Origin of the sequence: Paenibacillus camelliae (assembly GCF_023715345.1) — a bacterium.
Classification (GTDB): Bacteria; Bacillota; Bacilli; order Paenibacillales; family Paenibacillaceae; genus Pristimantibacillus; species Pristimantibacillus camelliae.
In genome coordinates this window covers 1-56,590 of record NZ_JAMBNY010000019.1, presented here as the reverse complement: position 1 = coordinate 56,590, position 56,590 = coordinate 1, and the positions used below count along the sequence as shown (strand labels likewise).

70 protein-coding genes, 1 rRNA gene and 1 other annotated feature (1 of these 72 cut by a window edge) are annotated in these 56,590 nt (G+C 43.2%); of the genes, 65 read left to right on the top strand and 6 right to left on the bottom strand.

What is annotated here, in order from left to right:
* From nusG to truA, 53 genes are all read left to right on the top strand, one after another.
* On the top strand, nt 1-122 hold the final stretch of the coding sequence (gene nusG / locus M3180_RS20415) for a transcription termination/antitermination protein NusG (RefSeq protein WP_251670936.1). Its footprint begins 412 nt before the window's first position; the window shows 122 of its 534 coding nt (coding positions 413-534); its start codon lies beyond the left edge, outside the window; it ends in the stop codon at nt 120-122.
* A 72-nt stretch (nt 123-194) separates the two neighbouring features.
* Nucleotides 195-620, top strand: a complete 426-nt coding sequence (gene rplK, locus M3180_RS20410; protein WP_251670934.1) for a 50S ribosomal protein L11 — start codon at nt 195-197, stop codon at nt 618-620.
* 113 nt (nt 621-733) lie between these two features.
* On the top strand, nt 734-1,426 hold the full coding sequence (gene rplA / locus M3180_RS20405) for a 50S ribosomal protein L1 (RefSeq protein WP_251670933.1): 693 nt from the start codon (nt 734-736) through the stop codon (nt 1,424-1,426).
* Between the two features lie 20 nt (nt 1,427-1,446).
* Nucleotides 1,447-1,602 (top strand) — a sequence feature (ribosomal protein L10 leader region).
* Between the two features lie 54 nt (nt 1,603-1,656).
* Nucleotides 1,657-2,166 carry a 50S ribosomal protein L10 gene (gene rplJ / locus M3180_RS20400; RefSeq protein WP_251670932.1) on the top strand — a complete coding sequence of 170 codons (510 nt, stop codon included), beginning with the start codon at nt 1,657-1,659 and terminating at the stop codon, nt 2,164-2,166.
* Nucleotides 2,167-2,255: 89 nt separating this feature from the next.
* Nucleotides 2,256-2,621, top strand: coding sequence for a 50S ribosomal protein L7/L12 (gene rplL / locus M3180_RS20395; protein WP_251670931.1), 366 nt, complete (start codon nt 2,256-2,258; stop codon nt 2,619-2,621).
* A gap of 121 nt (nt 2,622-2,742) precedes the next feature.
* Nucleotides 2,743-3,339, top strand: a complete 597-nt coding sequence (locus tag M3180_RS20390) for a class I SAM-dependent methyltransferase (RefSeq protein ID WP_251670930.1) — start codon at nt 2,743-2,745, stop codon at nt 3,337-3,339.
* Between the two features lie 706 nt (nt 3,340-4,045).
* Nucleotides 4,046-7,663 (top strand): DNA-directed RNA polymerase subunit beta, encoded by a 3,618-nt coding sequence (gene rpoB / locus M3180_RS20385; protein WP_251670929.1) that lies wholly within the window; start codon nt 4,046-4,048, stop codon nt 7,661-7,663.
* Nucleotides 7,664-7,764: 101 nt separating this feature from the next.
* Nucleotides 7,765-11,391 carry a DNA-directed RNA polymerase subunit beta' gene (gene rpoC, locus M3180_RS20380; RefSeq protein ID WP_251670928.1) on the top strand — a complete coding sequence of 1,209 codons (3,627 nt, stop codon included), beginning with the start codon at nt 7,765-7,767 and terminating at the stop codon, nt 11,389-11,391.
* A 465-nt stretch (nt 11,392-11,856) separates the two neighbouring features.
* On the top strand, nt 11,857-12,276 hold the full coding sequence (gene rpsL / locus M3180_RS20375; protein ID WP_251670926.1) for a 30S ribosomal protein S12: 420 nt from the start codon (nt 11,857-11,859) through the stop codon (nt 12,274-12,276).
* A 76-nt stretch (nt 12,277-12,352) separates the two neighbouring features.
* Nucleotides 12,353-12,823: a 30S ribosomal protein S7 gene (rpsG, locus tag M3180_RS20370; RefSeq protein ID WP_251670924.1), complete on the top strand. Its 471-nt coding sequence runs from the start codon at nt 12,353-12,355 to the stop codon at nt 12,821-12,823.
* A gap of 30 nt (nt 12,824-12,853) precedes the next feature.
* Nucleotides 12,854-14,932 carry an elongation factor G gene (gene fusA / locus M3180_RS20365; RefSeq protein ID WP_349774500.1) on the top strand — a complete coding sequence of 693 codons (2,079 nt, stop codon included), beginning with the start codon at nt 12,854-12,856 and terminating at the stop codon, nt 14,930-14,932.
* 98 nt (nt 14,933-15,030) lie between these two features.
* A complete protein-coding gene (gene tuf / locus M3180_RS20360; protein WP_251670922.1) occupies nt 15,031-16,221 on the top strand; it encodes an elongation factor Tu in 1,191 nt (396 codons plus the stop codon).
* Between the two features lie 166 nt (nt 16,222-16,387).
* Nucleotides 16,388-17,428 (top strand): ABC transporter substrate-binding protein, encoded by a 1,041-nt coding sequence (locus M3180_RS20355; RefSeq protein WP_251670920.1) that lies wholly within the window; start codon nt 16,388-16,390, stop codon nt 17,426-17,428.
* Between the two features lie 101 nt (nt 17,429-17,529).
* Nucleotides 17,530-18,438: an ABC transporter permease gene (locus tag M3180_RS20350; RefSeq protein ID WP_251670918.1), complete on the top strand. Its 909-nt coding sequence runs from the start codon at nt 17,530-17,532 to the stop codon at nt 18,436-18,438.
* Nucleotides 18,439-19,233: an ABC transporter ATP-binding protein gene (locus tag M3180_RS20345; RefSeq protein WP_251670916.1), complete on the top strand. Its 795-nt coding sequence runs from the start codon at nt 18,439-18,441 to the stop codon at nt 19,231-19,233.
* Between the two features lie 219 nt (nt 19,234-19,452).
* Nucleotides 19,453-20,040, top strand: a complete 588-nt coding sequence (locus M3180_RS20340; RefSeq protein WP_251670914.1) for a 50S ribosomal protein L25 — start codon at nt 19,453-19,455, stop codon at nt 20,038-20,040.
* An 802-nt stretch (nt 20,041-20,842) separates the two neighbouring features.
* A complete protein-coding gene (locus tag M3180_RS20335) occupies nt 20,843-21,790 on the top strand; it encodes an ABC transporter ATP-binding protein (protein ID WP_251670912.1) in 948 nt (315 codons plus the stop codon).
* Nucleotides 21,783-22,541: an ABC transporter permease gene (locus M3180_RS20330; protein WP_251670910.1), complete on the top strand. Its 759-nt coding sequence runs from the start codon at nt 21,783-21,785 to the stop codon at nt 22,539-22,541. Before M3180_RS20335 ends, M3180_RS20330 begins: the two co-directional genes overlap by 8 nt.
* 41 nt (nt 22,542-22,582) lie before the next feature.
* A complete protein-coding gene (locus M3180_RS20325) occupies nt 22,583-22,969 on the top strand; it encodes a GntR family transcriptional regulator (RefSeq protein WP_251670909.1) in 387 nt (128 codons plus the stop codon).
* Nucleotides 22,966-23,667, top strand: a complete 702-nt coding sequence (locus M3180_RS20320) for an ABC transporter ATP-binding protein (protein WP_251670906.1) — start codon at nt 22,966-22,968, stop codon at nt 23,665-23,667. The genes M3180_RS20325 and M3180_RS20320 overlap by 4 nt, the downstream gene beginning before the upstream one ends.
* Nucleotides 23,661-24,419, top strand: a complete 759-nt coding sequence (locus M3180_RS20315; protein ID WP_251670905.1) for a hypothetical protein — start codon at nt 23,661-23,663, stop codon at nt 24,417-24,419. The genes M3180_RS20320 and M3180_RS20315 overlap by 7 nt, the downstream gene beginning before the upstream one ends.
* A gap of 320 nt (nt 24,420-24,739) precedes the next feature.
* Nucleotides 24,740-25,048, top strand: a complete 309-nt coding sequence (gene rpsJ, locus M3180_RS20310) for a 30S ribosomal protein S10 (protein WP_251670904.1) — start codon at nt 24,740-24,742, stop codon at nt 25,046-25,048.
* Between the two features lie 41 nt (nt 25,049-25,089).
* On the top strand, nt 25,090-25,713 hold the full coding sequence (rplC, locus tag M3180_RS20305) for a 50S ribosomal protein L3 (protein ID WP_251670903.1): 624 nt from the start codon (nt 25,090-25,092) through the stop codon (nt 25,711-25,713).
* A 28-nt stretch (nt 25,714-25,741) separates the two neighbouring features.
* Nucleotides 25,742-26,365, top strand: a complete 624-nt coding sequence (gene rplD, locus M3180_RS20300; RefSeq protein ID WP_251670902.1) for a 50S ribosomal protein L4 — start codon at nt 25,742-25,744, stop codon at nt 26,363-26,365.
* Nucleotides 26,365-26,658, top strand: a complete 294-nt coding sequence (gene rplW, locus M3180_RS20295) for a 50S ribosomal protein L23 (protein WP_251670901.1) — start codon at nt 26,365-26,367, stop codon at nt 26,656-26,658. The genes rplD and rplW overlap by 1 nt, the downstream gene beginning before the upstream one ends.
* A 17-nt stretch (nt 26,659-26,675) precedes the next feature.
* On the top strand, nt 26,676-27,506 hold the full coding sequence (gene rplB, locus M3180_RS20290) for a 50S ribosomal protein L2 (protein ID WP_251670900.1): 831 nt from the start codon (nt 26,676-26,678) through the stop codon (nt 27,504-27,506).
* Between the two features lie 66 nt (nt 27,507-27,572).
* Nucleotides 27,573-27,854, top strand: a complete 282-nt coding sequence (rpsS, locus tag M3180_RS20285; protein WP_251670899.1) for a 30S ribosomal protein S19 — start codon at nt 27,573-27,575, stop codon at nt 27,852-27,854.
* A 40-nt stretch (nt 27,855-27,894) separates the two neighbouring features.
* A complete protein-coding gene (rplV, locus tag M3180_RS20280; RefSeq protein WP_251670897.1) occupies nt 27,895-28,230 on the top strand; it encodes a 50S ribosomal protein L22 in 336 nt (111 codons plus the stop codon).
* 13 nt (nt 28,231-28,243) lie between these two features.
* Nucleotides 28,244-28,906: a 30S ribosomal protein S3 gene (gene rpsC / locus M3180_RS20275; RefSeq protein WP_251670895.1), complete on the top strand. Its 663-nt coding sequence runs from the start codon at nt 28,244-28,246 to the stop codon at nt 28,904-28,906.
* 2 nt (nt 28,907-28,908) lie between these two features.
* Nucleotides 28,909-29,343 (top strand): 50S ribosomal protein L16, encoded by a 435-nt coding sequence (gene rplP / locus M3180_RS20270; RefSeq protein WP_251670893.1) that lies wholly within the window; start codon nt 28,909-28,911, stop codon nt 29,341-29,343.
* Nucleotides 29,333-29,533: a 50S ribosomal protein L29 gene (gene rpmC, locus M3180_RS20265; protein ID WP_251670891.1), complete on the top strand. Its 201-nt coding sequence runs from the start codon at nt 29,333-29,335 to the stop codon at nt 29,531-29,533. The genes rplP and rpmC overlap by 11 nt, the downstream gene beginning before the upstream one ends.
* Nucleotides 29,534-29,582: 49 nt before the next feature.
* Entirely contained in the window at nt 29,583-29,846 is a 264-nt protein-coding gene (rpsQ, locus tag M3180_RS20260; RefSeq protein WP_251670889.1) for a 30S ribosomal protein S17, read from the top strand.
* 44 nt (nt 29,847-29,890) lie between these two features.
* On the top strand, nt 29,891-30,259 hold the full coding sequence (gene rplN, locus M3180_RS20255; RefSeq protein WP_251670887.1) for a 50S ribosomal protein L14: 369 nt from the start codon (nt 29,891-29,893) through the stop codon (nt 30,257-30,259).
* 50 nt (nt 30,260-30,309) lie between these two features.
* Entirely contained in the window at nt 30,310-30,663 is a 354-nt protein-coding gene (gene rplX, locus M3180_RS20250) for a 50S ribosomal protein L24 (RefSeq protein WP_213520385.1), read from the top strand.
* Nucleotides 30,664-30,694: 31 nt separating this feature from the next.
* Nucleotides 30,695-31,237, top strand: coding sequence for a 50S ribosomal protein L5 (gene rplE / locus M3180_RS20245; protein WP_251670886.1), 543 nt, complete (start codon nt 30,695-30,697; stop codon nt 31,235-31,237).
* Nucleotides 31,238-31,263: 26 nt separating this feature from the next.
* A complete protein-coding gene (locus M3180_RS20240) occupies nt 31,264-31,449 on the top strand; it encodes a type Z 30S ribosomal protein S14 (RefSeq protein WP_010348808.1) in 186 nt (61 codons plus the stop codon).
* A gap of 31 nt (nt 31,450-31,480) precedes the next feature.
* Nucleotides 31,481-31,879 carry a 30S ribosomal protein S8 gene (gene rpsH, locus M3180_RS20235; RefSeq protein WP_251670883.1) on the top strand — a complete coding sequence of 133 codons (399 nt, stop codon included), beginning with the start codon at nt 31,481-31,483 and terminating at the stop codon, nt 31,877-31,879.
* A gap of 31 nt (nt 31,880-31,910) precedes the next feature.
* Entirely contained in the window at nt 31,911-32,453 is a 543-nt protein-coding gene (gene rplF, locus M3180_RS20230) for a 50S ribosomal protein L6 (RefSeq protein WP_251670881.1), read from the top strand.
* Nucleotides 32,454-32,503: 50 nt separating this feature from the next.
* Nucleotides 32,504-32,872, top strand: coding sequence for a 50S ribosomal protein L18 (gene rplR, locus M3180_RS20225; RefSeq protein WP_251670879.1), 369 nt, complete (start codon nt 32,504-32,506; stop codon nt 32,870-32,872).
* A 24-nt stretch (nt 32,873-32,896) separates the two neighbouring features.
* A complete protein-coding gene (rpsE, locus tag M3180_RS20220; protein WP_251670877.1) occupies nt 32,897-33,394 on the top strand; it encodes a 30S ribosomal protein S5 in 498 nt (165 codons plus the stop codon).
* A gap of 13 nt (nt 33,395-33,407) precedes the next feature.
* Nucleotides 33,408-33,587, top strand: coding sequence for a 50S ribosomal protein L30 (rpmD, locus tag M3180_RS20215; protein ID WP_251670876.1), 180 nt, complete (start codon nt 33,408-33,410; stop codon nt 33,585-33,587).
* Nucleotides 33,588-33,640: 53 nt separating this feature from the next.
* Entirely contained in the window at nt 33,641-34,081 is a 441-nt protein-coding gene (gene rplO, locus M3180_RS20210; RefSeq protein ID WP_251670874.1) for a 50S ribosomal protein L15, read from the top strand.
* Entirely contained in the window at nt 34,082-35,380 is a 1,299-nt protein-coding gene (secY, locus tag M3180_RS20205; protein ID WP_251670872.1) for a preprotein translocase subunit SecY, read from the top strand. It begins immediately after the preceding gene.
* A gap of 81 nt (nt 35,381-35,461) precedes the next feature.
* Nucleotides 35,462-36,112, top strand: a complete 651-nt coding sequence (locus tag M3180_RS20200; RefSeq protein ID WP_251670871.1) for an adenylate kinase — start codon at nt 35,462-35,464, stop codon at nt 36,110-36,112.
* A complete protein-coding gene (gene map / locus M3180_RS20195; protein WP_251670870.1) occupies nt 36,112-36,870 on the top strand; it encodes a type I methionyl aminopeptidase in 759 nt (252 codons plus the stop codon). The genes M3180_RS20200 and map overlap by 1 nt, the downstream gene beginning before the upstream one ends.
* A gap of 10 nt (nt 36,871-36,880) precedes the next feature.
* On the top strand, nt 36,881-37,159 hold the full coding sequence (locus M3180_RS20190) for a KOW domain-containing RNA-binding protein (RefSeq protein ID WP_251670869.1): 279 nt from the start codon (nt 36,881-36,883) through the stop codon (nt 37,157-37,159).
* A 1-nt stretch (nt 37,160) separates the two neighbouring features.
* Nucleotides 37,161-37,376, top strand: a complete 216-nt coding sequence (gene infA / locus M3180_RS20185; RefSeq protein WP_015847200.1) for a translation initiation factor IF-1 — start codon at nt 37,161-37,163, stop codon at nt 37,374-37,376.
* Between the two features lie 42 nt (nt 37,377-37,418).
* Nucleotides 37,419-37,532 (top strand): 50S ribosomal protein L36, encoded by a 114-nt coding sequence (gene rpmJ, locus M3180_RS20180; protein ID WP_015253313.1) that lies wholly within the window; start codon nt 37,419-37,421, stop codon nt 37,530-37,532.
* 15 nt (nt 37,533-37,547) lie between these two features.
* Nucleotides 37,548-37,916 carry a 30S ribosomal protein S13 gene (gene rpsM / locus M3180_RS20175; RefSeq protein WP_251670868.1) on the top strand — a complete coding sequence of 123 codons (369 nt, stop codon included), beginning with the start codon at nt 37,548-37,550 and terminating at the stop codon, nt 37,914-37,916.
* 19 nt (nt 37,917-37,935) lie between these two features.
* On the top strand, nt 37,936-38,331 hold the full coding sequence (gene rpsK / locus M3180_RS20170) for a 30S ribosomal protein S11 (protein WP_251670867.1): 396 nt from the start codon (nt 37,936-37,938) through the stop codon (nt 38,329-38,331).
* Between the two features lie 126 nt (nt 38,332-38,457).
* Entirely contained in the window at nt 38,458-39,402 is a 945-nt protein-coding gene (locus M3180_RS20165) for a DNA-directed RNA polymerase subunit alpha (protein WP_251670866.1), read from the top strand.
* Between the two features lie 50 nt (nt 39,403-39,452).
* Nucleotides 39,453-39,818: a 50S ribosomal protein L17 gene (gene rplQ / locus M3180_RS20160; protein WP_251670865.1), complete on the top strand. Its 366-nt coding sequence runs from the start codon at nt 39,453-39,455 to the stop codon at nt 39,816-39,818.
* Nucleotides 39,819-40,333: 515 nt separating this feature from the next.
* On the top strand, nt 40,334-41,077 hold the full coding sequence (gene truA, locus M3180_RS20155; protein WP_349774499.1) for a tRNA pseudouridine(38-40) synthase TruA: 744 nt from the start codon (nt 40,334-40,336) through the stop codon (nt 41,075-41,077).
* Nucleotides 41,078-41,088: 11 nt separating this feature from the next.
* Here the strand turns inward: truA and M3180_RS20150 are convergent, their stop codons facing one another.
* Nucleotides 41,089-42,090, bottom strand: a complete 1,002-nt coding sequence (locus M3180_RS20150) for a DUF4097 family beta strand repeat-containing protein (RefSeq protein WP_251670864.1) — start codon at nt 42,088-42,090, stop codon at nt 41,089-41,091.
* Between the two features lie 307 nt (nt 42,091-42,397).
* Between M3180_RS20150 and rplM the strand changes: the two genes are divergently transcribed.
* The 3 genes from rplM (at nt 42,398) to M3180_RS20135 (ending at nt 44,059) form a co-directional block, all read left to right on the top strand.
* Nucleotides 42,398-42,835 (top strand): 50S ribosomal protein L13, encoded by a 438-nt coding sequence (rplM, locus tag M3180_RS20145; protein WP_251670862.1) that lies wholly within the window; start codon nt 42,398-42,400, stop codon nt 42,833-42,835.
* Between the two features lie 21 nt (nt 42,836-42,856).
* Nucleotides 42,857-43,249 (top strand): 30S ribosomal protein S9, encoded by a 393-nt coding sequence (gene rpsI, locus M3180_RS20140; RefSeq protein ID WP_251670860.1) that lies wholly within the window; start codon nt 42,857-42,859, stop codon nt 43,247-43,249.
* A 216-nt stretch (nt 43,250-43,465) separates the two neighbouring features.
* A complete protein-coding gene (locus tag M3180_RS20135) occupies nt 43,466-44,059 on the top strand; it encodes a YhcN/YlaJ family sporulation lipoprotein (protein WP_251670858.1) in 594 nt (197 codons plus the stop codon).
* A gap of 163 nt (nt 44,060-44,222) precedes the next feature.
* Here M3180_RS20135 and M3180_RS20130 read toward each other — a convergent pair whose 3' ends face one another.
* Both M3180_RS20130 and M3180_RS20125 read right to left on the bottom strand, forming a co-directional pair.
* Nucleotides 44,223-44,969, bottom strand: a complete 747-nt coding sequence (locus tag M3180_RS20130; protein WP_251670857.1) for a hypothetical protein — start codon at nt 44,967-44,969, stop codon at nt 44,223-44,225.
* Nucleotides 44,970-45,084: 115 nt separating this feature from the next.
* A complete protein-coding gene (locus M3180_RS20125) occupies nt 45,085-45,618 on the bottom strand; it encodes an NUDIX hydrolase (protein ID WP_251670856.1) in 534 nt (177 codons plus the stop codon).
* A gap of 191 nt (nt 45,619-45,809) precedes the next feature.
* On the opposite strand from M3180_RS20125, the gene M3180_RS20120 reads away from it, so the two are divergent.
* Nucleotides 45,810-46,505, top strand: a complete 696-nt coding sequence (locus M3180_RS20120) for a phosphoadenylyl-sulfate reductase (RefSeq protein WP_251670855.1) — start codon at nt 45,810-45,812, stop codon at nt 46,503-46,505.
* 285 nt (nt 46,506-46,790) lie between these two features.
* On the opposite strand, the gene M3180_RS20115 is transcribed toward M3180_RS20120, so the two are convergent.
* Nucleotides 46,791-47,813 (bottom strand): LacI family DNA-binding transcriptional regulator, encoded by a 1,023-nt coding sequence (locus M3180_RS20115; protein ID WP_251670854.1) that lies wholly within the window; start codon nt 47,811-47,813, stop codon nt 46,791-46,793.
* 278 nt (nt 47,814-48,091) lie between these two features.
* Here M3180_RS20115 and cysD point away from each other — a divergent pair, with 278 nt between their 5' ends.
* The 4 genes from cysD to M3180_RS20095 all read left to right on the top strand — a co-directional run bounded on the left by cysD (nt 48,092) and on the right by M3180_RS20095 (nt 52,724).
* Entirely contained in the window at nt 48,092-48,988 is an 897-nt protein-coding gene (cysD, locus tag M3180_RS20110) for a sulfate adenylyltransferase subunit CysD (protein WP_251670853.1), read from the top strand.
* Complete coding sequence (locus M3180_RS20105; RefSeq protein WP_251670851.1) at nt 48,988-50,586, top strand: sulfate adenylyltransferase subunit 1; 1,599 nt, start codon at nt 48,988-48,990, stop codon at nt 50,584-50,586. The genes cysD and M3180_RS20105 overlap by 1 nt, the downstream gene beginning before the upstream one ends.
* A gap of 179 nt (nt 50,587-50,765) precedes the next feature.
* Complete coding sequence (gene cwlD, locus M3180_RS20100) at nt 50,766-51,533, top strand: N-acetylmuramoyl-L-alanine amidase CwlD (protein ID WP_251670849.1); 768 nt, start codon at nt 50,766-50,768, stop codon at nt 51,531-51,533.
* Nucleotides 51,534-51,638: 105 nt separating this feature from the next.
* Entirely contained in the window at nt 51,639-52,724 is a 1,086-nt protein-coding gene (locus M3180_RS20095; RefSeq protein WP_285855813.1) for an Mrp/NBP35 family ATP-binding protein, read from the top strand.
* 49 nt (nt 52,725-52,773) lie between these two features.
* Here the strand turns inward: M3180_RS20095 and gerD are convergent, their stop codons facing one another.
* Nucleotides 52,774-53,472 carry a spore germination lipoprotein GerD gene (gene gerD, locus M3180_RS20090; RefSeq protein ID WP_251670848.1) on the bottom strand — a complete coding sequence of 233 codons (699 nt, stop codon included), beginning with the start codon at nt 53,470-53,472 and terminating at the stop codon, nt 52,774-52,776.
* Nucleotides 53,473-53,663: 191 nt separating this feature from the next.
* On the opposite strand from gerD, the gene M3180_RS20085 reads away from it, so the two are divergent.
* Complete coding sequence (locus M3180_RS20085) at nt 53,664-54,287, top strand: KinB-signaling pathway activation protein (protein ID WP_251670832.1); 624 nt, start codon at nt 53,664-53,666, stop codon at nt 54,285-54,287.
* Between the two features lie 66 nt (nt 54,288-54,353).
* Here the strand turns inward: M3180_RS20085 and pdaB are convergent, their stop codons facing one another.
* Nucleotides 54,354-55,118, bottom strand: a complete 765-nt coding sequence (pdaB, locus tag M3180_RS20080; protein ID WP_251670830.1) for a polysaccharide deacetylase family sporulation protein PdaB — start codon at nt 55,116-55,118, stop codon at nt 54,354-54,356.
* 118 nt (nt 55,119-55,236) lie between these two features.
* Between pdaB and M3180_RS20075 the strand changes: the two genes are divergently transcribed.
* From M3180_RS20075 to M3180_RS20065, 3 genes are all read left to right on the top strand, one after another.
* Nucleotides 55,237-55,869, top strand: coding sequence for a stage II sporulation protein M (locus tag M3180_RS20075; protein ID WP_251670828.1), 633 nt, complete (start codon nt 55,237-55,239; stop codon nt 55,867-55,869).
* A gap of 137 nt (nt 55,870-56,006) precedes the next feature.
* A complete protein-coding gene (locus M3180_RS20070; protein ID WP_251670826.1) occupies nt 56,007-56,228 on the top strand; it encodes a hypothetical protein in 222 nt (73 codons plus the stop codon).
* A 294-nt stretch (nt 56,229-56,522) separates the two neighbouring features.
* Nucleotides 56,523-56,590 (top strand): 16S ribosomal RNA (locus M3180_RS20065); the annotation flags it as partial.

Genomic DNA, 56,590 nt, shown 5'->3' with positions numbered 1-56,590 from the left:
CAGACTTTGTCGGAACTGTGGAAGAAATTCTGCTCGACAAGGCGAAGCTAAAGGTTCACGTCAACATGTTTGGTAGAGAAACCCCGCTTGAGCTTGACTATACTCAAGTCGAGAAGGTGTAACCTTTATCGAAGGGGACTCGGGCAAGAGCTTGTAAAAGCTATCTTGTATATCACGTCAAGGAGGTGTGAATCATGGCAAAAAAAGTTATCAAATTGGTAAAACTGCAAATTCCTGCAGGAAAAGCTAACCCAGCGCCACCGGTCGGTCCAGCACTAGGTCAAGCTGGTGTTAACATCATGGCATTCTGTAAAGAGTTTAACGCTCGTACAGCTGACCAAGCGGGATTGATTATTCCGGTTGTTATCTCAGTATTTGAGGATCGCTCCTTTACTTTTGAAACAAAAACGCCACCTGCTGCTGTACTTCTTCGTATCGCTGCTGGCGTTGAAAAAGGATCTGGAGAACCTAACAAGAAAAAAGTTGCAACGGTTAAACGTGACAAAGTTCGCGAAATCGCTGAAACAAAAATGCCAGACCTTAACGCAGCTACTGTTGAAGCAGCTATGCTTATGGTTGAAGGTACTGCTCGTTCAATGGGTATCACGATCGTTGACTAATCAACAGATGATATCTACGCGAGAACAACTCGCTTTGTGAAGCTTTTGCTTCACGGGTGGGAGGAGTGGCGTTTGAAGTCACCCCGTTATAACCACAATAGGAGGAATTTACAATGGCTAAACACGGCAAAAAGTATGTTGAAGCAGCTAAGCTGATCGATCGTGAAGCTAGCTACGAGCCACTACAAGCAATTGAGCTTGTTAAGAAGGCATCTACTGCAAAATTCGACGAGTCCGTTGAAGTTGCTGTACGTTTGGGCGTAGACCCACGTAAACAAGACCAAGCTGTTCGTGGTGTAGTTGTACTACCACACGGTACTGGTAAAACAAAAAAAGTTTTAGTTTTCGCTAAAGGCGAAAAACTAAAAGAAGCAGAAGCTGCTGGCGCTGACTATGTTGGCGACACAGACATGATTAACAAAATCCAACAAGGTTGGTTCGATTTCGATGTCTGCGTAGCAACACCAGACATGATGGCTGAAGTTGGTAAGCTAGGTCGTATCCTTGGTGGTAAAGGCCTAATGCCTAACCCTAAAGCAGGCACAGTAACATTTGATGTTGCTAAAGCCGTTCAAGAAATCAAAGCGGGTAAAATTGAATACCGTCTTGATAAAGCAGGTCAAATCCATGCTCCAATTGGTAAAGTTTCATTCGATGCTGAAAAGCTGAATGAAAACTTGAAAGCTCTAGTTGATGCACTTCTTCGTGCTAAACCAGCAGCAGCTAAAGGGGTTTACCTGAAAAACATCGCTGTTTCTTCTACAATGGGTCCTGGTGCTCGTGTTGATACTTCGAACTACCGCTAATTGATCGAAGAATAGTGAATTAAATTTGAATATGCATACCGTAGACAGTAGGTGCCTATAAGGCTTAATTTCCTACCGAGGTGTTATGATAGAGCGTTAAGCAATTCAAGATTATTGAAGTGCGAATCGAATCATGGCCCTTGCTACTAGATTGCGAGGGCCTTTCTCATGCATCGAGGGCAGGATCTCTCTTTTACACGGGATGTAAATTTTTACAGGAGGTGTACAGTTTGGCTAACGCTAAGATTATTGAGCAGAAACAACAAGCAGTTAACGTGGTAGCTGAGAAGCTTTCTTCCAGCCCAAGTACGATTATCGCTGATTATCGTGGACTTAATGTTGCTCAAGTAACTGAGCTACGTAAACAGCTTCGTGAAGCTGGTGTTGAGTTCCAAGTTCTTAAAAACTCAATCGTTCGTCGTGCGACTGAAGGTACTGATTACACAGCGCTTAACGATATTCTAACTGGTCCTACAGCTGTTGCATTCAGTAATGAAGATGCAGTTGCTCCAGCTAAAATCCTTTACAACTTCGCAAAAGAAAATGATGCGTTGCAAATTAAAGGTGGTCTAGTTGAAGGTAAAGTAGTTGACGAGGCACAAGTTAAAGCACTTGCTCAACTTCCTTCTCGCGAAGGTCTTCTTTCTATGCTACTCAGCGTACTTCAAGCGCCAGTTCGCAACTTCGCGCTTGCAGTTAAAGCTGTTGGTGATAAGCAAGAAGCAGAAGCTCAAGCTTAATATCGCTTGATGCATGTACTGTTGAATGACAATCGATGCTTGAAGCATCGCAAAAAAACTAAATTATAATATATTTCGGAGGTAATACCATGTCTAAAGAGCAAATCTTAGAAGCAATTAAAGGTATGACAGTTCTTGAACTGAACGATCTTGTTAAAGCAATTGAAGAAGAATTCGGCGTTACTGCTGCAGCTCCTGTAGCTGTTGTAGCTGGTGGCGGCGACGCTGGCGGCGCAGCTGCTCAAACTGAGTTTGATGTAATCCTTACAAGCGCTGGCGCTGGTAAAATCAACGTAATCAAAGCAGTTCGTGAAATCACTGGTCTTGGCTTGAAAGAAGCTAAAGAACTTGTTGATGGCGCACCTAAAGCAATCAAAGAAAAAGTTGGCCAAGAAGAAGCAGATTCTATCAAAGCTAAACTTGAAGAAGCTGGCGCATCTGTAGAAGTTAAGTAATTAACTTTTACTTGTGGCAGATCAAACCCCTTGAAGCCTGGCTTCAAGGGGTTTCTTTCCATGTGTTAAGGTAATAACTAGGACTTAGAATTAGAATATATGTTGTAGGCTGGTGACCTTATTGAGCAATCACTATTATAGCGAAAAGCCGAATGTAGCTAGTAATGAACAGCAGCATGAATGGCAGTTACGTGGATTTAAGCTGAAATTCACGACCGATGCTGGTGTTTTCTCTAAAGCTGGAGTTGATTATGGAAGTCAGGTATTAATAGGTGCCATGGAATTTGCAGAGCATGCTACCGTATTGGATGTAGGTTGTGGCTACGGCCCGATTGGAATTACTGCAGCCAAGTTAGCTCCTAAAGGACATGTTACGATGATCGATATCAACGAGCGGGCGGTAGAGTTAAGCAAAAGAAATGCAGCACTAAACGATGTTCACAATGTAACGGTTATGCAGAGCGATCTATATGAAGCGGTTAAAGAAATGCGCTTTGACTGTATTATAAGCAATCCACCTATCCGAGCAGGAAAAGCGGTAGTTCATCGTGTGTTTGAAGAAGGATATGAGCTTTTGAATGATGGCGGTACAATGTGGATCGTCATTCAAAAAAAACAAGGAGCTCCTTCTGCAAAAGCAAAGCTGGAATCGATGTTTGCTAGGGTGGAAGAGGTGACCAAAGATAAAGGCTATCGCATCTTCAAAGCTACTAGATGAAGTTCAAAAATTTAACTTTGATCACGATGTGCTGCGTTGTAGCTAATTCGACATCGAATCTTGAATTCAGCCGGGACTTCCGGTACTCACGTACCAACTACGTACGCTGCGTTCCTCATTCCCTAGCTTTATTCAACCTTCTCGGTGCTGAAAGCTGAATTGTTTGAACACTTATTTGAAGGGAAGTTCAAAAATCCAACTTTGATCACGATGCCTTGCGTTGTCGCTAATTCGACATCGAATCTTGAATTCAGCCGGGACTTCCGATACTCACGTACCAACTACGTACGCTGCCATGTCGCAGCTTGAATATGGCTGATTCACTTGGATTAGCAGTTTATGAAAATTATTCTGAAAACCAAGAAAAAGATTTGACTTGACATTTCGGATATGTTAGTATTATAAAATGTCAGCATAAAATTGCTTGAATTGTGCTTAGTTATCTACTGTCAAGTGTCAAATTGCGGTATAACCAAAATAATTTGTACATCTTGGAGTATAACGATATAAATTTGGGCAAAATTACTTGATATGGACCATTATGTAAGATTACAGGTGGTCATCAGCCGGAAACATGCTCTTTTTTCGAACTATTCGATAAGGGCTTTTCTTTATTTTTATGATCTCTAACTATGAAAAATGTAGAGATTGCAACAGCTGTATAAAATATTGCTGCTGTTAGACAGACATGAGGGGTGAGGTTAAGTTGGCAGGACAACTTGTTCAGTATGGTCGTCGTACGCGTAGAAGCTACAGTCAGATCAGAGAGGTGCTGGAAGTCCCGAACCTGATTGAAATCCAACAAAAATCGTATGAGAAATTTCTGGAGACAGACTTGATCGAGTTATTCCAGGATATATCACCGATTACGGACTTTACGGGCAATTTATCGCTTGAGTTTATTGATTACAGCTTAGGTGAACCTAAATATTCAGTCGATGAATCGAAAGAACGGGATGTTACGTATGCAGCTCCTTTGCGCGTGAAGGTACGCTTATTTAATAAGGAGACTGGCGAGGTTAAGGAACAAGAAGTCTTTATGGGTGATTTCCCACTAATGACAGAGACCGGCACGTTTATTATTAACGGGGCGGAACGCGTTATAGTCAGCCAATTGGTTCGATCCCCAAGTGTTTACTTCAGCACTAAGGTTGATAAAAACGGTAAAAAAGCATACACGGCTACTGTAATTCCTAACCGTGGTGCTTGGCTCGAGCTAGAAACGGATGCGAAGGACATTGTTTATGTTCGTATCGACCGTACGCGTAAAATTCCTGTAACAGTATTGCTTCGTGCTTTAGGTTTCGGAACAGACGCAGAAATTCTTGATCTGCTCGGACACGATGAATATATCTCTAATACGCTTGATAAAGACAGCACGGACTCTACAGAAAAAGCACTCATTGAAATTTATGAGCGCCTGCGTCCAGGTGAACCACCAACATTGGATAACGCAAAAAGCTTGCTAGTAGCTCGCTTCTTTGACCCAAAACGCTATGATTTAGCGAATGTTGGTCGTTATAAAATTAACAAAAAGCTTCATATCAAAAACCGTCTGTTCAATCAGCGCCTTGCAGAGGATCTGATTGATGCATCGACTGGTGAGATTGTTGCTGAAAAAGGCCAAGTTATTGATCGACGCTTGCTTGATCAAATTCTAGATCGTCTAGAATCAGATATTGGCTTCAAAACATATGGAGTAGCGAATGGTGTGCTTGATGCACATGACATTCCGCTGCAAACGATCAGCGTGTACTCGCCGCTTGATGAAAGCAAAGTAATTAAAATTATCGCAAATGGCATTATCGATAAATCTGTTAAGCATATTACGCCTGCAGATATTATCGCTTCAATCAACTACTTCTTGAACTTGCTTCATGGCGTAGGTGACGTAGATGATATTGACCACTTGGGTAATCGTCGTTTGCGTTCAGTTGGTGAGCTACTGCAAAACCAATTCCGTATTGGTCTTTCTCGTATGGAACGTGTTGTTCGTGAGAGAATGTCCATTCAGGATGCGAATGCTATTACGCCTCAGGCTCTAATTAATATTCGTCCAGTGATTGCATCCATTAAGGAGTTCTTCGGATCCTCCCAGCTATCACAGTTTATGGACCAAACGAACCCACTGGCTGAACTAACGCATAAGCGTCGTTTGTCTGCACTAGGACCTGGTGGTTTGACGCGTGAGCGCGCGGGCTTCGAGGTGCGTGACGTTCATAACTCTCACTATGGTCGTATGTGTCCGATCGAGACGCCAGAGGGACCGAACATCGGTTTGATCAACTCCTTGTCTACGTATGCACGTATTAACGAGTACGGCTTTATCGAAGCTCCGTATCGTTGGGTTGATCCTGAGACAGGTGTTGTTACAGATAAAGTAACGTATATGACTGCGGATGAAGAGTACAACTATATCGTTGCGCAAGCGAATGCTCCTCTAACGGAAGAGAACAAGTTCGCTGAGAAAGAAACGATTGTACGTTTTAATAAGCAGGCAGATAATATCTTGACTATGCCAAGTTCTCGCGTTGACTATATGGACGTATCTCCTAAGCAGGTTGTATCTGTGGCAACGGCGCTAATTCCGTTCCTTGAGAATGATGACTCCAACCGTGCGCTTATGGGATCGAACATGCAGCGTCAGGCGGTACCATTGCTTATACCGAAAGCTCCTTTTGTAGGTACAGGTATGGAGCATAAAGCTGCGAAGGATTCTGGTGTATGTATCGTTTCTAAATACGATGGTGTCGTTGAACGCGTATCGGCAAATGAAATCTTGCTGCGCCGCGTTGAGATCGTTGACGGCAAGGAAGTACAAGGTGACCTTATTAGACATAAGCTTCATAAGTTTATGCGTTCTAACCAAGGTACATGTATTAACCAACGCCCTCTTGTTCGCAAAGGTGACGTCATTAAAAAAGGCGATATCATGGCGGATGGCCCATCAACAGAGAACGGTGAATTGGCATTAGGTCGCAACGTAGTCGTTGCCTTCATGACTTGGGAAGGCTACAACTATGAGGATGCGATCTTGCTAAGCGAGAAGCTAGTTAAAGAAGATGTGTACACATCTATCCATATTGAAGAGTATGAATCCGAAGCTCGTGATACGAAGCTAGGACCAGAGGAAATTACTCGCGATATTCCGAACGTAGGTGAAGAAGCGCTTCGCAACCTTGATGAGCGTGGAATTATTCGTGTCGGAGCAGAGATTAACTCTGGAGATATTCTTGTAGGTAAAGTGACACCTAAGGGTGTAACGGAGCTTACTGCTGAAGAACGTCTACTTCATGCGATCTTTGGCGAGAAGGCACGCGAGGTTCGTGATACGTCCCTACGTGTACCGCACGGTACAACAGGTATCGTTGTCGATGTGAAAGTATTTACTCGTGAGAATGGCGATGAGCTTCCTCCTGGAGTGAATCACCTTGTACGTGTATATATTGCACAAAAACGTAAAATCTCTGAAGGGGATAAGATGGCGGGACGTCACGGTAACAAGGGTGTCATCGCACGTATTATGCCAGAAGAGGATATGCCATTCCTACCAGATGGAACACCAGTAGAGGTTGTTCTTAACCCACTAGGGGTACCGTCTCGTATGAACATCGGTCAGGCTCTTGAGGTACACTTGGGCATGGCTTGTAAATACCTTAACATTCATGCAGCTACCCCAGTATTCGATGGTGCGAATGAGGAAGATGTATTCGACACGATGGAAGAAGCAGGTATGCAGCGTAATGGTAAGACGAAGCTATTTGATGGCCGTACAGGTGAAGAGTTTGAGCGCGAAGTAACCGTTGGTGTCATGTATATGATTAAGCTAGCGCACATGGTAGAAGACAAAATCCATGCTCGTTCAACAGGACCTTACTCACTTGTTACACAGCAGCCGCTTGGTGGTAAAGCACAATTCGGTGGTCAGCGCTTCGGTGAGATGGAGGTATGGGCGCTTGAAGCATATGGTGCAGCCTATACACTACAAGAAATTCTTACCGTTAAATCCGATGACGTTGTCGGTCGTGTAAAAACGTATGAATCGATCGTTAAAGGTGAAAATGTTCCTGAACCAGGTGTTCCTGAGTCATTCAAAGTATTGATTAAGGAGCTTCAAAGCTTAGGTATGGACGTGAAGATCCTGACAGAGGACGAAGAGGAAATCGAAATGAAGGAAATCGACGACGAGGATGATGGAACAAGCGAAAAGCTAAACCTCGATGAAGTCGATAACTTCGAAAGAGCTCCTGTCAGCGTCGGTGCTTCCGAGCTCGAAGCTGCTGGATTTAGCGAACAAGAAGAAGATATGGATGATCTAGCATAAAAGGTATAACGTAAGCAGAAGAGCTTCAGTCGGTGTGCGCACTGATTGAAGTTCGATGCTTCATTAAGACATAGTCATACATGACGAAGGAGGGTTGCTCCTTGTTGGACGTGAACAACTTCGAGTATATGAAAATTGGTTTGGCATCGCCAGACAAGATTCGCTCATGGTCCCGCGGAGAGGTTAAGAAACCGGAAACCATCAATTACAGAACTTTAAAACCGGAAAAGGAAGGTCTTTTCTGTGAAAAGATTTTCGGACCAACTAAGGACTGGGAATGTCATTGTGGTAAATATAAACGTGTACGCTACAAAGGTGTAGTGTGTGATCGTTGTGGTGTTGAAGTAACACGCGCAAAAGTGCGTCGTGAGCGTATGGGTCACATTGAGCTTGCTGCTCCTGTATCTCATATTTGGTACTTCAAAGGTATTCCAAGCCGCATGGGTCTTGCACTAGACATGTCTCCTCGTTCTCTTGAAGAGATCATCTATTTTGCATCCTATGTTGTAACAGATCCAGGTGAAACTCCACTGGAGAAAAAACAGCTACTATCCGAGAAGGAATATCGTAGCTATCGTGAAAAATATGGCTACGGCTTCCAAGCAGGAATGGGTGCTGAAGCTGTTAAAAAATTGCTTCAAGATATCGATCTTGAACGCGAGCTCGAAACATTGAAGGAAGAGCTTCGCACAGCACAAGGACAACGTCGTAACCGTGCGATCAAACGTCTAGAGGTCGTTGAAGCATTCCGTAACTCTGGCAACAACCCAGAGTGGATGATTATGGATGTACTTCCTGTCATTCCACCGGAGCTTCGTCCAATGGTTCAATTGGATGGTGGACGCTTCGCTACATCGGATCTAAACGATCTTTACCGTCGTGTTATTAACCGTAATAACCGCTTGAAACGTCTATTAGATCTTGGTGCTCCAGACATTATCGTACAAAATGAAAAACGCATGCTTCAAGAAGCAGTGGATGCGTTGATTGACAATGGTCGTCGTGGTCGTCCAGTTACTGGACCTGGTAACCGTCCATTGAAATCACTTTCTCATATGCTTAAAGGTAAGCAAGGTCGTTTCCGTCAGAACCTACTAGGTAAACGTGTTGACTACTCTGGTCGTTCCGTTATCGTTGTAGGTCCTAACTTGAAAATGTACCAATGCGGTTTGCCTAAAGAAATGGCGCTTGAGCTGTTTAAGCCATTCGTCATGAAAGAGCTTGTGAATAAAGGTCTTGCGCATAACATTAAAAGCGCAAAACGCAAAGTAGAGCGCGTTAGTCCAGAGGTATGGGATGTGCTTGAGGAAGTAATCAAGGAGCATCCAGTTCTGCTTAACCGTGCCCCTACATTGCACAGACTAGGGATTCAAGCGTTCGAGCCGATTCTTGTTGAAGGCCGCGCGATTAAGCTTCATCCACTAGTATGTACAGCGTACAACGCGGACTTTGACGGTGACCAAATGGCCGTCCACGTTCCATTGTCTGCTGAAGCACAAGCAGAGGCGCGTATGCTAATGCTTGCGTCTGGTAACATCTTGAACCCTAAAGACGGTAAACCTGTTGTTACTCCGTCTCAGGATATGGTTCTTGGTTCTTACTATTTGACTATGGATAATAATGAAGCGAAGGGTAGCGGTTCGATCTTTGCTACGGTAAACGAAGCTGTATCTGCATACCAACGCGGTATCGTTTCTCTTCATGCTCGTATTGTTATTCCAGCAAAAGTATTGAACAAATCAAGCTTTACTGAAAAGCAAAACAATGCATTGCTTTGTACAACGGTCGGAAAAGTCATTTTCAATGAAATTTTCCCTTCTGAATTCCCGTATATCAATGAGGCTACTAAATCTAACTTGATTAACGGAATTCCTGATAAATACTTCGTTTTCGATAAAGGTGTAGATTTGTTATCGGTGCTTAATGAATTGCCAATCGCTCCAGCTGTTGGTAAGGATTACCTAGGCTCCATTATTGCGGAATGCTTCCGTAAATATCACACTACGAAAACTTCGGTTATCCTTGACGAGATCAAGCAGCTTGGTTTCACTTACTCTACAAAGGCTGGTATTACGATCGGTGTTGCCGACGTTATCATCCCAGAAGAGAAGAAAGAAATTATGCGTGCATCTGAGGAAAAAGTTCAAGTCGTGATGAATCAATACCGTCGTGGTTTGATTACGAACGAGGAGCGCTATGACCGTATTATTAGCATTTGGAGTAAATGTAAGGATGATGTTACAGATATCCTGATGAGATCGATGGATCGCTACAACAACATTATGCTTATGGTTGACTCTAAAGCCCGCGGTAACAAATCTCAGATTACACAGCTTGGCGGTATGCGTGGTTTGATGGCCAACCCGTCTGGTCGTATTATCGAGTTGCCGATCAAATCTAACTTCCGTGAAGGTCTTACAGTCCTAGAGTACTTTATCTCGACGCATGGTGCGCGTAAAGGTCTTGCCGATACAGCACTACGTACAGCCGATTCTGGTTACTTGACTCGTCGTCTTGTTGACGTTGCTCAGGACGTAATCGTTCGTGAAGAGGATTGCGGCACAGATAAAGGCTTTACCGTTAGCAAAATCCAAGACGGTAAAGAGGTTATCGAGGATCTATTCGACCGTATCGAAGGTCGTTATTCCTTCGAAACTGTTCGTCATCCACAAACAGGAGAGGTTCTTGTTAATCGCAATGAACTAATCGATGCAGATAAAGCGGAGGAAATTGTTGCTGCAGGTGTAGAAAAGCTGCAAATCCGCTCTGTTCTTAGCTGCCGTGCTCGTCACGGTGTATGTAAAGTGTGCTATGGCCGTAACTTGGCTACAGGTAAGCATGTTGAGATTGGTGAAGCGGTTGGTATTATCGCTGCTCAATCCATCGGTGAGCCGGGTACACAGCTGACGATGCGTACGTTCCATACAGGGGGCGTAGCCGGAGACGATATTACACAGGGTCTACCGCGTATCCAGGAGCTTTTCGAGGCGCGTAATCCGAAAGGTCAAGCGATTATCTCTGAGCTTGATGGTGTCGTGAAGAAAATTCACGAAGCGAAAGATCGCCGTGTAATCGAAATCCAAGGTGAAGCAGAATCGAAAGAATATGCGGTAACCTATGGTTCTCGTATCCGTGTCACAGAAGGCCAGCATATTGAAGCTGGGGATGAGTTAACTGACGGTTCCATCGACCCTAAAGAAATGCTTCGCATTAAAGGGGTTCGTGGTGTTCAAAACTACATCCTTCAAGAAGTACAACGCGTTTACCGTAACCAAGGGGTAGAAATTAACGATAAGCACGTTGAAGTAATGATCAAGCAAATGCTTCGTAAAATCCGTATCGTCTTGTCTGGAGATACGAGCCTATTGCCAGGTTCCTTCGTTGACATGCACGAATACGAAAGTGCGAATCTGGAAGCGATTCTTGCAGGTAAAGAGCCGGCTATCGCTAAGCCAGTGCTATTAGGTATTACGAAAGCATCACTTGAAACAGATTCCTTCCTATCTGCAGCATCGTTCCAGGAGACTACTCGTGTCCTTACAGATGCAGCGATCAAAGGTAAGGTTGACCAGCTTCTTGGTCTTAAGGAGAACGTTATTATCGGTAAGCTGATCCCTGCAGGTACAGGTATGCAGCGCTATCGCAATATTCGTTTCCAAGGGATGGAAGACGCGAACGACTCAGATCAAAATACTGACGAACAGCAAGAAGCATTAGCTGTCGAGTAACTTGGATATAAATTAAAACGACAAATTTCAAGCCTTAGTGGTGCGAGATTTGTCGTTTTTTTATTTAAGGCTTCTCATATTCGTATCCAGAGGTAATGAAGAATTTGTCTAAACAAACGTGTAGAAATAAAGAGTTTGTAAATATGAGTATAACGGAGTAAATGTTGGTACAAGCTTCAAGTATTAAGCGTTATAATATGTGTGTGAAGCTCGAGTCGAAGCGATCCTAACAAGGGATATCATATGCTTTACAGCTATTGAGTACATTCGAAAAAAATGTTTCAGAAAGCAACAAAGATAACTTGACACACTCTACCCGCAAATGATATTATATCTGAGTGCGCCTAGGAATCAGGCTTAAGAATTCTTACGCAAAATTATGATTCGCCTGGATCTGTGGGCTTGAATTTAGGGTGAAATGTCTACCAACATAAATGACATAATTATGGGAAGGGGGTGGCACAATTGCCAACAATTAACCAGCTAGTTCGTAAAGGACGTCAAGCGAAAGTAGTGAAATCTAAATCTCCAGCTTTGCATAGAGGTTATAACGCGTTGAAACGTGAGATTACTGAGCTTAACTCTCCACAAAAACGTGGTGTTTGTACTCGTGTAGGTACAATGACTCCGAAGAAGCCGAACTCCGCGCTTCGTAAATATGCCCGTGTACGTCTAACTAACCGTGTAGAGGTTACTGCGTACATTCCAGGTATCGGTCATAACCTTCAAGAGCACAGTGTAGTACTAATCCGTGGTGGCCGTGTTAAGGACTTACCGGGGGTACGTTACCACATCGTTCGTGGTGCGCTAGATACTGCAGGTGTGAACAACCGTATGCAAGCTCGTTCTAAATACGGTACGAAACGTCCTAAAGCTAAAAAATAATCGTACGCTCATAAAGAGCAACGTCAAACCAACAACCAACAACTAATAACAATATTGATGAAAGGGGGACTTCTAAATGCCACGCAAAGGTCCTGTTACTAAACGCGATGTGCTACCAGATCCGTTGTATAACTCTAAACTGGTAACACGCTTGATTAACCGTATTATGATCGACGGTAAAAGAGGCGTTGCGCAAACAATTTTGTATGATGCATTCAAATTGGTTCAAGAACGTACTGGAAATGATCCAATGGAAGTTTTTGAAGCAGCTATGAAGAACATCATGCCTGTACTTGAAGTTAAAGCTCGTCGTGTAGGTGGTGCGAACTATCAAGTACCTATCGAAGTTAAACCAGAACGCCGTACGGCACTAGCACTTCGCTGGTTGGTTAACTACTCCCGCAACCGCGGTGAGAAAACGATGGAAGAGCGTCTTGCTGCAGAAATCATCGATGCTTCCAATAACACTGGTGCATCTGTGAAAAAACGTGAAGACACTCACAAAATGGCGGAAGCTAACAAAGCATTCGCACACTACCGCTGGTAGAATTAAGAGAATTGAAAGGAGAAAATCACTGTGGGTAAAAGAGAATTCTCCTTGGAAAATACACGTAACATCGGTATCATGGCGCATATCGATGCGGGTAAAACGACTACTACCGAGCGTATCCTTTTCTTCACTGGTCGTAATCACAAGATCGGTGAAACTCATGAAGGTACTGCTACAATGGACTGGATGGAGCAAGAGCAAGAGCGTGGTATCACAATCACATCTGCTGCGACAACAGCTCAATGGAAAGGTCACCGCATCAACATCATTGATACTCCAGGTCACGTAGACTTCACAGTTGAAGTTGAACGTTCCCTACGCGTATTGGACGGGGCTGTAGGCGTATTTAGTGCAAAAGAAGGCGTTGAGCCGCAATCTGAAACTGTATGGCGTCAAGCTGATAAATACAACGTACCTCGTATTGCGTATGTTAACAAAATGGATATTATCGGTGCAGATTTCTTGAACGTAGTCAAGGATATGCGTGATCGTCTACAGGCTAATGCGGTTGCGATTCAAGTACCAATGGGTGCTGAATCTGACTTTATCGGCGTAATCGACATCATTGATCGTGTAGCTTACACGTACAACGATGATAAAGGTACTGATGCAGTTGCTGGTGAAGTACCTGCTGAGTATGCTGATCAAGTTGAAGAGCTTCGCAATGAGCTTATTGAAAAAGTTGCAGAACTTGACGAAGATCTAATGATGAAATATCTTGAAGGTGAAGAGATTTCTATTCCAGAAATCAAAGCCGCTCTTCGTAAAGGCGTAACTGAAACTAAAATATTCCCTGTTGTTGCTGGTTCTTCATACCGTAACAAAGGGGTTCAACCAATGCTAGATGCGGTTGTAGCATATCTACCTTCACCGGTTGATATCCCTGCAATCAAAGGTACACTTGAAGATGGTACTGAAACGTCTCGTCCTTCTTCTGATAGTGAGCCATTCTCAGCGCTAGCTTTCAAAATTATGACTGACCCTTATGTTGGCCGTTTGACGTTCTTCCGCGTATACTCTGGTGTTCTTACATCCGGTTCTTACGTATTGAACTCTACAAAAGGTAAACGTGAGCGTATCGGTCGTATCTTGCAAATGCATGCGAACCACCGTGAGGAAATCCAAGAGGTATTCTCTGGTGATATCGCTGCTGCTGTAGGCTTGAAAGATACAACAACAGGGGATACACTATGTGATGAGAAGAATGCAGTTATTCTTGAATCCATGAACTTCCCTGACCCAGTAATTCAGATCGCAATTGAGCCTAAAACAAAGGCTGACCAAGATAAACTTGGTGTTGCGATTTCTAAACTTGCTGAAGAGGATCCAACTTTCCGCGCTTACACTGACGAAGAAACTGGTCAAACAATTATCGCTGGTATGGGTGAGCTTCACCTAGACGTTCTTGTAGACCGTATGCGTCGTGAGTTTAAGGTAGAAACAAATGTTGGTGCTCCACAGGTTGCTTACCGTGAAACATTCCGCGCTGCTGCGAAGGTTGAAGGTAAGTTCGTTCGTCAGTCTGGTGGTAAAGGTCAATTCGGTCATTGCTGGGTTGAATTTGAACCACTTGAGGCAGGTAGTGGATTCGTATTCGAAAGCAAAATCGTCGGTGGTGCGATTCCTCGTGAATACATCGCTCCGATCCAAGCTGGTATCGAAGAATCCATGAAAAATGGTGTGGTTGCAGGCTATCCACTTGTTGATATTAAAGCAACAGTTGTAGATGGTTCATACCATGACGTTGACTCCTCTGAGATGGCGTTCAAAATTGCAGGTTCTCTAGCGCTTAAAGCTGCTAAAGATAAATGTAATCCGGTTATTCTTGAGCCTATCATGAAGGTTGAAGTTACAGTTCCTGAAGAATACTTCGGTGATGTAATGGGTATGATCAGCTCTCGTCGTGGACGTATTGAAGGTTCAGATAGTCGTGGAGGCGCTCAAATTATCCGTGCTAAAGTACCTTTGTCCGAGATGTTTGGTTACTCCACAACTCTTCGTTCCGGTACTCAAGGACGCGGTGTGTTCGCAATGGAGCTTTCTCACTACGAAGAGGTTCCAAGATCTATTGCTGAAGCAATTATTGCTAAGCATAAAGGCGAATAATTCAAATATTTGATTTTGGCCGAATTTAGATATAAAATAGTCTAAACTCGGCCTACACATAAATATAAATTAAGATACATTGAGGAGGATTAAGTTCAATGGCAAAAGCTAAATTTGAACGTACTAAACCACACGTTAATATTGGTACTATCGGTCACGTTGACCATGGTAAAACAACTCTAACTGCTGCAATCACTACTGTTCTTTCTGTAAGAAACGGTGGCGCAGCTATGGGCTATGACCAAATCGATAAAGCTCCAGAAGAGCGCGAGCGCGGTATCACAATCTCTACTTCTCACGTTGAGTATGAGACTGCTAACCGTCACTACGCACACGTTGACTGCCCAGGTCACGCCGACTACGTTAAAAACATGATCACTGGTGCTGCTCAAATGGACGGCGCGATCCTAGTAGTTTCTGCTGCTGACGGTCCAATGCCACAAACTCGTGAGCACATCCTTCTTTCTCGTCAAGTAGGTGTTCCTTACATCGTAGTATTCTTGAACAAATGTGACATGGTTGAAGACGAAGAGCTTCTTGAGCTTGTTGAAATGGAAGTTCGCGATCTTCTTTCTGAGTATGAGTTCCCTGGTGATGATACTCCAATCATCCGTGGTTCTGCTCGTGAAGCTCTTCAAGATCCTAACGGCCAATGGGCTGACAAAGTTGTTGAGCTATTCGAACAAATCGACTCTTACATCCCAACTCCAGAGCGTGCTACTGACAAGCCATTCCTAATGCCTGTCGAGGACGTATTCACAATCACTGGTCGTGGTACAGTTGCTACTGGCCGTGTTGAGCGTGGCGAAATCAAAGTTGGTGACGAAGTTGAAATTATCGGTCTACAAGAAGAAGTTCGCAAGTCTGTAGTAACAGGCGTTGAGATGTTCCGTAAATTGCTTGACTATGCTCAAGCTGGTGATAACATCGGTGCTCTTCTTCGTGGTGTTGATCGTAAAGACATCGAGCGTGGTCAAGTTCTAGCTAAACCAGGTTCTGTTAAACAACACACAAAATTTACAGCTTCTATCTACGTTCTAACTAAAGAAGAAGGTGGCCGTCATAAGCCTTTCTTCACTGGTTACCGTCCACAGTTCTACTTCCGTACAACTGACGTAACTGGTATCATCAACCTTCCAGAAGGTTCTGAAATGGTTATGCCTGGTGACAACATCACTGTAACTGTTGAATTGATCGCTCCAATCGCGGTTGAAGAAGGTACTCGCTTCTCTATCCGTGAAGGTGGTCGTACAGTAGGTGCAGGTGCGGTTGCATCCATCGAAGCTTAATAATTGCGCAGCATAAGCTGCTCAAAGCTCCCAGTTTACTGGGAGCTTTTTTTATTGATTATACATAAATATTTTCCTTATCAATTTAATGTGTTGACGCGAAACTGCGTTAATATTAAGATGATGTAAAGTAGCTTATCCTATATTGTTCGAGAGGGGTCAACTAATGAAGAAGAAAAGTTTATTTGTTACATTATTAGCAACAATGATGCTGCTAATGACAGCTTGTGGGGAAGGCAATACGAATACAAATAAGAACAGCAACAGCAATACTGGGGAAGAGGCTTCGGGTAAAAAGTATAAAGTAGCAATTTCGCAGTTTGTTGAGCATCCATCACTAGACGCTGTTAAAGATGGTATAATCGCAGCATTAGCAGATGGCGGCATTAAAGAAGGCGAAAATCTTGAAATTGACTATCAAAACGCTCAGGCTGACTTTAATAACTTACAGCCTATCTCGCAAAAGATTAAAGATGGAAAACCAGATGTAGCGGTAGGTATTGCAACACCAAGCGCATCTGCACTTGTAGATGAAATTACAGATTCACCGGTTGTATTTGCAGCGGTAACAGATCCAATTGATGCGAAACTAGTTCCTTCATTAGAGGCATCTGGTAGTAATGTAACAGGGGCTTCGGATTCTAACCCTGATGCTATTCATCAATTGATGGATTTCATTGCAGCTGAGTTTACTGAAGTGAAGAAAGTTGGTATCGTAATTAATAAAGGTGAGCCTAATGCTGTCGTTATGGCGGATACTGCGAAAGCACGCTTAGCAGAGCATAACATTGAGCTGATTGAAGCGGCGATCGCGAATAGCTCAGACATTCCGCAAGCAGCTCAATCTCTTGTTGGTCAAGTCGATGCATTGTATGTAACGCTAGATAATACGGTTGTTGAAGCGATTGATATTATTCTAGATGTTGCACATAAGCATGATCTTCCGCTGTTCACTTCTGATCGTGACACAGTAGAGGCTGGCGCATTTGCAACAGTTGGTTTTAAATATTATGATCACGGCTATGAAGTCGGTGAAATGCTGCTTGAAATCTTAAAAGACGGTAAAAATCCTGGGGATATGAATATCCGCAAACCAGAAAATCTTGATTTTATTCTTAACGTAGGTGTTGCCGAAGAAATGGGCATTACGGTTACAGATGAAATGAAAGCTTACGTAAAAGACCCAGCAACTAATATTCTTGAATAGTATAGAACTTACAAGTATTTGCAGGGATCAGGATGTGCTGATCCCTTTTTTCATGAAAAACTAACTAGTAATAACATAAGTAGAATTGGAGGTAGATACATGTGCTGACTTCTTTGCTTGGTGCAGTAGAAAGCGGTTTATTGTATGCATTAATGGCACTTGGTGTTTATATCACCTATCGTGTGCTTGATTTTCCCGATTTGACCGTTGACGGAAGCTTTACCACAGGGGCGGCGATCGCTACTGTTTTGACACTTAACGGTACACCACCGGTCCTTTCATTAATATGTTCGTTTATCGGTGGAGCATTAGCAGGGCTTATGACAGGACTTCTTCATACGAAGGGTAAAATTAATGGGCTATTATCCGGAATTATTATGATGATTGCTTTATATTCTATTAACTTGAGAATTATGGGTAAACCTAACGTTTCACTTCGTGGTGAAGCAAACTTGTTTGATGGTGCTAATGTATTGCTCGTTGGATTAATTATTGCGGTTGGTGTGAAGCTGCTGCTTGACCTATTCTTCAAAACGAATGTAGGTCTAAGCCTGCGCGCTACTGGAGACAACAAGCGAATGATTCAAAGCTTCGGTGCAAACACTGATCGCACAACCATTATTGGTGTATCATTGTCCAATGCACTAGTTGCAACATCTGGTGGTTTGATCGCGTTTTCTACAAACCAAACTAATAACAACATGGGTGTCGGTATGATTGTTATCGGACTTGCATCTGTCATTATTGGTGAGGCCATCTTCGGTAAGTCTTCAATTTTCCGCACGACACTTGCTGTCGTGCTTGGTGCCATTGCATATCGCCTGATCTATGCGCTAGCACTTCGCGTGCCAGGTATGGATGCTCAGGATATGAAGCTGATTACAGCTATTATTATTGTAGGTGCACTCGTTATTCCGACGATAAGGTCGGCGATTCAGGATAAAAGTGTTTCGCGTAAACGAGCTGCTGAGGTCATTGAGAAAGTTGCCTCGAAGGGAGGCGTAAGTTAGATGCTGCATATTAAAGAGGTATCGAAATTATTTAATCCAGGGACGATTGATGAGAAGGTTGCTTTGCTTAAAGCGGACCTTCAGCTTAAGCAGGGTGATTTTGTTACGATCATCGGAAGTAACGGTGCGGGGAAATCTACGCTGATGAATATCATTTCTGGCGTTCTGAAGCCTGATATTGGAGTTGTCGAGATCGACGGTAATGATGTTAGTTCGTTGCCTGAGCATAAACGGAGTCAATGGATCGGTAGAGTATTTCAGGACCCTATGGCAGGAACAGCGCCGCGAATGACCATTGAGGAGAATTTGGCTGTTGCTTATAAGCGCGGTCAGTCGCGTGGTTTTTCTTTCGGTGTTACGAAGAAAACCAAAATGATCTTTAGAGAAGAGCTATCGAGACTAGGGATCGGTTTAGAAAATCGTATGAATGCGAAGGTTGGTCTACTCTCTGGTGGAGAGCGTCAAGCGTTAAGCTTGCTCATGGCAACCTTTACACGTCCGCAAATTTTATTGCTAGACGAGCATACAGCCGCTCTGGATCCAGCTCGAGCAGAGCTAGTTACAGATTTAACAGAAAAAATCGTTAAAGACTTAAATCTAACGACCTTGATGGTTACACATAATATGGAGCAAGCCATCCGCCTAGGTAATCGATTAATTATGATGGACAAGGGTCAGATTATTTTGCAGGTGAATGAGGATCGTAAAAGTGAGCTGACTGTTGAAAGATTGCTAGGTGAATTTGAGCAGATCAGCGGTAAGAAAATGGCAGACGATCGGGTCGTTCTCGGATAAAGCTTGCTAGATTAGACTTTATAGTGACAATATGATAAGGTAGATTAATAGGCATTTCATTCGCGCAGAATGAGGTGCCTATTTATATAGTGGAGTAGAAAGGAGGCTTGATGCGATGAAGCTCTAGTGTCTCTCACACAATGTGAGAGCGGAATCTATAGTCGAAAAAAGGCAATCGATTTTGATAAAAAGCACAGGGTATGAAAAGGAGACGATCATATGAGTAATCAAATCTTAGTTAACGTACGCGAAAAAAGCAGTCGTGCGCAATTAAAGCAGCTACGTAAAGCAGGTAGAATTCCTGCTGTAGTATTCGGAGCAGGGAGTGAGAATGCTACCATTGACGTTCCAAAAAAAGAGTATTTACAATGGTTGAAGACTGGCGGAGGTAGTGTTGTATATCTTCAAGTAAACAATGAAGATAAGGTTCCTGTCCTTTTGGAGGATATGCAGCGTCATCCAGTGACGGGTGAAGTGATTCATATCGACTTCTTGCGTGTAAACGCGAAAGAAGAGGTTCGTACACGCCTGCCAATTGTATTTACAGGAACTCCAATTGGTACAAAGGAAGGTGGCATTATTCAAACGGATAGCACATCCGTTGAAGTTACAGCACTTCCTCATTTGATTCCGGCTTCGCTGACAGTTGATATTAGTGGGATGAAAGTTAGCGATACGATTCAGGCAAGTGATCTTAAGCTGCCTGAAGGTGTTCAACTAACATCTTCACCGAACGAATATCTAGTCTCGATTGTAGCGTCCCAGGTAGCAGCGACGGTGGTTGATGGTGAAGAAGTAACTTCATAATCAAGCCTTCACATATATTAGAGGAAGTTAAAAAGCCCGACTTTGATGACGATGTCATGTGCTGTAGCATACTCGACGTCGAATATGGAGAGCTAGCGAAAACTCCGGTGCTCACGTACACAAGACGTACGCTGCGCTCCACGTTTTCTACTAGCTCTCCATCTTCTCGGTCCTGAAAGCCGAGCTTTTTAACCTATATTGGAAGAGGAAGTTAAAAAGCCCGACTTTGATGACGATGTCATGTGCTGTAGCATACTCGACGTCGAATATGGAGAGCTAGCGAAAACTCCGGTGCTCACGTACACAAGACGTACGCTGTGCTCCTCGTTTTCTACTAGCTCTCTATCTTCTTGGTCCTGAAAGCCGAGCTTTTTAACCTATATTGGAAGAGGAAGTTAAAAAGCCCGACTTTGATGACGATGTTTTGCGTTGTAGCTTACTCGGCATCGAAGATAGCATTCATCGGGAGCCTGCGGTGCTCACGTACACAAAACGTACGCTGTGCTCCTCGTTCCCTAGCTTCATGCTATCTTCTCGGTCCTGAAAGCCGAACTTTTTAACCTATATTGGAAGAGGTAGTTAAAAAGTTCAGCTATGATGACGATGTCGGGCGCTGTAGCTTATTCGGCATCGGATCTAGCATTCATCGGTTTGAACAATATCAACAGCCAAAAGCGGCAAATGCAGTCAATGCATTTGCCGCTTTTTATTTTTTTAATCCATCTATTTACAATACCAATGTTATAGTGTACTATGTAACTAATACACAGATACACAATATTGGATAGGAGTGAAAAGCGATATGTCACATCAACAGGATGTAGTTCTTCAACTAGACAAAGTAACGAAGAAGATCGGAAAGCAAACGATCGTTGATCAACTGAGCTTTGAAGTGAAGAAAGGTGAGATCGTCGGCCTGCTGGGTCCTAATGGAGCAGGAAAAACGACAACGATTCGCATGATCGTTGGTCTAATTGGAATGACCAGCGGAGAGGTGCTAATTAACGGACAGAGTATACGCAGCAGCTTCTCAAAAGCTATTGCTCGTGTTGGTGCCATTGTAGAGAACCCGGAATTTTATTCGTATATGACCGGCTGGGATAACTTAAAGCAATACCAACGCATGATTCCATCGATAACAGTAGAGCGAATGAAGCAGGTCGTTGACGTTGTCGGTCTAACAGATGCTATGAATAAAAAGGTAAAGTCATATTCATTAGGGATGAGACAGCGCTTAGGCATTGCACAGGCACTCATGCATTCGCCAAGCATTTTAATATTGGATGAGCCGACCAATGGTCTAGATCCTGCAGGTATCCGTGAAATGCGGGATTACTTAAAAACAATCGCACAGCAGGAAGGAATAGCGGTACTTGTATCTAGTCATCTATTATCTGAGATTGAACTGATGTGTAGCCGAGTCGTTGTTATTCAGCAAGGTAAGTTCGTGCATGAACAGCTGATTGGCGGTGCACAGATACAGCAAGATGGCAACGAAGAGTTCAATGTACTCGTTAGAGTAAACCAATTAGAACAGGCGAAGCAGCTGCTTGTCGGCCGCGAGGAACTTCAATTCATTCAAGCGAATGAATTAACGAATGAACTGGAGATTCGTTGTAAGGACGAGGCACTTGCTAATTATATTCATGAGCTGAGTGCTCACCGGATTTCGGTATACCGGGTCGTAGAAGTAAAACGCTCGTTAGAGGATGAGTTCTTAACGTGGACTGGAGGGAATCAGATTGTATAGTTTCTTACAATTAACAACAAATGAATGGTTAAAGCTAGCTAAAAAGAGAGGTTTTTTCATAGCTTTTCTAATTATCCTTTTAATGCCGCTAGGCATTGCAGTTGTCGTAAAAAGCTTTCTAGAGGGAACAGAGCTCGGATATGTTGAGTTTATGCAATCTGTCATAGACATTAATGGTGGCGGAACACTCTATCTGTTCCTTTGCATGATCTATACAGCAAGCTTGGTATCGGGAGAACATCAGCTTGGAACGATTAAACTGCTGCTTATTCGTCCGCATTCTCGAAGTAAAATTCTTGCTTCTAAATATGCAGCATTGCTGGTATTTAATATTGTACTTCTATTGTTTGCGTTAATTGTTAGCTTTATTATCTGCATAGTGTTCTTTGGTATGCAGGGTGAAGGCAGTATGATCGATGTTTGGAAAACGGTTCTGTACACCTCCGTAAATACTGTGATGTATACCTCCATTGTCTTTATGCTGAGTGTACTAACGAAATCAACAGGCGCAACGATCGGAATTGCACTCTGTCTTGTATTCGTATCAGATCTTGCTGTCTTGCTGCTAGCTAAATACGAATTTGCGAAATATCTTCTATTTTTCAACCTAGATTTGCGCATGTACGAAGAAGGCGGTGTGCCTTTAATGAAGGGGATGACACTCGGGTTTTCTATTACCGTACTGGCGGCGTATCTCATCGCAATATTAGCGACATCATTCTATGTATTCAAAAAACGCGATGTGGCATAGTTAGGCAAAGCAATGAAACATAGAAAGGGGTGTAAGGCTGGATGATTGAATTTGATAATAACTTACCGATCTATATGCAAATTATGAGCTATCTTAAAAAGCAGATTATCGTTGGAAAGCTAAAGCCTAGCGATAAAATTCCTTCCGTACGAGAGTTAGCCTCTGAGCTGCAAATAAATCCGAATACGGTACAGCGTACATTCTCAGAGCTGGAGAGAGAAGGCATTGTAGAGACGAGACGCGGGCTTGGACGATATGTAACAAGTGAGGAGTCGATCATTATGGGAATTAAAAAGGAAATGGCAGGAGAGCTGATCGAACATTTTATTCAAGGCATGCAGGAGCTGGGCTTTGCCAGTAATGAAATCATCTCAATCGTTAGCGATGCAGTGGAGAGCAAAGGGGAAGAGCGAGGTGACAATCCATGAGTGTAGTTCTTGAGGTGAAGGATATTCATAAGAGCTACTGGAGAAAAACTGCACTAAGCGATGTTAGCTTCACGATCGAACGTGGTAAAGTCATTGGGCTATTAGGTAGTAACGGAAGTGGTAAGACAACACTAATGAAGCTCATCGCGGGATTGACACATCCGACAAGCGGTTCGATTAAAGTAGGCGGTGCGACGGTCGGTCATGATACGAAGCGTATTGTCTCTTATATGCCAGACATTCCACTGACGGAGGGCTGGATGAAGGTAAAGGATGCAGTTTCGTTTTATCGTGACTTCTATGCTGATTTTGACCATGCGAAAGCACACGAGATGATATCCTTTATGAGGCTGAATGAACAGGATCGAGTAAGCAGCCTTTCCAAGGGGATGCAGGAGAGATTACAGCTAACGTTAGCACTTTCGCGTAATGCAAGCCTGTACTTGCTGGATGAGCCAATAGGCGGTGTAGATCCGGTTGCACGTGGTAAAATACTAGACGCACTCGTTGAGTACTATAACCCAGAAAGCAGCATTATTCTTACGACGCACCTTTTGACGGATATCGAACGAATCTTTGATGAAGTAATCATGCTAAAGCAAGGTAAGCTGATTCTTCAGGAAGATGTTGAGACCATTCGAATGAAACGTGGTAAAAGTGTCGACGAGTTGTTTAAGGAGGTGTACGCAGAATGCTAAAGCTTCTTAAATACAACTGGAAGATGAACAGTCTTAGCTTGTACATTGTTTTGGTGTCATCGGTTCTCTTGTATGCACTCTTAGTCATCGGTAAATATAAATGGGGCTGGATGGATGAACTAGTGTTCGTTGGTGGTGTTGTCGTTTCATCACTAAGCAGCTTAATCCTTCTTGTAATGACGAGTCTCAGCTATAAACATCAATTGAGCAGCTATCATCGAAGATTGCTTCCGTTATCGCAGCTAGAAGAAATTGCTTCTATATTATTGCTTGGTGTTGTATATATGCTGCTTGCTGCGACGCTTACGTTTGCATTCTTCGCAGTGCTAGACGTTAATTTCAATTCTGCAGAAGTAAATAAGGCAATGGAAATTTTGCTGCAGCCAAAGCCATTAATAAGTAGTATTTTATTCGCATTATGGAATACCATTACGCTATTAGCTCTAATTATGCTATCGATGGCGACGACTTACTCCTTCCGTGGTAAGTATCGCGCATGGATTGGTGTTATTGTGTTTGTTGGCTTTAGCTTGGCTGTCGATTACATCACAAACTTAGTTGTAGGACCATCCTATGATCAGTACTTCGCATTCATTAAGTTCGGTAGCTATGAAGCCGACATTTCACTAAGCGAAAGCTTGCCAGTCGATTGGTTTCACTTCTGGTCAGTGCCGATGCTCATCGCTGCGCTGGCGTTAGTGCTCAAGCTAGCGGTTACTCACTATCTAATGAAGAAACGTATTCAGCTTTAATCGTAGCTTCTGATTAAACAGTCTTAGCTCATGTGCTAAGACTGTTTTTATTTGGCACATGACAAATAAAAGATGTTTCATTATAATTGTTTAGGTGTTCGAAAGTATCGGAAATTAGGCCAGAAAATCAGTTGTAAAACAACGTATAAATTTAGTTGCAATCAAATGCCCACTCGTGTATAATATTGACTGTTGGTCTGACGTTGCGTTGATGTAAGAGGTTGCCGACACACCCGGCCCCTTTGCCATGGGGAGTGTGTAGGGTTTTCTTACGGAGTATGTCCGATTAAAAAATTGGGCGATAGAAGGAGGGACTTTAAATGGCAAAGCAAAAGATTCGTATTCGCTTGAAAGCATACGATCATAGAATTCTTGATCAGTCCGCAGAGAAAATTGTGGAAACTGCAAAACGTTCCGGTGCAGGTGTATCCGGACCGATTCCGTTGCCAACGGAAAAGCAAATCGTCACTATTTTGCGTGCGGTGCACAAATACAAGGATTCTCGCGAGCAATTCGAACAACGCACTCATAAGCGCTTGATCGATATCGTGAATCCAACGCCGCAGACAGTTGATGCTTTGATGCGTCTGGATCTACCATCCGGTGTAGATATCGAAATCAAACTGTAAGATGATTCAATGTGATTATAGAGAGGAAACGAGGTGTCAACATGAAAGGTATCTTAGGTAAAAAACTTGGTATGACTCAAGTGTTTACTCCTGAGGGCAATGTTATTCCAGTAACAGTTATCGAAGCTGGACCATGCGTAGTGCTTCAGAAGAAAGACTTGGAAAACGACGGCTACGAAGCGGTTCAACTAGGATTTGCTGACAAAAAAGAAAGCAGATCAAACAAACCAGCTGTAGGCCATGCTAAGAAAGCTAACACTACTCCTAAGCGCTACGTTCGCGAAATTCGCGGAATTAATCTTAGCGAGTATGAGGTTGGCCAAACAGTTGCTGCTGACTTGTTCGCTCAAGGTGAATTTGTTGACGTAACAGGTATTTCAAAAGGTAAAGGTTTCGCGGGTGTTATCAAACGTTGGGGACAACGCACTGGTCCTAACACTCACGGTTCTCGTTACCATCGTGGCCCTGGTTCTATGGGTTCTATCCAAGCGAACCGTGTACCGAAAGGCAAACGCCTTCCAGGACATATGGGTACAGAAACAGTTACAATCCAAAAACTTGAAGTTATCCGCGTAGACGCTGAGCGTAACGTGCTTCTAGTTAAAGGCTCTATCCCAGGTCCTAAAAATGGATTCGTTAATATTAAACAATCAGTTAAAAGCTAATTGTCTTTGAAGAAAGGAGGAACAAGAAATGCCTAAAGTAACAGTATTCAACGTGAGCGGTGCACAGGTTGGTGAACTAGAACTAGCTGATAGCGTGTTCGGTATCGAACCTAATGCTCATGTTATGCACAGTGCTGTCCTTTTGCAAAACGCTGCTGAGCGTCAAGGAACGCACAAAACAAAAGGACGCTCCGAAGTACGTGGCGGTGGACGTAAGCCTTGGAAACAAAAAGGTACAGGTCGCGCTCGTCAAGGTAGCATCCGTTCTCCACAATGGGTTGGTGGTGGTACAGTATTTGGCCCAACACCTCGCTCTTATGGATTTAAGCTTCCTAAGAAAGTTCGTCGTCTTGCGATCAAATCTGCACTTTCTTCTAAAGTAATTGCAGAGAACATTATCGTATTGGATCAACTAGCATTCGCTGCTCCAAAAACGAAGGAATTCGCAAGCTTGCTTAACAATCTTAAAGTAGATCGCAAAGCTTTGGTTGTTACAGCTAACTATGAGGATAACGTTGCATTGTCTGCGCGCAATATCCCTGGTGTGAAATTCATCGCTGCTGATGGCATCAATGTTCGTGATGTACTTGTACATGATAAATTGATTATCACTAAAGAAGCGGTAGAGAAAGTACAGGAGGTGCTTGCGTAATGAAAAATCCTCGCGATATCATCAAGCGCCCGGTTATTACGGAACGTACGAGCGATTACATGGCTGCTAAACGTTATGTTTTTGAAGTAGACCTACGCGCGAACAAAACCGAAATCAAATCCGCGATCGAAGCGATTTTTAACGTGAAAGTAACTAGCGTTAACACAATGCGTGTTGCTGGTAAACCAAAACGTTACGGTCGTTACAGCGGCTACAGACCTAATTGGAAAAAAGCAATCGTTCAATTGAGCGAAGATAGCAAAGAGCTAGAATTCTTTGAAACGTCAGTCTAGTAAAGGAGGGAACATAAGTGTCAATCAGAAAGTATAAACCGACCTCTCCTGCACGTCGTAACATGAGTGTTTCTACATTCGAAGAAATTACGACAAGCACTCCGGAGAAATCGTTGCTTGCGCCGCTTTTCAAAAAAGCTGGACGTAACAACCAAGGTAAAATTACAGTTCGTCACCACGGTGGTGGACATAAGCGTAAATACCGTATTATCGACTTCAAACGTATTAAAGATGGCGTAATCGGTAAAGTTGCAACAATCGAGTACGATCCAAACCGTACTTCCAATATTGCATTGATCCACTATGTGGACGGCGCAAAAGCTTACATTATTGCACCGAAAGGTCTTAAAGTAGGCGATCAAATTCAATCTGGTCCAGATGCGGATATCAAGATCGGTAATGCTTTACCACTTGTTAATATCCCAGTTGGTACAGTAATCCACAACATTGAGTTGAAACCAGGTAAAGGCGGACAATTGGTTCGTGCTGCTGGTACAGAAGCTCAATTGCTTGGTAAAGAAGGCAACTATGTAACGGTTCGTCTTAACTCAGGCGAAGTACGCCATATCCTTAACACTTGCCGTGCAACAATCGGTTCAGTAGGTAATGGTGACCACGAGCTTATCAAAATTGGTAAAGCTGGTCGTTCTCGCTGGTTAGGTAAGCGTCCAGAAGTTCGCGGGGTAGTAATGAACCCTAACGATCACCCTCACGGTGGTGGTGAAGGTAAAGCTCCGATCGGCCGTAAATCTCCAGTGTCTCCTTGGGGCAAACCGACACTTGGATACAAAACACGCAAGAAGAAAAAAGCATCAAGCCAATATATTGTTCGTGGACGTACGAAGTAATCGTTGCTTGATACAAGCCGCATAATCTAAATTATGCAAAGCTCTTACGTGAAGGGAGGATCTCACATGGGTCGCAGTTTGAAAAAAGGTCCATTTATTGATGGTTACCTTTTGAAAAAAGTCGAGGAATTGAATGAAGCGAACAAAAAGACTGTTGTTAAAACATGGTCTCGCCGTTCTACAATTTTCCCACAATTCATCGGTCACACTTTTGCAGTGTATGATGGTCGTAAACATGTTCCGGTATATGTGACAGAAGATATGGTTGGTCACAAGCTTGGTGAATTTGCACCGACACGTACGTACAAAGGTCATGCCGCTGATGACAAAAAAACAGGCAGACGTTAATTGCCTATTCACTTTCTAATGAATGAGAGGAGGTTCCATCATGGCAGAAGCAAAAGCACACGCACGTTTCGTACGTATTGCTCCTCGTAAAGCTCAACTGGTAGCGGACCTGATTCGTGGTAAACAAGTTGGCGAAGCAATCGCGATTCTGCGTCACACGCCAAAAGCTGCTTCCCCAATTTTGGAGAAGTTGTTGAACTCTGCAATTGCTAACGCTGAGCATAACAATGGGCTTGACGTTAACAATTTGGTTGTATCGCAAGTATATGCGAACCAAGGACCAACTATGAAACGTTTCCGCCCACGTGCAATGGGTCGTGCAAGCAGAATTAATAAGAGAACCAGCCACATCACTTTGGTCGTATCAGAAAAATAAGGAGGGATAACGAGTGGGTCAAAAGGTAAATCCAATCGGTCTACGCGTCGGGATTATCCGTGATTGGGAATCCAAATGGTACGCTGAAAAAGACTTCGGCGATCTTCTACTTGAAGACGTGAAAATTCGTGAATACCTTAAGAACAAGCTGAAAGATGCAGCAGTTTCCCATATCGAAATCGAGCGTGCGGCTAACCGCGTTAACGTGACGATTCATACTGCTAAGCCAGGTATGGTTATCGGTAAAGGTGGAGCTGAAGTTGAAAATCTTCGTGTTCAACTAGGTAAAATCGCTGACAAAAAGAAAGTTCATATCAATATTGCTGAAATTAAACAAGCAGATCTTGATGCTATTCTAGTAGCAGAAAGCATTGCTCAACAATTAGAGCGTCGTGTTTCTTTCCGTCGTGCTCTAAAACAAGCTATCCAACGTTCTATGCGTGCGGGTGCTAAAGGAATCAAAACTTCAGTTTCTGGTCGTCTTGGCGGCGCTGAGATTGCTCGTACTGAAGGATATAGTGAAGGTACTGTTCCACTTCATACACTTCGTGCTGATATCGACTATGGTACAGCTGAAGCACATACGACTTATGGTCGTCTTGGTGTAAAAGTATGGATCTATCGTGGTGAAGTCCTTCCTACTAAGAAGAAAGCTCCACAGGAAGGAGGCAACTAATCATGTTGGTACCTAAGCGTGTAAAACATCGTAAACAACAACGTGGTCACATGAAAGGTCGTGCAAAAGGCGGTACTACTGTAGCATTCGGCGAGTACGGCTTACAAGCACTAGAACCATCATGGGTTACTAACCGTCAGATCGAAGCGGCTCGTATCGCGATGACACGTTACATCAAACGTGGCGGTAAAGTATGGATCAAAATTTTCCCAGATAAACCAATCACTCAAAAGCCTCTTGAAGTGCGTATGGGTAGCGGTAAAGGTAACGTAGAGAAATGGGTAGCTGTTGTTAAGCCAGGCAAAGTTATGTTTGAGCTTGCAGGCGTATCCGAAGAAGTAGCTCGCGAAGCAATGCGTCTTGCTGCTCACAAGTTGCCTGTTAAATGTAAGTTTGTGAAACGAGAAGAAGTGGGTGGTGAAGCAAATGAAGGCTAGTGAATTTCGCAACTTAACCTCTGCTGAAATCGAACAACAAATCGCTGGTTTCAAAGAAGAGCTGTTCAACCTTCGTTTCCAATTGGCAACAGGTCAACTGGACAATCCAACTCGTATTCGTGACGTGCGTAAAGAAATTGCTCGCGCTAAAACCGTTCTACGTGAAAGAGAACTTGGAATAACCAGCTAATCATTGTTGATAGTGATGAATCTGATCACGGTCAGGAAGGAGGCCAAACATGAGCGAACGCAATGCCCGTAAAGTAGAAATCGGCAAAGTGGTAAGTGACAAAATGGACAAAACAATCGTTGTTGCTGTTGAAACATACAAAAAACATGATTTGTACCATAAACGTATTAAATATACGAAAAAATACAAAGCACATGATGAGAACAATACTGCTAAAATCGGCGATGTTGTAAAAATCATGGAGACTCGTCCACTATCTAAAGACAAGCGCTTCAGACTGGTCGAAGTTATTGAAGAAGCTGTCATTCTTTAATGAACGTTGTGCTTTACATGTTTTGGTGAAAGGAGGACGTTAAAATGATTCAAGCATTTAGTCGACTTAAAGTTGCCGACAACTCTGGTGCAAGAGAATTGATGTGTATCCGCGTGCTAGGTGGTACGAACCGCCGTACAGCTGCAATTGGTGATGTCATTGTATGTTCTGTTAAACAAGCAACACCAGGGGGAGTTGTCAAGAAAGGTGATGTAGTTAGAGCTGTTATCGTTCGTACGAAACGTTCTGTACGCCGTAAAGATGGTTCATACATCTCTTTTGATGAAAATGCAGCAGTTGTAGTTAAAGATGATAAGAGCCCACGTGGAACTCGTATTTTTGGACCAGTTGCTCGTGAACTTCGTGATAAAGATTTCATGAAAATCGTATCATTGGCTCCGGAAGTAATCTAAGCTCCAAACAATATAACCCTGAAAGCAGAAGCGAGCAGGAGGTGTAATAAATGCCAAAAGTGAAAAAGTTGTTGGAATCTCATAACAACAAGCTACATGTCAAGAAAGACGATACAGTTATCGTAATTTCTGGTAAAGACAAAGGTAAGAAAGGTCGCGTGATCGCAGCTTACCCACGTGAAAACCGTGTGCTTGTTGAAGGTGTAAACATCGTGAAGAAGCACGCTCGCCCATCTCAAGCGAACCCGCAAGGTGGAATTATCGAGCAGGAAGCTCCAATTCACGCATCAAACGTCATGCACGTTGATCCAAAGAGCGGAAAAGTAACTCGTATTGGATACAAAGTGCTTGATAACGGCAAAAAAGTGCGGATCGCTAAGCGTTCCGGTGCACAGATTGACTAATCGCAAAAGTAGGAAAGGAGGTCTATGATCTATGACAGCTAGACTGAAAAGTCGCTTTCTTAATGAAATTACTCCTGCTCTAATGCAGAAGTTTAACTATACTTCAGTGATGCAAGTACCTAAAATTGAAAAAGTTGTTATCAACATCGGTATGGGTGAAGCTGTATCGAATTCAAAAGTACTTGACGTTGCACTTGAAGAGCTACAAATTATTTCTGGTCAAAAACCAGTTGTTACACGCGCTAAAAAATCTATCGCAGGATTTAAATTGCGTGAAAACATGCCGATCGGGGTTAAAGTTACACTACGCGGCGAGCGTATGTATCATTTCCTAGACAAATTGTTCAATATCTCTTTACCTCGCGTACGTGACTTCCAAGGTGTTTCTACTAAAGCATTTGATGGCCGCGGTAACTACACACTTGGTTTGAAAGAGCAACTTATCTTCCCTGAGATTGAGTACGATAAAGTTGACAAAACACGTGGTATGGATATCGTCATCGTCACGACGGCAAAAACAGACGAAGAATCTCGTGAATTGCTATCTCAAATGGGTATGCCGTTTGCGAAGTAATCCACTACTAGGAGGTGTAATACCGAGTGGCAAAAACTTCGATGAAAGTGAAACAACAACGCGCACCTAAGTTCAAAGTTCGTGCTTATACACGCTGTGAGCGTTGTGGTCGTCCGCATTCTGTTTTGCAAAAGTTTAAAATTTGCCGGATTTGTTTCCGCGAGTTAGCATACAAGGGCCAGATTCCTGGCGTTAAAAAAGCAAGCTGGTAATCAGCCTAGTTCGGGAAGGAGGTTCACACTAATGGTTATGTCTGATCCGATTGCAGATATGTTGACACGCATTCGCAATGCGAATGTTGTTCGTCACGAAACTGTAGAAATGCCCGCTTCAAAAGTGAAAAAAGAAATCGCTGAAATCTTGAAGCGTGAAGGATTTATCCGTGATGCAGAGTACATCGAGGATAACAAACAAGGTATGATTCGTATTTTCTTGAAATACGGAGCTAACCAAGAGCGTGTTATCACTGGTTTGAAACGTATTTCTAAACCAGGACTACGCGTTTACACAAAATCTAACGAAATTCCACGCGTACTTGGTGGACTTGGAATTGCAATTATCTCCACGTCCAAAGGTGTAATGACAGACAAAGAAGCTCGTGCAGCAAAAGCTGGCGGCGAAGTAGTCTGCTACGTATGGTAAGATACAAGTAACGAAGACAGGAGGTGTAACGATGTCCCGTATCGGTCGTAAAGTGATTCCAGTTCCAGCAGGTGTTGCTGTTACTTTGGATAACTCGGTTATTACAATTAAAGGACCTAAAGGTACGCTAACACGCACGCTTCATAGCGATATGATCGTAAACGTAGCAGAAACTGAAATTTCTGTTGAGCGTCCTTCTGATAATAAAACTCATCGTTCTCTACATGGAACGACTCGTACAGTTATTGCGAACATGGTTACAGGTGTTACTGAAGGCTATAAGAAAAATCTTGAGCTTGTAGGTGTAGGTTACCGTGTTAACAAAACAGGCGAGAAAATTACATTGAACGTTGGTTACTCTCACCCGGTTGAATTCACTCCAGAAAAAGGTATTGAATTCGAGGTTGTTGGTACAACTAAACTTACTGTTCACGGTATTGATAAAGAGCGCGTTGGGCAGATCGCTGCTGAAATTCGCCAAGTACGTCTTCCTGAGCCATATAAAGGTAAAGGTATTAAGTACGAAGGTGAGCGCATCATCCGTAAAGAAGGTAAAGCCGGTAAGAAGAAATAAGCTACTCGCTTAATCTTGCGTCTTAAGGCAAAGGAAAGGAGTGTACCTGCATGATTACTAAAGGTGATAAGAACAAAGCACGTCTGAAAAGACGTTTCCGCGTTCGTAAGAAAATCAACGGCACAGCTGCTCGTCCACGTTTGTCTGTGTTCCGTTCTTCTAAGCACATTTATGCTCAACTAATCGATGATGTAGCTGGTGTGACAATCGTGTCCGCTTCTACTAAAGATAAAGAGCTTGCGTCTTCAATTGGCAACGGCGGTAATGTTGAATCTGCTGCTAAGGTTGGCGATCTAATTGCTAAACGTGCGGTAGAAAAAGGTGTTTCTGAAGTAGTATTTGACCGTGGTGGATACCTATATCACGGAAGAATTCAAGCACTAGCTGATGCAGCTCGCGAAGCTGGCTTGAAATTCTAATCAATCAATAAGGAGGTAAACGACTTGCGTGTAGATCCTAATACGTTGGAACTTACTGAAAAAGTAGTTCATATTAACCGTGTTGCAAAAGTTGTTAAAGGCGGACGCCGTTTCAGCTTTAGCGCACTTGTAGTTGTCGGTGACGGAAAAGGCTACGTTGGCGCAGGGATCGGTAAGGCAGGCGAAGTACCTGATGCGATTCGCAAAGGTATCGAAGATGCTAAGAAAAACCTGATCCATGTACCACTTGTAGGAACAACGATTCCTCACCTAATTGAAGGTCGTTTCGGAGCTGGTAAAGTTCTTTTGAAACCAGCGATGGAAGGTACAGGAGTTATTGCTGGTGGCCCAGTACGTGCAGTACTTGAGCTTGCTGGTATTGGCGATATTTTAACGAAATCACTTGGTTCTTCCAATTCTCTAAATATGGTAAACGCGACGCTAGAAGGTCTTTCTCGTCTAAAACGTGCAGAAGATGTTGCTAAGCTTCGTGGTAAAACTGTTGAAGAGCTACTAGGTTAAGGAGGGAAAATCGATGGCAAAATTGCAAATCACCCTCGTTCGCAGTTTGATTGGCCGCAACGAGAAACAACGTGCAACTGTTCAGTCGCTCGGCCTTAGCAAAATTCGTCAATCGGTCGTTCTTAACGACAGCCCAGCTATTCGCGGCATGGTTCATCATGTTAGCCACTTGGTTAAAGTTGAAGAAGTTTAATCAGTCAGCTTGGGATGATTATGATACGAAAACAATAAGGAGGTGCACGAACGATGAAATTGCATGAATTAGCACCAGCTGCTGGTTCCAAATTCGAGCCAAAGCGCAAAGGTCGCGGTATTGGTTCAGGAAATGGTAAAACAGCAGGTAAAGGTCATAAAGGTCAAAATGCTCGTTCCGGTGGCGGTGTTCGTCCTGGTTTCGAGGGTGGTCAAAACCCACTGTATCGTCGCTTACCGAAACGTGGTTTTAACAACCCGTTCCGTAAAGAGTATGCGATTGTAAACATTCAAGATTTGAACAGCTTTGCTGCAGGTACGGAAATCACTCCAGAAGTTCTTCTTGAAAAAGGCATTGTTAAAAATGCGCTAGCAGGAATCAAAATCTTGGGTAATGGTGAGTTGAATGTAGGACTTACTGTGAAAGCTAATAAGTTCTCTCAATCTGCGGTAGAGAAAATCCAGGCTGCCGGCGGTAAAACCGAGGTGATCTAATTGTTTACGACCGTGTCCAATATTTGGAAAGTTTCAGAACTTCGTACGCGAATTCTGTTCACGCTTTTCGTATTATTGATTTATCGTATTGGTGCCTTTATTCCGGTACCAGGAGTAGATACAGAGTTGTTAAAACAAGCTGGATCTAACGGTTCAGACCTATTCGGCTTGCTTAACACGTTCTCAGGTGGAGCATTATTTAACTTCTCTATCTTTGCAATCGGGATTACGCCATACATCACTGCATCGATTATCGTGCAGCTGTTAAGTATGGACGTTATTCCTCGTTTTGCAGAATGGGCGAAGCAAGGTGAGGACGGTAAGCGCAAGCTTGCTCAAATCACTCGTTACGGTACTGTAATACTAGGTCTAGTACAAGGTTTAGCTACAGCGATTGGTTTCAATCGTATCTATGGAGTAGAGATTATCCACAATGCTAATTTTGTAGATTATCTTGTTATTGCTATCATCTTGACTGCAGGTACTGCATTCTTGATGTGGCTTGGTGAGCAAATCACAGAAAAAGGTATTGGTAATGGTATCTCCATTCTAATCTTTGCTGCGATTGTGGCTGGTTTACCTGGTCATGTTCGTACGCTTTACCAAACACAGCTTGCTGATGCTGAGAACTTGTTCTTGAACATCGTGAAAGTACTGCTAATCGTTCTTGTCGTTGTTGTCATGATCGTTGGTGTTATTTTCATTCAGCAAGGTATCCGTAAGATCCCTGTTCAATACGCTAAACGTGTAGTAGGACGCAAAATGTATGGTGGACAATCGACTCATATTCCGATGAAAGTTAACGGTGCGGGCGTTATCCCGGTCATCTTCGCCATTTCTTTGCTTATGTTCCCAATTACGATTGCGAACTTCTGGGCAGATAAACTATGGGCAAGATGGATTATCGATAACTTGAGCTACGACAAGCCACTTGGTATGGTGTTGTATGTTCTACTAATTATCGGTTTTACATTCTTCTACACATTCGTACAAATCAATCCTGTTCAAATGGCTGATCAAATGAAAAAGAACGGTGGCTACATCCCAGGTATTCGTCCTGGTAAACCAACTTCTTCTTATTTGACAAAAGTATTGACTCGATTGACATTGACGGGTGCAATATTCTTGGCGGTAATCTCAATCTTCCCAGTGCTTTTCGGATCACTTGCAGGATTAGACCGCTCCATACAGCTAGGTGGTACTTCACTAATTATCGTTGTCGGTGTTGCACTTGATACGATGAAACAGATCGAAGGCCAATTGATCAAACGCCATTACAAAGGGTTTATCAATAAATAACAACAGGTTCGAACAGGGGTTGCCGCTAGTGCAATGCGGTGCCCTAACGGGCCTATTGTGCTTAAAGTGAGGAAGTCACTAATGAACATTCTATTTATGGGTCCTCCGGGAGCAGGTAAAGGAACGCAAGCGGAGAGAATTGTTGAGGAATTTAACATTCCGCATATTTCTACCGGCGATGCTTTTCGTCTAGCGATGAAGCAAGGCACGCCAATCGGTCTTAAAGCGAAGGAGTATATCGATCAAGGTCTACTCGTTCCTGATGAGATCACCAACGGAATCGTAAAGGAAAGACTAGCACAAGCAGATTGCGAAAAAGGTTTCCTGCTTGATGGATTCCCTCGTACGATTCAACAAGCTGAAGCGCTTGACAGCATGCTGCAAGAGCTAGGCCGCAGCATTGATCATGTTGTTAACCTTGATGTTGATCGCGATCTTCTGCTAGCTCGTCTAACAGGTCGTCGCATCTGTAAATCATGTGGTGCAACGTATCATATTATGTTCAACCCTCCTAAAGCTGAAGGAGTTTGCGATAAGGATGGCGGTGAGCTGTATCAACGCTCTGATGATTCAGAAGAGAAGGTTGGTACACGCCTAGATGAATATACATCTAAAACAGCGCCTCTTTTAGACTACTACAGTAAACAAGGGTTGCTGCGTGAAGTGAACGGTGAACAAGATATCAATGTTGTGACTGCTGAGATCATTTCAACTTTGAGAGGTTCCTTGTAATGATCATTTGCAAATCCGAATCGGAACTGCAATTAATGAGAGAAGCAGGGCGAATTGTTGCCAAGACACATCAATTGATGGTTCAAGCAATTGAACCTGGAATTACGACGGGTGAGCTCGACGCGATAGCTGAAAAGTACATTCGCAGTCAAGGTGCAATTCCATCTTTTAAAGGTTATAATGGTTTCCCATCCAGCGTCTGTGCTTCTGTAAATGACGAGCTTGTGCATGGGTTTCCAGGTTCACGCAAGCTGAACGAGGGCGATATTATTAGTCTCGATATCGGCGCGCAATACGGTGGTTACCACGGTGATTCAGCATGGACCTATCCGGTTGGTGCTGTATCGGAAGAGGTCAAACGCCTCTTAACGGTTGGAGAGCAATCACTGTATGCTGGAATCTCGCTAGTGAAGCCTGATGTCAGACTGTATACGATATCGCACGCCATACAAGAGGTAATTGAAGCAGCAGGATTTTCTGTCGTTCGTGAATATGTTGGTCATGGGGTCGGTGCCGATCTTCATGAAGAACCGCAAATTCCGAACTATGGAGTAAAAGACAGAGGACCGCGGCTGAAGCCTGGAATGGTGCTAGCAATCGAGCCTATGGTTAACATAGGTGAACGATATGTTCGGACACTTGAAGATAACTGGACGGTAGTTACTCGGGACGGTACATGGTGCGCTCATTTTGAGCATACGGTTGCCGTTACGGAGGACGGTTTTGAGATATTGACGAAGCTGCCATCTCAAAGTTGAGGAAACGATCATGATGAAAGCTCAAATCGGACAATTAATCAAAATTCTTAAAGGTAAGGACGAGGAGCGTTATGCAGTAATCGTCGATGTGCTTGATGAGCGCTTCGTACTCATTGCTGACGGAAAGAAACGCAAATTCGACGCGCCAAAGAAAAAGAACGTTCTGCATCTCGAGCTGCTGCCTATTATTAGTCAAGAGGTTGCAATCAGCTTGCAGGAAACAGGCAAAGTAACGAATGCTAAGTTGCGTTATGCTGTGCAGAAGTATGCACATGGAAAGGAGAACTAAAATGGCTAAAGAAGATGTTATTGAAGTTGAAGGTACAGTAATTGAGCCGCTACCAAACGCTATGTTTAAGGTAGAGCTTGAAAACGGTCATCAGATTCTTGCTCATGTATCTGGCAAACTTAGAATGCACTTTATTCGCATTCTTACTGGAGACAAAGTGGTCATTCAGTTATCGCCTTATGATCTATCAAGAGGGCGTATCACCTATCGTAAATAGTCTTTATGGATCTATTTACGAAAGATTCGGGAGGTAATCACAATGAAGGTAAGACCTTCGGTTAAGCCAATTTGCGAGAAATGCAAAGTTATTCGTCGCAAAGGTAATGTTATGGTGATTTGTGAAAATCCGAGACACAAACAAAAACAAGGATAAGGAGGAACATACTCAATGGCACGTATAGCTGGCGTAGATATTCCGCGTGACAAACGCGTTGTTATCTCTTTGACGTATATTTTCGGTATCGGAAATACTACGGCTCAGAAGATTCTTGCATCTACTGGCGTAAATCCGGACACTCGTGTTCGTGATCTTACAGAAGATGAGCTTGGTCGTATTCGTGATGAAATCGACAAAAACGTTAAGGTAGAAGGCGACCTTCGTCGTGAAGTATCCCTTAACATCAAACGTCTAACTGAAATTGGTTGCTACCGTGGTCTTCGTCACCGCCGTGGTCTTCCAGTTCGCGGTCAACGTACTAAAACAAATGCTCGTACACGTAAAGGTCCTCGTCGTACTGTAGCTAACAAGAAGAAATAAGAAGGGAGGATAAACGATAATGGCTAAAGCTAAAAAAGTCGTTCGTACTAAGCGTCGTGATCGTAAAAATATTGATAGCGGCGTAGCACATATCCGCTCGACATTTAACAACACAATCGTTACGATTACAGATCCACATGGTAATGCAATCTCTTGGGCAAGTTCTGGTGGTCTAGGCTTCAAAGGTTCTCGTAAGAGTACTCCTTTCGCAGCTCAGATGGCTGCTGAAACAGCTGCAAAGGCTGCTATGGAACATGGCATGAGAACGGTTGAGGTTATGGTTAAAGGTCCTGGAGCAGGCCGTGAAGCTGCAATTCGCTCACTTCAAGCTGCTGGCTTGGAAGTGAACCTAATTAAGGACGTAACACCAGTTCCGCATAACGGATGCCGTCCACCAAAACGTCGTCGCGTGTAATTTGTTGACTTGGTGGTATCAAATAGTAACAATCTGTGAATAATGGTTGTGAAGGTTTGGCATACTACGAGGTTTGACATAAAAACGACTTAGGTAACGGAGCGACGTTTGAAGGAGGGTACTATTGTGATTGAGATCGAAAAGCCGAAAATCGAAACCGTAGAATTGAACGACGGAGGCACATATGGTAAATTCGTTGTTGAGCCGCTAGAACGCGGGTACGGCACAACGCTGGGAAATTCGCTTCGTCGAATTTTGTTATCTTCTTTACCTGGCGCTGCAGTAACATCCGTTCAGATCGATGGTGTACTGCATGAGTTTTCTACAGTTCCAGGAGTGATCGAAGACGTTACTGAAATCATCCTGAATTTGAAAGGACTCTCGCTGAAAATCCACTCCGATGAAGAAAAGGTATTGGAAATTGACGCTGAAGGTGAAGGTATCGTAACAGCTGGTGATATTCGTGCTGACAGTGATGTCGAGATTTTGAGCCCTGATCTTCACATTGCGACTTTGGCATCCGGAGCACGTTTGCATATGAGAATTTTCGCTAACCGCGGACGTGGTTATGTGCAAGCTGACCGGAACAAAAGCGACGATCAACCGATAGGCGTCATTCCTGTAGATTCAATCTACACGCCCATTACTCGTGTTAATTATAGCGTTGAGAATACTCGCGTAGGTCAAGTTACAAACTATGACAAGCTAACGCTTGAAGTTTGGACTGACGGAAGTATTCGTCCTGAAGAGGCTGTAAGCCTTGGAGCTAAAATATTGACAGAGCACTTGGACTTGTTCGTTGGATTAACGGATGAAGCCAAAGATGCGGAAATCATGGTTGAGAAGGAAGAAGATAAGAAAGAAAAAGTGCTTGAGATGACTATCGAAGAGCTTGATCTTTCTGTTCGTTCTTACAACTGCTTGAAGCGTGCAGGTATTAATACCGTTCAAGAGCTTATCACGAAATCTGAAGAGGATATGATGAAGGTCCGTAACCTTGGTCGTAAATCTCTAGAAGAAGTTCAAGAGAAGCTTGAAGAACTGGGTCTTGGCCTCCGTACAGACGAGTAGAGCTTCTCAGCTGAAGCGGTGAAGAAAACAGCAAGGGAGGGGAAATCAAAATGGCATACCAAAAATTAGGTCGTGATGCAAGCGCACGTAAAGCACTTTTCCGTGATCTTGTAACTGACTTGTTCCTATATGAGCGTATTCAAACTACAGAAGCTAAAGCGAAAGAGGTTCGTTCTATCGCTGAAAAGCTAATCACGAAAGCAAAGAAAGGTGACCTTTCTGCACGTCGTCAAGTTGCTGCTTACGTACGTCGTGAAACTGTAGATGGCGAGAAAGATGCAATTCAAAAGCTTTTCTCTGAATTGGCTTCTCGTTATGCAGAGCGTAACGGTGGTTACACTCGTATCCTTAAACTAGGACCTCGTCGTGGTGACGCTGCTCCTATGGTTTACTTAGAGCTAGTTGACCGTGATTAATAAAAAAAGGTGGCCTTTTAGGTCCACCTTTTTCTTTTGAGATGAAACCAAAAAGCCTGGCTTTGATGACGATGTCTTGCGCTGTAGCGTACTCGACATCGAATATGGAACGCTACCGAAAACTCCGGTGCTCACGTACCAATTTACGTACGCTGTGCTCCTCGTTTTCTAGTATCGTCCCATCTTCTTGGTCCTGAAAGCCAGACTTTTTGCTCCTTATTTAAAGTTAAAATCTTAAAAGCTTAAAGCTTTGCTCCGAAGATGTTTGCTGAGAAGACTACGATGTTATCTCATGCTGGTGTTGCTGCCCCAGCGATGCTTTGCCCTGAGGTAAAGCGAGAAGTAGTAAAAAGCTTCTTGGGCAACACAGAAGAAGACCCCAGCGGAGGAGTATGCGATTGTGGAAAGCGAAGCGTGTCGCTTTTAAGTTCCGATTCTTCCTCTTTATCTAATTCGAAGAATCGGAATTTAAACCGCGACTGAAACAACGCATTATTCCGGAGCGCTGAAAGGAAATGATGATGCGAAACATTTGTATGAAGGTAAGCTATGATGGAACGAAGTTTAATGGATTTCAAGCTCAGCCTAAGGATCGAGCAGTACAAAACGTTATCGAAGATGTGCTGAAGATTCTAACAAAGGAAGATATTACGATCCATGCTTCTGGTCGTACCGATGCCGGTGTACATGCTCGCGGTCAAGTATTTCACTTTCTTACGGAATGCAACATTCCCATCGATCGTTTTGCTATTGCAATGAATTCGCGTCTACCGGACGACGTGATGATATTGGAAGCGAAGGAAATGCCGTTAGATTTTCATGCGAGGCATTCGGCTAAGCGTAAAACGTATCGTTACAGTATTGATAACGGTAAATTCCCTGATTTATTTGGACGTCATTATCGCTTACACGTACCTGTTCCGTTGAACCGGGAGCTTATGAGACAAGCGTTGTCGTATATTGTAGGTACACATGATTTTACGTCCTTTACTTCTACGCGTTCTGTTAAGCCGCATCATGTACGGACGATCTATGAAGCAAGGCTGATTGAAGAGGGGCCGATTATTCATATTGAGATGACGGGGAATGGTTTTACGTACAATATGGTACGAATCATTACGGGGACGTTGCTCAAGATTGGGCATCAAAAGTTAAAGCCCGAAGACATGTGCAACATATTGGAGGGCTGCGATCGTAGTCTCGCAGGTCCAACGGCACTGCCAATCGGGCTTATGCTCATGGATGTAAGCTATGAATGAAGCTGGATATCTTATTGAAGACTGAAGTTGCCTGACGATGTTTTAACATACAACGGAACTTCTCCGCTTCCGAATTTGCCTTCAAGCTTACGATTTTCTTGGGTAATTAACTCAAAGCCCGATTTACCGATTGAGGATGAACCGGAGCTTTTTTGATGAATAACAGTGAGAGATTGAGGCTGCTTTAGAAACGTTAGCCTAATGTTCCCACTGCTGCTTTCAAGTCTGCTTTCCTTTGACAAATCATCGATTTCGATATGAATATTCCCTGAAGATGAGGATGCATTCAGTCCAGCTGTTTTACCTTCTAATGATAGGTTTCCGCTGCTCACTTCAGCTCGAACATCGACTGCTGTAAACGAAGTTAACTTCGCGTTACCGCTCGTTGCTTTTAATGCTACAGATGAGCTTTCGAGTTGTTCCGCTGTTATGTTTCCACTCGAAGCAGTAGCCGAGAATGAATGGCTCGAGATATCATTGAGCTTAATGTTTCCGCTAGATACCTTTGCAGATAAAGTCTCGCTGTTTGATTTTTGAATCGTTATATTACCGCTATTTGCTTCAAGTGTTAATTCATCTAAGTTGATGCTATTGCTAATAATATTACCGCTTTTTGAATCAACCTGCAGATCACGTATTAGGTGGGTTGGGACAGTAATCTCATACGTATAGCTCTTAAACTGAAATGGAATATACCATTTACGTGGTGAGTTAACATTAAGCTCAAGCTGATTGCTGAATTCCGACTTTGTTACATGCTTCGTCACATCATACGTTTTATTTCTAGAATCATATAGCTTCATCTGTATAGTATTACTATCTGTTGGAAGCAGCTTCACATTAACCGATGACGTACGGATCGTTAATTCATTGATTTGCGTTGCGTCGTACAAGTGTGATACCTCCTCACCTTTAGTGAAGTCATTGCTAAACTTGAGATCGAACACATTGGAGAATAGAATTGCAGCTCCAACGATGATAATAATCAATCCGAGTAAGGTTTGCTTATTCATACTATAATTCTCCTTGAATGGAATTTATAGATTTAGTATAACATGTAGATCGAATCTAACAATCGGCCCCATGTTGTATACTTTCTAAGTCTAGAGACTGAGAAAAATATGATAAGCACGCGGTTTTTATTGAAGAAAGCACTTGATTATTCTCACTGTATATAGTAAAATATATTTTGTGCTTTCTTAGTGGCTCTCCCACAGCCCCGACTAGGATTGCTTATGAACAATGATAAACTTAAATGAAGAATTTAACGATTCCGTTGTTATAAAAAGAATAATGTAATTGAATCAAGGAGGAACATCCATGCGTACCACTTATATGGCTAAGCCTAATGAAGTAGAACGTAAATGGCTTTTGATTGACGCTGAGGGCAAAACTCTTGGTCGTCTTGCGAGCGAAGCAGCTGCGCTAATTCGCGGTAAACACAAGCCACAATTTACACCACATCTTGATACTGGTGATTTCGTAGTTATTATTAACGCTGACAAAATCGTTCTAACTGGTAACAAAATGGCTGACAAAAAATACTACCGTCACTCTGGCTACTCTGGTGGTTTGAAAGTAACTCCAGCTGGCGAGATGCTACAAAAGAAACCTGAGCGTATGGTTGAGCTAGCTGTACACGGTATGTTGCCTAAGAATCGTCTTGGTAACAAAATGAAGCTTAAACTTAAAGTATATGCAGGTGCGGAACATCCACATCAAGCACAAAACCCTGAAGTTTACGAACTTCGCGGGTAATAGAAGAGGAGGACATGTTTCATGGCTCAAGTGCAATACTATGGAACTGGTCGTCGTAAGCACTCTGTTGCACGCGTACGTCTTGTGCCGGGTGAAGGACGAATCATTATTAACAAACGTGATATCAATGAATATTTTGGCTTAGAAACTCTTAAGCTAATCGTTAAACAACCATTGAACTTAACTGATACAGTTGACAAATACGATGTATTGGTTATCGCTCAAGGTGGAGGTATGTCTGGACAAGCGGGTGCTATCCGTCATGGTATCTCTCGTGCGCTTCTTAAAGCGGATCCTGAATTCCGCCCATCTTTGAAACGTGCAGGCTTCTTAACACGTGACCCTCGTATGAAAGAGCGTAAAAAATACGGTCTTAAAGCGGCACGTCGTGCGCCTCAGTTCTCAAAACGTTAATATCGTTTTTGTATGGACGTTTACAACCCCTTCCTGGGTTATCCGGGAAGGGGTTTTTATTATGTTCAAAAACGGAACACAGCTGCAGTAATAATGTAGCATATGTGCGATTATACAGGCCGTGCTGAGAACATGGCGTTTCCAGTATGAGTCAATCACATTAGGCATAAAACCATCACCTCAAGTGCATTTTATATGTAGGAGGTGAAGGACAACATGTACAAACGTATTGGAGCGACCTTTGTGTGTACAGCACTAGCGCTAAGCTTAACAGCATGCGGAACAGATGATAACAACACCAGAGACAATGTCCGAAATGACAGGATCCGTACTCAGTCAACTCAGAACGGGCCAGACGGTTTCATCAATGGTAACGCCTATGACAATGGTATGATGAACAAAAACTCTGCACGTAATGGTACAACGCTTAATGGTAATGATCGTAACAACACGATGAGTAATGGCGATCAAATGAACAATCAACAGCAACGATTGGTACAGCGTGTACGTAACGTGAACGGCGTTAACGATGCTACAGTATTTGTTAATGGCCGAGATATTATTGTTGGTCTTGAGCTTAACAATGTTGGTCAACGAGCAAAGGTTGAACAGGACGTTAGAAGAGCATTAGAACAAGATAATAACGGCTATAACGTTCATGTGACATCGGAACGTGCAATGCATGACCGTATTCGTTCGATTCAAGGACAAATGCAGCCACTGGATGGTCAGCCAGTAAGAGATATGGCTACGGATATTGCTGATTTGTTAAGAGATATGGGTAATGCAGTAACAGCACCTTTCCGTTAATAAATAGTAAGCAGCACAGTTCCTTTTAGGAACTGTGTTTTTTATTAGCTTAATGATAACGTAAAAGAAAGTCTCAAACTCATTTTGCAATGAGTTTGAGACTTTCTTTGTTTGTCCGGCTATATAGCTAGCGTACAGGGATATGTCTGACGCCTTGATTATCTTAGTTTTGTGGAAGAGTGTTCGTGTATTTCGCAACGGTACTGCTAATTCCGTTGCTGCCTGTTGATTGGTTAAACGAGCTATTGCTCAGAGAGCTGTTGCTTAGTGTGCTGTTGCTCAAAGAGCTATTGCTTAGTGAGTTGTTGCTGAGAGAGCTGTTGTTTAATGAGCTATTGCCAAGTGAGCTGTTGTTAAGCGAGCTGCTGCTTAATGGGCTGCTTCCGATGGAATGATTAATCGATGAAGTATATTGATTTTGATTGAAATCTACAGAGCTGCTGCTTGGGTAAGCATTGGAGCTTGAAGTAAAGCTGTTGGAGCTGGTTGGATAGCTGCTAGAACCCGTCGTATAACCAGAAGTGCTTGATGGAGTAGATCCAGACACATAACTAGAAGTGCCAGCAGTAGCATAGCTCGATGGGCTTGGAATTGAAATTTGATTGCATAGTGAAGAGATCTGATGCAATTGCTGCGTAGCCGTATGGTGACCTTGAAGAGCAGTTTGAATAACATGAGCAGCATGCTGTTCCTTCTGTGCAAGCTGTTCTAGTGTACGTGCGTTTTGCTGCTCTTGAGTAAGGAGCTGTTGATATTGCATCGATGCTTGCTGTGTTTGACTAATAAGCTGCTGTACAAGCTGCTCGATTTGAGCAAGCTGTTGTCGAGCTTGAGAACTGCTGTCAAAGGAATGTGTGTTGAATTGACCACTTGTCCCATATTGATTATAAGACGAGTATTGATTGTTCATTGTTAGCTTCCTCCTAATAAATCGTAGTGATGGGGTTACTCGAATAACTTCCCCAATTATTAAATAAACATACGACCATAGCGAGGCATGGAAAATTAAAGCAACAATGCAACGATCATTTTACGATAGACATTATGGATCCCTCAGCTAGCCATTCAAGCGGCTTTGTCCTATAAGCAACAAGCTCATCCTGATCGTTATAGGTAAAGATATGCTCAAGCTGAAGATTTCCTTGCAGAATAACGGGTAAAAAGTGCTGAATATTATCAACGATGCCTGCATTATGCTCATGAAGCACCCATGATAATGACTTCCACATAAGAATACCCTCATCCACAGCTACTGGTGTATCGATATGTAGCTTCTCCTCCTGTAGGTTACAATAAAAAACATACATGCCTGATTGCGCCTCATTACAATCATCATGGCTACTGATCCACCGTACAACTCCTGCTGGTTGAACTTGATCTGGCTCCACTATAAGTCCGGTTTCCTCAGCGATCTCTCGAATAATACTTTGCAGTGGTGTTTCATTTGCTTCGAGCTTACCACCTATCCCATTCCATAAACCCATATTGGGGGACTTTAGGCGATTAAGTAATAACAGCTCATCACCGTATTGAATAAAACAAATAGTATACTTGAGCATATATGCAACTCCTTATCCTTACCACTTCGTATTCGTATACATTCATTATACAGGATCGTGCAAGTTGTATTGATAAGGGTCAATGTATTTAGTCAATAAATGTTATGCATTGATATTGAAGTCAATAATAGAAAAAGCTATAATTAAACCAGCGTGCCATCTATATTGTCTATAAAAGCGAGGGGAATAGTATGAATTTGATTGAGAAGGAAAAATTAATCGCTGAACAAGCGGTTGCTTTGGAATCTGCAAGTGCTGAGGAAGTGCTTCGTTTTGCAGTAGAAACGTTTCCTAACATTACCTTCGCATGCAGCTTCGGAGCGGAGGACGTTGTGCTTGTCGATATGCTGCAGCGCGTCAGTCCTACAACAGATATTTTTTATTTAGATACAGACTTTCATTTTAAGGAAACTTATGATACAAGAGATCGACTAGCAGCTCGTTATCCAGGTATTCCATTTGTTGAAGTTAAACCACTTATTACACCAGAGCAGCAGGCGAAGCAGCATGGCGAAAAGCTATGGGAAACAGATGCTAATGCATGTTGTAATATACGTAAAGTAGAGCCTTTAACTCGTACATTGGCAAAATACGAAGCATGGATTACAGGTATTCGTCGTGATCAAGCGCCGACACGTGCTAATGCTAAGAAGATTGAGTATGATACAAAGTTTGGACTTGTGAAATTCAATCCAATTGCAGATTGGACGAATGATGACGTGTGGAAGTATATTCGTGATAATAACGTCATCTATAATCCTTTGCATGACAACCATTACCCAAGCATCGGTTGTGAGTATTGCACTCGCCAAGTGATGCCTGGTGAAGATCCACGCGCAGGAAGATGGACAGGGCAAGAAAAAACAGAGTGTGGCCTGCACAAGTAAAAATAGTTGAGAAACAGGCGAAGTGAAGCAACTACAGTAACACAACGTGAATAAAACAACTGAAGAAGTAGCTGTAGTAACTGAAGGAAATCAACTAACTAAAGCAAGCTGAGTCAACAGTAAGTGATAATTGACAGTGGAACAACAAGTCGCAAAGCAGCTCGAAAGGTTCATCCGTAAGTTGGAACCCTTCGAGCTGCTTTTGCTTAATATTTAAGTACCATGTTGATTCTTAAGTCGCTCCTTAGCATAACTTGGGCTATGGTTTTCCCCGTAACTAGCTGGTTAACTTAGACTAGCTACGCTCTCGCGAATAATTAACTTGCTTGGCAGTAACACTTTAGCAGGAAGCTTACGACGCTTTTGGATGCGGTCAATTAACAGCTGTACTGCCCAATTCCCCATCTCGACAATGGGCATCCCTACCGTTGTCAGCATCGGCGATACATAACCAGATAGCTCGATGTTATCCATGCTTATAATGGATAGCTGCTCTGGCACCTTGATCTTCTCCTCTGTAAAACGTCGTAGTGCGGCAATGGCCACAATATCATTAGAGCAAAATACAGCTGTCGGAAACGGAGAAGCTTTTGCTAATAGTTGTTCAGCTCCCTGATAGCCACCGGACCCATTTTGCGGGCAGTTGCTTACCCATTTCTCCGAGTGCTCTAATCCGTATTTTTTCAGGATGTCGCAGTACGCTTCATACCGCACTTCATTTGTTGTCTCCCCAATATAACCGATTCGTTTATGTCCAGTGGCAATGAGATGCATAATTGCAGTTTGTGTTGCTTCGTACCCATCGCAGATCACTTGGTCGCAGCTTGCATCGATGACGTTACGTCCGACATAGACGAGGTTTTTGTAATGCTGCTCAAGAAAATTCATACTATCGTTGCTGAAGCGGCCTAATATAATTGCGCCGTCTGTATGTGCTGATTCGATCTGAGCGAGCAATGCATCGGTATCAATATCGAATAGTGAGTAGGATAAATGCATGGCGTACCCTAAGTCGAGCGCTTGCTGTTCAATTGCACGAGAAATTTGCGCAAAGAATGGATCATCGTCCAAATGCTTCGTACGTCCTAGAATGCACGAGATGGAAGGTGGAGCATTGCGCTTGGAGGTTGACTTGCCAAGCTTGAGCTCACGAGCGCTCTGATTCGGCACATAGCCGATTTCCTTAACGACCTTCCACACTCTGTCGCGCACTTCTTTGCTGGCAAAGCTATTGTCTGGGGAATTTAATATACGCGATACAGTAGAGATAGAGACATCTGCCATAGCAGCGATTTGTTTTAAAGTCATCGGACTCCCCCTAGAGGTAGTTCAAAAAAACTCAACTTTGATGACAAAGCAGTGCGAAGTTAAGCTTTTGAACTCGAATAATATGTTCAATTTGATTAAAAAGATCAGCTCACTATGATCATAACGGCTTTTTGCGTAAAACTAAAGCCAATTTGCGCAAATCCTATGCAATATTAAGCAATTATGCAAGTAAAACGTTTGCGTAATTAATACTAGTATTCCACTAGGATAAATCATATAATGAAATCAAATTGATTGGCAATATAGGAGTGATACACATGTCGCTGACACATTTAGATAAGCTGGAGGCTGAAGCAATCTACATTTTCCGTGAGGTTGCCGCTGAGTGCGAGCGCCCGGTTATGCTGTATTCGATTGGTAAAGATTCATCCGTGATGCTTCATCTTGCAATGAAGGCATTTTATCCAGAAAAACCGCCATTTCCGTTGCTTCAGATAGATACGAGTTGGAAATTTCGCGAAATGATTGAATTCCGTGACCGTCGAGCGAAGGAGCTGGGTGTTGAGCTAATTGTACACCGCAACGAAGCTGCTATTGCGGAAGGGATCAACCCGTTTGATCACGGAGCAGCGTACACCGATATTATGAAAACGCAAGCTCTCAAAGAAGCGTTGACGAAGTATCAGTTTACTGCCGCTTTCGGAGGCGGACGTCGCGACGAGGAAAAGTCTCGCGCGAAGGAACGTATCTTCTCATTCCGTAACGAGCAGCACACATGGGACCCTAAAAACCAACGTCCAGAAATGTGGAAGCTGTACAATACACGCATCCACAAAGGGGAGAGCATGCGCGTATTCCCGATCTCTAACTGGACAGAGAAGGATATTTGGCAATATATCCAGCGCGAGAAGATCGAGATTGTTCCACTGTATTTTGCAGCAGAGCGTCCAGTTGTGCACCGTGATGGCAATATTATTATGGTGGACGATAGCCGCATGAGACTTCTGCCTGGTGAAACTCCTGAAATGAAGAAGGTGCGTTTCCGTACACTAGGCTGTTACCCACTTACAGGCGGGGTTGAGTCAGATGCAGATACGCTCGATGAGGTTATTGCGGAGACATTGTCGGCAACCACTTCCGAACGTACAAGCCGCGTCATTGACAAAGAAGCCGCGGGCAGCATGGAGCGTCGCAAACGGGAGGGGTATTTCTAATGAGTCATGCAGAAAGCAGTCTTCTAAAATTTATTACCTGTGGCAGCGTCGACGACGGAAAGTCTACGTTGATCGGTCATATTTTATATGATTCAAAAATGCTGTACGCAGACCAAGAGCAAGCACTTTTGCTAGATAGTCAGGTTGGCAGCCGTAACGGTGCAATCGACTATTCACTATTGCTTGATGGATTGATGGCAGAGCGTGAGCAAGGCATTACGATTGATGTCGCTTATCGATATTTTAATACAGACCGTCGCAGCTTTATCGTTGCCGATACTCCGGGACATGAGGAGTATACTCGCAATATGGCAGTCGGTGCGGCATTCGCAGATTTGGCAATTATTTTACTAGATGCTACACAAGGTGTTTTGGTGCAAACTCGTCGCCACGCTCGGATCTGTGCGCTGATGGGGATTAAGCATTTTGTATTTGCCGTAAATAAAATTGATCTTGCTGGCTATGACCAACGCCGCTTCCTGGACATTTCCGAGGATATCGAACAGCTAAGCAAAGGACTTGGTCTAGAGAATACGCTAATTATTCCTGTTTCGGCAACAGAAGGTGACAATGTAACGCAGCGTTCGGCTAATATGCCGTGGTATGATGGCCCGACATTGCTCGAGCATCTGGAAACGGTCGATATATCCGGAGATGTCATAGAGCAAGGCTTTTACATGCCTGTGCAGCGGGTTAGTCGTCCTGACCATAGCTTCCGTGGCTTCCAAGGTCAGATCGAAGCAGGTAAAGTTGAAGTTGGCGAGACGATTACGATTTTACCAAGTGGCGAGACGGCAATCGTCAAGTCACTATATGTTGGTGACACGAAGGTAGAGCGTGCGATTGCCGGACAGCCTGTTACCATACAGCTGGATCGTGAGGTAGACGTTTCGCGTGGATGTGTGCTGACGCGAGACGCTGGTCTGCAAACCGCGACGACGTTATCCGCGACGCTGCTATGGATGGATGAACAGCAGCTGGTTCCCGGTAAGGAATATTGGATCAAGGTTGGCACTAAGCTGTTGCCGGCTATTGTGACAGAGATTCATCATAAGGTTGACGTTAATAATGGAGAGCTGCTACCGGCTACTAGCGCTGTTAAAAATGAGCTAGTAAGCTGCGATATCGTCGTAGCTGAACCGCTTGTTGTCGATGAGTTCCAATCACACAAGACGATGGGCGGACTTATATTGATTGATCGTGTTACGCACGCGACAGCAGCATGCGGAGTGATTGTTTCCATTAGTGATCAAAACGATGACAGCGTATTGCTCGTGGATGGAGAGGTTAAGCTTCAGGTTAATTTGTTCGATAGCTTCCTGTTTGATCCTGCTGTGAACATGATCTTGCGACAAAAGCATCCAGCAGCTACGTATACGAAGGGTGATGCATTGCCACTTCAAAGCGAGCAATGCGGATACCCTGCTGATTTTGATGTACTTGCCAATGATGCTGGCTTTGCTAACGTACGTGGCGGTATATTTACAGGCTTCGGTGCTCGTGACCCTCAATGGCCATTGCTTGATGTGAATGGGCTTGAAGTTGGTACTGGTTCAAGCGGAGACTTTGGCAAGTATCGCAATATTCTCGTTCGTTAATATTTGTTCAATATTCGATGTCGAGTACGCCTCAACGCGTGACTTCGTAATCAAAGTTGGACTTTTGAACATCTACTACTATAGTTAATTCATAAAAAACCACCTTGTCCCATATATATAGAAGTACCTGCTTGTTGCAGCTTGTACGTTCTATGAAAATGGCTATGAGGTGGTTTTTTATGCTTAAATTTCGTCAGCGTTTTATTGTATGGCTGTCGCCTAAAAGCAAGATGCGATTGTTAGCCGGATTAGGTTTGGTGGTCATAGCAGTGTTTTTATTAAGCCGCACACCACCTTCAAGCAGTACGTGGTCAACCTGGAGTCTGCCGCTATCAGGAATGACGATCGCGATAGATGCTGGTCACGGAGGTGTGGATGGAGGGGCAGTTAGTAAAAGTGGGGCAATTGAAAAGGATCTAAGCTTGTCCATTGCGCTGTATGTAAGAGATTATTTGCAAGAAGCGGGTGCGATTGTATTTATGACTCGCGAAGGGGATTACGATCTTGCCCAGGATGATACGAAATCGTACAGCAAACGGAAAACAGAGGATCTGTTAAAGCGGGTATCCTTGCTCCAAGAAGCTAATCCGGAGCTGCTCATCAGCATCCATATGAATAGTATCCCGCAGGAAAGATGGTCTGGTGCTCAAACGTTCTATCACAAGACCGCGATAGAGGAAAGTGAAGTACTTGCTAAAGCGATTCAAGAGCAGCTGAAACTTAATCTTGAGAATACGAATCGGGAAGCCAATACGGTGGAGACGATTTATATTTTGAAGGCGATGCAACACATCCCTGCTGCTCTCGTTGAAGTTGGGTTTCTCTCTAACCCGGCAGAATCACAGCTGCTCGTCGATGCTCAGTATCAACGCACTGTCGCGGCTTCGATCTACAAAGGGATATTGCAGTATGTCACTCAGAATAGTGCGAAGGAACAAGTGGAATAATGATTGAAATGTGAAAATTTGCAGGCAGCCCTTCACTTCTGCTCGCAAACCGCCTATGCTATATATATAAGACTAAAGCGCTTAACTAAAAAGGTGGGAATAGAGATGGCAATTACACGTGAACTAGCGGTATCAACGATTGAGTCAATACTTGCATCTCAATATGGTGCGAATCAAATAAGCTTTCGAGACGTAATGGTGCGTAATGATCAGGTATCTGTAACGATTTTGGGTGCTGCTCAGGAGCAGCAGTCTGCAATTGAAGCTGTTCTGCTCGATAGCTTGAAGGAAGCTGGAGCGACAGCATTGTATTGCCGATTCAGAGACAGTGGTGTTGCAGCTACAGCCCATCAGCAGCAGGAAAGTGGAGCATCGAAGCAGCAGTCTCAGCCCAAGGTGCAAGGCCATGGTGCGAATTTGCAAAGTCCGTTACTTACCGAGCAAAGCAATGTAAACTTTATTGCGATTGCATCGGGCAAAGGCGGCGTAGGAAAATCAACAGTTACCGTTAATCTAGCGACAGCTCTTGCTCGCAGCGGGAAGCGAGTAGGCATTATTGATGCGGATATCTATGGATTTAGTGTGCCTGATATGATGGGCATTGAAGAACGTCCTGAAGTCATTAATGACCGTGTCATTCCGATTGAGCGATTTGGTGTTAAAGTTATCTCTATGGGCTTCTTCGTAGAGGACAATAGTCCAATTGTATGGCGAGGACCTATGCTTGGAAAGATGCTGCGCAACTTCTTCCAGGAGATCGAGTGGGGAGAACTGGATTATGTGCTGCTAGATCTTCCACCAGGAACAGGTGATGTGGCGCTTGATGTTCATCAAATGATTCCGCAGAGTAAAGAAATCATCGTGACTACCCCTCATGCAACGGCCTCCTTTGTAGCTGCACGTGCAGGTGCAATGGCCATTAAGACGGAGCATGAAATTATCGGTGTCGTTGAAAATATGTCATATTTCGAATCGAAGCTAACCGGTGAACGGGAGTATGTATTTGGTCGCGGTGGTGGAGGCAAGCTTGCAGAGACGCTTCATTGTGAGCTGTTAGCACAAATTCCGCTAGGACAGCCTGAAAACCACCCGCTCGATCCAAACTTTTCACCAAGTGTATTTGCAGCAGATACACCGATTGGCGAGCTGTATCAAGAGCTGGCACAAAAAGTGATGAAGCATTGCGAATAATAGAGGATATAAAAAAGCTCCGAGCATTGATGCTTCGGAGCTTTTTGACTTAGGATTCTTTTTCAGATTCACCGCCGGCCTTATCCTTAGATGATTCAGATTCTTTGTCTGAGCCGGAGTTGCTTTGTCCGCTTTCTTCTCCACTACCGCTAACAGATTGGGGCTTAACGGTTAGCTCATCTGCTACGGCCTGTTTCATCAGGTCAAGCAGCTGCATTTTGAAGATCGGATTTTTAAGTGACTCCTGCATTAATGTCATCAATTCCTTGCGATATTCCGGTCCCTTGAAGACTTTTAAGATCACCTTCTGCAAATGATCAGACTCGAATGCCGATACGAGTCCTTCTTGATACTGGGGATCCTTTATAAGTTCAACATGAAGATCTTTATTCATTTCATTAACGGCTTTAGAAAATTCACCTGCGAAGCGGGTATCAGTCATTAATGATTTTAATACTTCATCATACTCTGGTGAGAGGATGACATCCTTTACTGCTAATCGAACCGACTCTTGATCTTGTGCATTGAGCATCGTAGCGCTCTGTGCCTTATAGCCGGATTGAGCGCTGGCGGATTCCTGCAACGCCTTTTGTGCATCCTCTGTTTTAAGAATATCGATGACCATCGACTTCATATCCTTGTAGGTCATAGCGGAGGATTCTCCACCACCGCCGCTGCCTCCAGTGCTGCAGCTTGTTAGAAGGGTAATGGAGGCTATAAGCATAGACAAAGCAATAAAATGTCGCATGATAAAAATACCTCCTACATAAAAAATGTCTCGTACCTATAGCATGCGCAATGTTCGATGTTTTATCATAGTGCTTGTTAGCATTTTTGTGTGAACGTGGTAAAATACAGTAAAAGAGGTTGTTCAAAAGATCCCCATAAATTAAAAAGTAAACATCGTCGTGTAAATCAATATTCAGGAGGAATTTTGGCGTGACTATTAGAAAATGGTTTTTCTTATTTTGGAGCACCATGGCTATCGGTGCTGCCGTATGTATGGTACTAGGGCTAACTATGCTGCTAACTGATCAAGAATTTGGTTTTTTAGGTATTAAGGCTACAGGCTTTAACCTGTTCATGATGCTTCTTGCGGGCACAGTAATTGGCGCATTTAGTCAAATGTGTTTTTTCGCTTACTTAACACTCAACTATATCGCGTTAAGTGTGTTTCGTAAAAAATACTTATGGAACGCGCTGCAGGGTTATACAACCATATTCGCTGTTTTTCTGCTAGGATACGTATTGTATGATGGCAGAATGAACAATTGGTTCTTCTGGGTTTTACCGCTAAGCCTGTTTATCCTGTCATTAGCTGCTTCCTGGTTCAAGGTAAAACAGACGAATCGCTCTGCTTTTATTCCAACGATGTTCTTAATGTTTGTTATCACATCGATTGAATCCTACCCAGCCATTCAAGGTGAGAACAATGTAGGGGCTATCATCTTTATGATGCTTCCACTCTTTGTTTGTAACTTATATCAAAACCATCAGATGGCTAAGCTTACTGGAAATGCGACAGCCGCTTCCGCTGGCGTACCAGCAAAAACGGCTGTTTAATAAGATGATGAATTATAGGACGCAAGGTAAATTTGTTATGCTTGTAAGTTAATGATCCTCGTTAACCTAAGAGCTCGTAACAGATTGACCTTGCGTTTCTGTTTGAGTAAGCAGCTCAGATACAGATACGAAGTCATAACCTTTATCGCGCAGCTGATCAATAATAATAGGCAGAGCAAGATGTGTTTGTTTAGCTGAGTCACTAGCATGCATAAGAATAATGTCTCCAGGATGCGCACGGGAAATGACACGATCAGCAATTTTTTCGGTACCGATGCTTAACCAATCCATTGAATCGGTATCCCATTGAATCACTTGATATTGAAGCTCGCTAGCGATCTTAAGCACGCGCTTATCAAAATCACCATTAGGCAAACGAATTAAATTAGGACTTGTACCTGTGACCTCTGATATAATACTATGAGCTGTAGTTATCTGACTGCGTATCTCTTCGTCAGTTAAAGTAGAATAATTATCATGCTTGTGACCATGGCTGCCAATTTCGTAGCCAGCCTCTTGAATCTTTTTAACGAGCTCAGGATGCTGCTGACTCCATACAGAGGATACGAAGAAGGTTGCTGAAGTAATGTCTTTCTGTTTAAGCACTTCTAAGATAGGCTCCAGACGCTTGTCACCCCAGCTAATGTCAAAGGTTAGAGCAACGACATTACGCTCTGTAGGTACGTTGTAGATCGCAAGTGGCTGCTGTGGTGCGAATACAGTAATATTGTCTCGCTCAGTGTAAATTACCCCGACTGCAAACACGAGTGCAATCGTTAAAAAGAAGTACTTTTTTATTTTGCTGGCAGATAACACAAAAAAAGAATTCATTGATATTATTCTCCTCTCTACTTACCGTGTAATTTACTGAATCGGGCTTGTCAGACCTATAGTACAATCTATGCTCGTACAAAAAAGATATTCAATGTTTTATTGATGAGGTGATAAAATGTTTAAACTGCGTAATGTGTGGCATGATTTGAAGGTAACAAAGCAATTTATTATTGTAGCTACGATTATATTTGCTGTTAGTATTTATGTAGGGATGACTAACGAGGGCTTTACTGTCTTCCTTAATAACCAAATGAACGCTATGGGACAATTAGTGGAGCAAATAGATCAGAGCGGCAATCCAACGATGTCGATGATGATCTTTATCTTCTTCAATAATGCAATCAAATCTGTCATGGTCATATTCTTAGGTGCATTCTTCGGAATTTTCCCTGTGTTCTTTCTTGCGATAAACGGAATGCTGATCGGCTATATATTAAAGCTGTCCATTGATGGGCAGATGGCGATATCTTTGTTTGACTTAGTGGTGAAGACATTGCTGCCACATGGCATATTGGAGATTCCGGCGTTAATTATTGTAGCTGCTTATGGATTGCGCTTAGGAAGATTGTTGTTTAGCACGATGTGGGCGTTAATATCCAATCACAATAAGCTTGAATCGATTGGAGCTTCTTATAAAGATACGCTTAAACGGTGTGGGGTTATTGCGCTTTATGCGACAGTGGTACTGCTCATTGCTTCTATTATTGAAAGTACGTTTACGATGTGGCTAGCTTCCACGATCAATTAAGCTCGCTCCCTTCAATCAAATATGTTCTCTTGCAGGTATAAAAAAAGATCAATATTGACCATAACAATAAGACGATGATTAGCATCGTCTTTTTTTAATGCTGATTTGCTTAACGATATTGAAGGAGGAGCTCATTCATGCTCGGTATGCTGTTTAATGATAGAGAATGTAAAGAACTAGATTATGTATTACGTAAGGAGCTTGATGAGATGCTTCTTGATCTAGGCGACAATAGGCTGGACGGAGAAATTCGGAAATCAATCGCTAAGCGATATAAGATCATATTTAGGATGTACGCTCGCATCGCGACACCTAAGCAGCTATCGAAATACGCTTTAAATGTCCGAACGCTTAAATAGAAGAAAGCATCAATAAAGGCTTTAGCTATTAGTGTTTCTAGCTGTTTTGAAAAAAGAATTTAAAAAAGTTTTAAAAGGGGGTTGCATAATAAGCGGCCCCTGTGGTATATTATTTCTTGTCGCCGCGAGAGATCGCGACAGACACACAAAAACAAAACGTTCGAGTCACACTCGCAAGATGAGATAAGAACGACATTGTTCCTTGAAAACTGAACAACGAGTAAGAACTGCCATCAACAATTCAACCCCGTTGAGTTGTTGATAAAAAGCGAAATAAATGAGCAATCAAACACTTTAATGGAGAGTTTGATCCTGGCTCAGGACGAACGCTGGCGGCGTGCCTAATACATGCAAGTCGAGCG

Coding starts and splice junctions, on each gene's coding strand:
- rplV (WP_251670897.1), top strand. CDS start 27,895: ATGGCAGAAGCAAAAGCACACGCACGTTTCGTACGTATTGCTCCTCGT.
- rplD (WP_251670902.1), top strand. CDS start 25,742: ATGCCTAAAGTAACAGTATTCAACGTGAGCGGTGCACAGGTTGGTGAA.
- rplO (WP_251670874.1), top strand. CDS start 33,641: ATGAAATTGCATGAATTAGCACCAGCTGCTGGTTCCAAATTCGAGCCA.
- truA (WP_349774499.1), top strand. CDS start 40,334: ATGATGATGCGAAACATTTGTATGAAGGTAAGCTATGATGGAACGAAG.
- rpsJ (WP_251670904.1), top strand. CDS start 24,740: ATGGCAAAGCAAAAGATTCGTATTCGCTTGAAAGCATACGATCATAGA.
- rpsH (WP_251670883.1), top strand. CDS start 31,481: ATGGTTATGTCTGATCCGATTGCAGATATGTTGACACGCATTCGCAAT.
- rplM (WP_251670862.1), top strand. CDS start 42,398: ATGCGTACCACTTATATGGCTAAGCCTAATGAAGTAGAACGTAAATGG.
- rplK (WP_251670934.1), top strand. CDS start 195: ATGGCAAAAAAAGTTATCAAATTGGTAAAACTGCAAATTCCTGCAGGA.
- rpsQ (WP_251670889.1), top strand. CDS start 29,583: ATGAGCGAACGCAATGCCCGTAAAGTAGAAATCGGCAAAGTGGTAAGT.
- rpmJ (WP_015253313.1), top strand. CDS start 37,419: ATGAAGGTAAGACCTTCGGTTAAGCCAATTTGCGAGAAATGCAAAGTT.
- M3180_RS20075 (WP_251670828.1), top strand. CDS start 55,237: ATGTTTAAACTGCGTAATGTGTGGCATGATTTGAAGGTAACAAAGCAA.
- rpsI (WP_251670860.1), top strand. CDS start 42,857: ATGGCTCAAGTGCAATACTATGGAACTGGTCGTCGTAAGCACTCTGTT.
- infA (WP_015847200.1), top strand. CDS start 37,161: ATGGCTAAAGAAGATGTTATTGAAGTTGAAGGTACAGTAATTGAGCCG.
- cysD (WP_251670853.1), top strand. CDS start 48,092: ATGTCGCTGACACATTTAGATAAGCTGGAGGCTGAAGCAATCTACATT.
- rplQ (WP_251670865.1), top strand. CDS start 39,453: ATGGCATACCAAAAATTAGGTCGTGATGCAAGCGCACGTAAAGCACTT.
- M3180_RS20130 (WP_251670857.1), bottom strand. CDS start 44,969: ATGAACAATCAATACTCGTCTTATAATCAATATGGGACAAGTGGTCAA.
- M3180_RS20355 (WP_251670920.1), top strand. CDS start 16,388: ATGAAGAAGAAAAGTTTATTTGTTACATTATTAGCAACAATGATGCTG.
- M3180_RS20125 (WP_251670856.1), bottom strand. CDS start 45,618: ATGCTCAAGTATACTATTTGTTTTATTCAATACGGTGATGAGCTGTTA.
- rpsG (WP_251670924.1), top strand. CDS start 12,353: ATGCCACGCAAAGGTCCTGTTACTAAACGCGATGTGCTACCAGATCCG.
- M3180_RS20135 (WP_251670858.1), top strand. CDS start 43,466: ATGTACAAACGTATTGGAGCGACCTTTGTGTGTACAGCACTAGCGCTA.
- rplA (WP_251670933.1), top strand. CDS start 734: ATGGCTAAACACGGCAAAAAGTATGTTGAAGCAGCTAAGCTGATCGAT.
- rpmD (WP_251670876.1), top strand. CDS start 33,408: ATGGCAAAATTGCAAATCACCCTCGTTCGCAGTTTGATTGGCCGCAAC.
- rpsS (WP_251670899.1), top strand. CDS start 27,573: ATGGGTCGCAGTTTGAAAAAAGGTCCATTTATTGATGGTTACCTTTTG.
- cwlD (WP_251670849.1), top strand. CDS start 50,766: ATGCTTAAATTTCGTCAGCGTTTTATTGTATGGCTGTCGCCTAAAAGC.
- M3180_RS20105 (WP_251670851.1), top strand. CDS start 48,988: ATGAGTCATGCAGAAAGCAGTCTTCTAAAATTTATTACCTGTGGCAGC.
- rplN (WP_251670887.1), top strand. CDS start 29,891: ATGATTCAAGCATTTAGTCGACTTAAAGTTGCCGACAACTCTGGTGCA.
- rpmC (WP_251670891.1), top strand. CDS start 29,333: ATGAAGGCTAGTGAATTTCGCAACTTAACCTCTGCTGAAATCGAACAA.
- M3180_RS20320 (WP_251670906.1), top strand. CDS start 22,966: ATGAGTGTAGTTCTTGAGGTGAAGGATATTCATAAGAGCTACTGGAGA.
- rplR (WP_251670879.1), top strand. CDS start 32,504: ATGATTACTAAAGGTGATAAGAACAAAGCACGTCTGAAAAGACGTTTC.
- rplC (WP_251670903.1), top strand. CDS start 25,090: ATGAAAGGTATCTTAGGTAAAAAACTTGGTATGACTCAAGTGTTTACT.
- M3180_RS20190 (WP_251670869.1), top strand. CDS start 36,881: ATGATGAAAGCTCAAATCGGACAATTAATCAAAATTCTTAAAGGTAAG.
- rplW (WP_251670901.1), top strand. CDS start 26,365: ATGAAAAATCCTCGCGATATCATCAAGCGCCCGGTTATTACGGAACGT.
- M3180_RS20120 (WP_251670855.1), top strand. CDS start 45,810: ATGAATTTGATTGAGAAGGAAAAATTAATCGCTGAACAAGCGGTTGCT.
- rplX (WP_213520385.1), top strand. CDS start 30,310: ATGCCAAAAGTGAAAAAGTTGTTGGAATCTCATAACAACAAGCTACAT.
- M3180_RS20325 (WP_251670909.1), top strand. CDS start 22,583: ATGATTGAATTTGATAATAACTTACCGATCTATATGCAAATTATGAGC.
- M3180_RS20315 (WP_251670905.1), top strand. CDS start 23,661: ATGCTAAAGCTTCTTAAATACAACTGGAAGATGAACAGTCTTAGCTTG.
- M3180_RS20345 (WP_251670916.1), top strand. CDS start 18,439: ATGCTGCATATTAAAGAGGTATCGAAATTATTTAATCCAGGGACGATT.
- M3180_RS20070 (WP_251670826.1), top strand. CDS start 56,007: ATGCTCGGTATGCTGTTTAATGATAGAGAATGTAAAGAACTAGATTAT.
- rpsM (WP_251670868.1), top strand. CDS start 37,548: ATGGCACGTATAGCTGGCGTAGATATTCCGCGTGACAAACGCGTTGTT.
- rplL (WP_251670931.1), top strand. CDS start 2,256: ATGTCTAAAGAGCAAATCTTAGAAGCAATTAAAGGTATGACAGTTCTT.
- rpsK (WP_251670867.1), top strand. CDS start 37,936: ATGGCTAAAGCTAAAAAAGTCGTTCGTACTAAGCGTCGTGATCGTAAA.
- rplF (WP_251670881.1), top strand. CDS start 31,911: ATGTCCCGTATCGGTCGTAAAGTGATTCCAGTTCCAGCAGGTGTTGCT.
- pdaB (WP_251670830.1), bottom strand. CDS start 55,118: ATGAATTCTTTTTTTGTGTTATCTGCCAGCAAAATAAAAAAGTACTTC.
- rplE (WP_251670886.1), top strand. CDS start 30,695: ATGACAGCTAGACTGAAAAGTCGCTTTCTTAATGAAATTACTCCTGCT.
- tuf (WP_251670922.1), top strand. CDS start 15,031: ATGGCAAAAGCTAAATTTGAACGTACTAAACCACACGTTAATATTGGT.
- gerD (WP_251670848.1), bottom strand. CDS start 53,472: ATGCGACATTTTATTGCTTTGTCTATGCTTATAGCCTCCATTACCCTT.
- M3180_RS20095 (WP_285855813.1), top strand. CDS start 51,639: ATGGCAATTACACGTGAACTAGCGGTATCAACGATTGAGTCAATACTT.
- M3180_RS20335 (WP_251670912.1), top strand. CDS start 20,843: ATGTCACATCAACAGGATGTAGTTCTTCAACTAGACAAAGTAACGAAG.
- M3180_RS20115 (WP_251670854.1), bottom strand. CDS start 47,813: ATGACTTTAAAACAAATCGCTGCTATGGCAGATGTCTCTATCTCTACT.
- M3180_RS20340 (WP_251670914.1), top strand. CDS start 19,453: ATGAGTAATCAAATCTTAGTTAACGTACGCGAAAAAAGCAGTCGTGCG.
- map (WP_251670870.1), top strand. CDS start 36,112: ATGATCATTTGCAAATCCGAATCGGAACTGCAATTAATGAGAGAAGCA.
- M3180_RS20200 (WP_251670871.1), top strand. CDS start 35,462: ATGAACATTCTATTTATGGGTCCTCCGGGAGCAGGTAAAGGAACGCAA.
- rplP (WP_251670893.1), top strand. CDS start 28,909: ATGTTGGTACCTAAGCGTGTAAAACATCGTAAACAACAACGTGGTCAC.
- M3180_RS20150 (WP_251670864.1), bottom strand. CDS start 42,090: ATGAATAAGCAAACCTTACTCGGATTGATTATTATCATCGTTGGAGCT.